Source organism: Halosolutus sp. DAT137, assembly GCF_059736405.1.
This window is the reverse complement of the sequence record NZ_JCAQID010000002.1, coordinates 114,326-171,631: the sequence shown is the minus strand read 5'-3', so window position 1 is coordinate 171,631 and position 57,306 is coordinate 114,326. Positions and strand designations below refer to the sequence as shown.

Below are 57,306 nucleotides of genomic sequence, written 5' to 3'. Positions count from 1 at the left end.
CGCAGGCGTAGCGCCCGTCGGTCAGTGCGATCCGGTCCGGAATCGAGTAAAACTGGCGACGATCGTCCGCGCGGTCGCGGAGGAGGAACGGCTCGCCAAGGATTTCCCGAGCCTCCGCCAGTCCCCATTCGTCGACCACGAGCACGGGCGCACGACCCGCGTGGGCGGCCGCTGCCACGCTGGCGACGATCGACAGCGGCGTGACCTCCCGCAGGCGACCGACGGATAGCGGTGCGTCTGACCCGTCGACGGGGTGCTCGCTGCCGGTCGCCACGACCGGTGTGTCGGCGTCGACGGGGTCCGGACAGCGGTAGCCGCGATTACGGAGGTCCGCGACCACGGCTCCGAGTCGCGATGAATCGTCGGTGGTCATCGATGCACGTAGGCGGCCGAACGACAAGAGCCTGCGGCCGACGTGGAGCGACCGAACCGGTATGACGATCGAACGGATGTGACGCCCTCGATCCGACGCGACACGCTCTCGGGCAAACTTCCTCTCACTCGCCACCCTCACCCGTTTGGCACCAGCGCCATCTCGTCCCGCCCCGTTCGCTTCGCATGGACAGATCGGAACTCCGGCACGCGTGGGACGCCGTCGCCGACGACTACGCCCGCAGTCGCCGAGCCGACGGCGAGGACGCCGCCCTAATCGACGAGTTGCTCGCCGGGCTGCCCGCGGACGCGACCGTGTTGGATATCGGCTGTGGCGACGGAATGCGAACGCTCGCGAATCTCGCGGGCGTCGATCGAATCGGTCTCGATATCTCCGGCCGCCAACTCGAACTCGCGGCGGAAACCGTCTCCGACGCCCACCTCGTGCAAGGGGAGATGACGGCGCTCCCGCTCGCAGCGGATTCGATCGACGGGATCACGGCCTACCACGCCGTCTTTCACGTTCCGCGCGCCGAGCACCCGGCGGTCTACGACGAGTTCGCCCGCGTCCTCGAACCGGGCGGGCGGCTCCTCGCGACCGTCGGCTCGAGTCGGTACGAGACGGTTCGCCGGGACTGGCTCGGCAGCGGACAGTCGATGTTTTTCAGCACGCCCGGTCGCCGCCGGACCCGCCGGGCGCTCGAGGCGGCGGGCTTCGAGATCGTCTGGGAGCGCCGCGTCGACGACCCGCTCGGGAGCTCCGTGCCGTTCGTGCTGGCCGAGTATCAGGGGTGACGCCGGCGGCCGGTTGATCCAGACCGGCCCGTTCGGAACGCCGGTCCGTCCGCCACCAAGATTATCACGGACCCCTGCAATTCCCGGGTATGAACCGCCGGTCGTTCCTGGCGGTGGTGACGGGCGGGACCGTCGCGACCGCGGGGTGTCTGGGTGACGACACCGTCCTTGAGGAGACGGTCGAAGAGGAGACCGTCGTCTCGTTCAACGCCGACGCCAGCGCGACGATCGAGGTCACGCTGCGGAACGATCGGGGGCGATCGGCGGCGGCGGCGGTGTTGCGCGGGCTGGACGCCGGCCACGTGGCGAGCCTCGATACGGAGTCGGGCGAGACTGTCACCATCGAGGGGCTTTCCGGCGGCTCGTACTACGTCGTCATTATCCCGGACGAGGAGGCGAGCGTGGAAGTGACGGTCGTCGGGTAGTGCGTGTGATAGCGGCGCGGTTCCCGGCGATCTGGACGACCGGCCGATCGATCGAATCGGCAGGGGTCGGCATGCACCGGCCGATATCGTGTCTGCTGAGTTTTATGCTACTGTCTCTCAAATCGGGTCGTATGACGGACGAGGACGATTTCGCGATCGTCGCGTACGATGCCGTCTCCCAGGAGGAGTTCCCCGAGTCCGGTATTGGCCACAGAAAGCTCACCGAACCACTCGGCTGTACCGAGATACGTATCAACACGGTGACGCTAGAACCCGGACAGGCCACGGCTCCACACGCCCACGAACGACAGGAGGAGGTGTACGTCGCAGTCGACGGCGGCCACGTCAAACTCGCTGGAACGGTCCACGAAGTACCTCGCGGCGGCGTCGTTCGCATCGGACCCGACCCCGCTCGGAGCATCCGAAACGAAACCGAAGACGAGACACAGACGTGGCTGTTGTTCGGTGCGCCACCCCTCGGCACCGTCGACGACTTCGGCGAGTACACGATGCCGGATGGCTGATCGAATCGGAACACGGCTCCTGCGGTCTGCTGTACCGATACACCGGCACAACCGGGGATGGGGCGCGATTGGACCGGAACTGACGTCCAGTCGTCCGTCTCAGTCGCGATCGAGTTCCGAAATGGTCCCCGTTGCGGTGGTGCTTCTGGACTCGGCACCGACCTCGACAGGCTCGCCGTCCTCGAGGAGAATCATGTTTGCCGTCCCGAAAACGCCGGTACCCTCGTCGACGTCGTGGTCCCGGTCTTCGAGTTCCCGAACGGTCGCTGCGGGGAAGTCGGATTCCACCTGGAGCGTGTTCTCGACGGCGTAGGGGTACTGCGTCGACGGAAACGCCGTGCTCACGAACCGGGGCCGATCGATCGCTTCCTGTGGGCCGAGTCCGAACTCGACGACGTTGAGGAACTGCTGTGTCTGGCCCTGCGGTTGCGTGTCGACGCCGGTGTTCCCGCCGAGAATGTACGGCTGGCCGTCGCGTAGCGCCATGTACGGGTTGGAGGTGTGGCGAACCGTGTACCCGGGCGTCAGGCGGTTGGGGTTGTCGTCTTCGAGTGCGAGCATCCGCATCCGGTTATTGATGTGGATCCCGGTGTCGTCGATAACGAGAAACTGCGCGCCGAGGCTGGTCGTCACCGCGGCCGCGTTCCCGTCCGCGTCGACGACGTGAAAGGTGGTGGTGTGGTCCGCGTCGGTCGGCCGTGACAGTGACGCGGATTCATCCGCCGACGTGGACAGGTCGGTGTCGATCGGCCACGTCATCGCCTCGTCCATGTCGATTCGATCGCGCCGGGTCGAGGCGTAGTCGTCGTCCAGCAGGTCCTCGACGGGGACGTCGACGCGCTCAGGGTCGCCCACGTGTTCGTACCGGTCTGCGAAGGCGAGTTTGATCGCCTCGATCTGGAGATGGACGGCGTCGGCGTCGTCCGGTTCCATCTCCTCGAAATCGTACTCCGTCAGTACGTCGAGCGCGAGCAACTGGGTGATCCCCTGGCTGTTCGGCGGGTTCTGGAACACCTCGGTGTCGTCGTCGTACTCGATCGCGATCGGGTCGACGATCTCGGCTTCGAACGTCTCGAAATCCTCGAGCGTGAGATAGCCGCCGTTCTCGTCGGAAAAGTCGACGATCGCATCGGCGATCGGGCCGCGATAGAAGTGGTCCCGTGCGGCCTGGACCGCCTCGCTTCGCCCCTCCGAACGGCGGTCGTCGTACGCGTCGACGAGTTCATCGAAGGTGTCGGCCATCGCTTCCTGGGTGATCGTGTCTCCGGCCTGAACGAGTTCGCCCTCCGCCTCGTAAATATCGGCCGTTGCGGGGCGCTCGTCGATCAGCGACGCGTCGTCCTCGAGCCAGTCGGCCAGCCCCGTGCTGGCGGGATAGCCTTCGCGGGCGAGCGCGATCGCCGGCGAGCAGACGTCCTCGAGGTCGAGCGTGCCGTACTCGTCGAGCCACAGCATCCAGCCGTCCCAGGCACCGGGGACGATCGCCTGGTGGATTCCGTCTTCGTCCGCGCGGGCCTCGTAGTCGTCCCGCGTCGCCTCGGAACCGACAGGGCCGACGCCGTCGACGCTGGTCACCTCCTCGTCCGCGGCGTCGTAGTACAGCGCCCAGGTGCCACCGCCGAGAGCCGAGGAGAACCACGGCTCGACGACGCTCAGCGCACAGGCGACGGCGATCGCAGCGTCGGCCGCCGTCCCGCCGTTCTCGAGTACCTCGAAGCCGGCTTCGGTTGCGAGGTCGTGCTGTGAGACGACGGCAGCGGGTGTCGAGTCGGATTCCTGACCGTCGGCTGCTGCCGCGCGGGTGGAAAATCCGGCGACGGTTGCGACACCGACCCCGCCGCCTGCCAGTAGCAACTCGCGTCGATGCACGTTCGTGCACATAGCCGATCGCCGTCGATCTCGAAATAAAATGCCACGGGATGTTTCGAGACGTAGCACGCTATTACCGGCGAATCGGCCGACGCCGCCGGCACCGACTCGGCTCCATCGGGCGGCGATATCGACCCTTTCGGCCGGGAAACAGTTGGAATCGCCGTGACGGCCCGGTCAGGCCTGGCCGTTCAGCGTGATGTAGTCGACGCCGAGAATCCGTTCGTCGGTTTCGAGTTCCGCCTTGGCCTCCTCCGGCACCTGGCTGTCGACGTTGTAGACCGTCAGCGCCTCCCCGCCGATCGTCTCGCGGGCGTTGAACATGCCGGCGATGTTGACGTCGTACTTGCCCATGATGGAGCCGATGAGGCCGATGACGCCGGGTTCGTCGGTGTTGCGCGTGACGACCATCTTTCCGTGGGGGATGGCGTCGACGCGGTAGCCGTCGACGCGGACGATTCGCGGGTCGTCACCGGCGAAGAGCGTCCCCTCGACCGTAACTTCGTCGTCACCGTTGCTGACGGTGACGGAGACGAGACTCTGGAAGTCCTCGGCCTGACGGGTTTTGGATTCGGTGACGTCGACGCCGCGGTCCTCCGCGATCTGGGGGGCGTTGACGGCGTTGACTTGCCATTCGAGCGGTTCGAAGACGCCTTTCAGTGCGGAGGCGGTGACGAACTCGACGTCCTCGTCAGCGATGTCGCCCTGATAGGTGACTTCGACGCCCTCGATGCGCCCTTTGAGCAACTGGGCGGCGACCTTGCCCGCGGTCTCAGCAATTTCGATGTACGGTTTGAGACGGGGGAACGCGCTCTCGTCGATCGACGGGGCGTTGAGCGCGTTCATCACTGGCTCGCCGGCCAGTGCGGCGTTGACCTGCTCGGCCGTCGAGGTGGCGACGTTCTCCTGTGCGGCTTCCGTCGACGCGCCGAGGTGGGGCGTGACGATGATATCCTCGTGGTCGAGCAGCGGCGAGTCAGCCGACAGCGGCTCCTCGGCGAAGACGTCGAGTGCCGCGCCAGCGACGGTGCCGTCCTCGACTTTCGCAGCGAGGGCGTCCTCCTGAATGATGCCGCCGCGACCGACGTTGACGATGTAACCACCGTCGAGACGATCGAGTTCCTCTGTGCCGATCATCCCCTCGGTCTCCGGGGTCAGGGGCGTGTGGATCGTCAGGAAGTCGGCCCGGTCGAGACAGGCCTCGAAGTCGACGAGTTCCGCGCCGAGTCGATCGGCTCGGTCCTCCGAGATGTAGGGGTCGAACGCGACAATATCCATGCCCAGCGAGTCGAGTTTCTTGGCGACCTCCTGGCCGACGCGGCCGAGGCCGACGACGCCCAGCGTCTTCCCGTCGAGTTCCGCGCCGAGATACTCGCTTTTCGCCCACTCGCCGTCTTTCAGGCGGATGTGTGCCTGCGGGATCGATCGGGCCGCGGCGAACGTCATGGCGACCGTGTGCTCGGCGGCCGCACGGACGTTGCCTTCGGGGGCGTTGGCGACGATCGTGCCGTGGTCGGTCGCGGCGTCGATGTCGATGTTGTCGACGCCGATACCCGCACGGCCGACGATCACGAGGTCCTCGGCGGCGGCGAGCACCTCTTCGGTGACTTCGGTGCCGGAGCGAACGATCAGTCCGTTCGCGTCAGATACCGCCTCGAGGAGGTTTTCACCCTCGAGTTCGTAGCCTGTCTCGACCTCGTGGCCGGCATCTCTGAGAACGTCCAGACCCGCGTCCGCGATCGGATCCGTGACGAGTACCTTCATGCGCGAGACAATCCGCTGGAAGGTGTAAACCCTTCCGTTGTCGCCGCCAGTGGCAAAAACTACCTCCTGTGTAAAAATTTGACTGCGGGCGTGGGGGAGGGTGCTGGCGGAGTTCGGTCTGTGATCCCTCTCAGAGCGTTATCAACACCGCGCCGGTGACGATCAGCCCCGCGCCGGCGACGACGCCTTTCGTCACCCGTTCCAGATCGCGCAACAGGACGGCCGCAGCCGCCAGGGTAAACAGCGGCGCGGTCGCGACCAGCGGATCGACGATCGCGATTCGGCCGTCCTCCAGCCCCAGCGCGGCCATCAGCGAGAGCATCGCGACGGTCGTCAGGAGGCCGCTGCCGACGAAGTAGCGGTAGCTTTCTCGGGATCGACCGCGGACGGTGGCGCGCTTGCTCGTCAGGACGAACGCGATTAGGACGATCAATCCCGCCGTCTCGTTGATCGCGACTGCCTCGAGCGCCGACAGCGGCGTCTCGAGCATTCCGTACCGGCGACTGACGTTCGCGACGGCGAACGTCGCCGCGGCGGCGATCGGCCACAGAAGGTGGCGCGGTTCCCACCCGCCGATGTCGCCGCCTTTCGAGACGGTCAACGCCGTCAGTCCGGCCACGAGAACGACGATTCCGAACCCCGTCACCGGCCCGACGGGTTCGCCCAGGGCAGCGAGTGCGATCAGCGTCGCGAACAGCGGGCGCGTGCTCAAAATTGCGCTGTTGAGACTCGCGCCGACTTTGTCGACGCCGACGAAGATGGTGATTCGGCCGATTGCCGTTCCAATGACGCCTGCGAACGCGAATACGGCCAGCGCTTCCCAGGTCAGTCCCGCGAACGCCGATCGGCCGTACAGCACGGCGATCGCGAGCCAGTAGATCGTCGAGTCGACGAGTACGACGACGAGCGATCCCTGCACGGAGCCGCCGCCCGCGGCCATCCCGCGCTTGTCGAAGATCGGTGCGACTCCCCAGAAGAGCGCCGTGAGCACCGCGAGGGCGACTACATCGACCGACGCGGTGCTCATCTCACTCCCTCCGGCGCCGTCGCTACCATTGTCGGTACTGGGGGCGGCCGGCCGGTCAATATTGCGATACCGGCGGCCGAGGCGGATTTCGGCGGGTGAGATGAGATATGCGGCGAGTTCCGGTTCGAAAAGAGACGGGGCGACGGCGAACACCAGTCAGTATTTACCGCTCGGTTAAGTATGCGTTACCGAGCGATGTCGCCCCCATTCTCCGACCGTCAGCCGTCGGTCGCCGACGCCTCGTCTGCGTCATTCGATCCGGCGGCCTCTCCAGCGGTGTCAGAGCCGGCGGTCTCCGCGATTACGATCGTCGAGGCGTGGCCGCGACCGGGCTTCCTCGAGACCGGATTCGAGAGCACCACCCAGGCGGGTATCGTGGTCGGACTCATTCTGCTCGGGTCGGTCTTGTTGGCGCGACTCGTTCTGTGGGGAAGTCACCGGTACCTGGATGGCGAGAACGCCGAGACGACGTTCGGCCGCGTGGCGTTTGCCGAAATTCACACCCCGCTGGCGATTTCGATCGGACTGCTGGGGATTCACCTTAGTCTGGAGATCCTCGCCCTTCTCGACTCGACGCCGATCGCCGGGATCATCAGTTCGCTGCTGATCATCCTCTGGGGGCGGGCCTCGATCCGGATCGGTCGCCGCTGGATCGACCTCCTCCACGAGCGAGACGAACACTACGAGTTTGCGCCGATGTTCGGGAATCTCTGGACGATCGTCGTGGTCGTCGGTGCCGCTCTCCTGTTGCTCTCGGTCTGGAACCTCGATCTCACCCCGTTTCTCGCCTCGGCCGGCATCATCGGTATCGTCATCGGCTTCGCCGCCCAGGATGCGATCGGGAACCTGATCGGCGGCGTCGCGCTGTACTTCGACAACACGTACAAGGTCGGCGACGTAATCCGGGTCGAGGGCGATATGCGCGGAACGGTTACCGATGTCGGCATCCGGAGCACGACCGTCCTGACCCAGGACAATCTGCTCGTGACCGTGCCGAACGCGATGTTGAACTCGTCGCAGGTGGTCAACGAGAGTTCGCCACAGCGACACATGCGGCTCAGAATCCCGATCACGGCCGCGTACGGCACCGACTACGAGACGGTCGAAACGCTCGTTCTGGAGGTCTGTCAAAACTGCTCGCTCGTCCGCAATTCCCCGACGCCACGAGTTATTTTCCGAGAGTTCGGCGACTCGGCGCTCGTTTTCGAGCTTCAGGTGTACATCAATCATCCGTTAGTCGAAAAGCGCGCGATCGATCGGATCAATCGCGGCGTCTACGACGCCTTCGACGAGGCCGGAATTACGATTCCGTTCCCACAGCGGGAACTCAGCTTCCTGGACGAGTCGGAGTCGCGCCACAGCTTCGACGAGCGACTCGCGACCGAGCCGGGGGGCGACCGGGACTGACAGTCGTTCGATCGAGGACCGATCGGCTCTCCGCAGTGCCACCGACGTGCTCTCCGCTCGTGGGAGTTGCCACCGGCACTTATATTCGCATCTCGCGTAGTGAAACGCCCATGTACGATCGAATCCTCCTTCCGACTGACGCAGAGAGCGGGACGGAACTGGCGACCGAACACGCGATCGCACTCGCAGACCACACCGGTGCCGAGTTGCACCTGCTGTACGTCGTCGACAGCGATGTCTACAGCTCCTACACCGGCGACGAGTACGTCCACGAGTTCGAGGGACTCGAGGCAGCACTCGAACAGATCGGGGAGGACGCACTCGAGAACGCGGCCGGAATCGCGCGCGAAGCGGGACTCCAACCCACGATTGCTGTCCGACACGGCCGGCCGCACGAGGAAATTCTCCGGTACGCGTCGGCCGAAGATGTCGATTTGCTAATCATGGGATCGAAGGAGCGATTGGGCGAGTATCGTCGCTTGCTCGGGAGCGTCACCGATCGCGTCGCGCGGCTGGCCTCACGGCCGGTGACGATCGTCAAGACGCCGGTCGAGGAGTGATCGGGACGAACCCGGATAGAGAACGGCCGGGACGAACCTGGACGGGGCAGGACCTGAACGAAACCTGAACTGGTTTATTCGGTGGCCCACAAGCAGGGGGCGATGACAGTCGTCGCTTTCGACTTCGACGGGACGCTTTCCGATTCCGAAATGACCGTGTTGCTCGGCGAGCGCTGTGGCGTCGCCGACGACATGGCCGAGATTACCGAACGGGCAATGAACGACGAGATCGGCTACGCCGAGAGCCTCCGCAAGCGGGCGGCGCTGCTCGAGGGACTTCCCACGGAGGATGCCACAGCGGCGTTCGATCGCGTCGAACTCCGACCGGGCGCTGGCGACCTGATCGCGGAACTGAACGAGGCCGGCGTCACGACGGCCATCCTCACGGGCGGCTTCGAGCGCGGCGTCGCGGCCGCTCTGGAGCGCGAAGGGGTGTCGGTCGATCACATCGTCTCGAACCGGCTGCCGATAACCGCGGACGAAACCCAACTGACCGGCGACGTGGAGGGATCGCTCATCGAGGGAACCAAAGACGACGCCCTCGAAACCCTGGCCGACGAGGTCGGCGTTTCCCTGGAGGAAACCGTCGCCGTCGGGGACGGGGCCAACGACCTGCCGATGTTGCAGGTCGCCGGTCTCTCGATCGGATTCGAGCCAAAACCCGCCGTCGAGCCACACTGCGAGGTCGTCGCGACCTCGATGGCCGACGTTCGTGAGATTCTCGTCGAACGCGGCGTTTTCGACGGCCAGTAACGATCGCCGCGGATCTCGACCGCAAAAATCAGCTGTTTTTGGGATCTGTCGTCGTGACGAGCGCGGCGGCTACTGGTCGATCTCGTGACGGTACTGGTGCTCGGAGACTGGTACGGTCGAACCGACTGCAAAAACGAACGCCTAGCTCAGCCGTCGATGCGGTCCATGATCAGGTCGACCGGCTCCGGCCAGCGAGCGAGGACGCCGCCCGTGAGGGCGAAAATGGCGGGGAAGAGGATACCCGCAAAGAGAATCGCGTCCGCCGTTACGACCGAGTACGCGATGTCGGCGTCGTTCTCCCAGCCGGCGAGGAACGAGGCGACGACTGCAAGTACCAGCCACCCCGGAACGACGAGCAGCGAGGTCTTAGCCGACTCCTGGAGATCGCCGGCGTCGGCGTACCGTGACAGCCCGTATCCTGCAGCGATCAGGACGATCGCCGCGCCGAGGACGATCAGCGGGACGGCGAACGCGATGGAGAGGCTGGAAATCTCACCGGCCCCGATCGCGCTGATGAGGTCCGTCGTGTCGCCGTCCTGCTGGAGTTCCGCTCCGAGGCCGCCGAGAAGCGTCAGTCCCGCAGCTTCCCACGCTGCAGCCATGTTCTCGCCGTCCGAACCACCCGCCGTGAACGAACCCAGAATGACCATCACCGTCGCGACGTAGCTCAGCAAGAACGCGCCCGCACCGAAGATCGCTCCCTCCTTTATCGGCAGGTCGGTCCCGCTGTCGGTCGCGACCGGTGCTCGTTCAGCCACGTTCCCGTCTCCCTGTTCCCCTTCGTATTCGAGTTGATTATCGTCTGCCATCGGTGACACATCATACAGGAAGACTTTATAATTTACGACACTAACCATTCAGTACCGCATAGATACGCTGACAGCCGGCCGTTTACGGGTGCTTCTGGGTCGACCTTTTTGAACAGTATTTATATCAATACGCACATGTCAGCCGAAAACATATCCGCTACTCGGAAAAAAGGCTCGTGTGGACCGGCGCGAACGACGGGGACTCGTCTTTCTCGGGTTTCGTGTCGGTGATCATCCGCCCCGTGAGCCCGCTCGACAGCAGTTCCGACAGCGGTGGGCCGACCTTCTCGGGTTCGACGAGGAACGCGTCGTGGCCGTGGTCGGACTCGACGACGTGGTGGGCGACGTCGACGCCGGCACTCCGGCAGGCTTCGGCCAGCGCCTCGGACTGTTCGACGGTAAAGTGCCAGTCACCGGTAAAAGAGAGCAGGAGTAATTCCCCCTCGAACGCCGCGAGGGCGTCGGCGTCCGACTCGTAGCCCGCCGATAGATCGTAATCGTCCATCGCCCGGGTCATGTAGAGATAGCTGTTCGCGTCGAACCGATCGGTGAACTTCTCGGCCTGGTAGTCGAGATAGGATTCGACCTCGCGGTAGGGGAAGAAGGCGGCGGCGGGGTCCGGCGGCTCCTCGCGGACCGCTTCGCGCCCGGCCGATCGGCGGCCGAACTTCCGGGCCATCGACGGCTTCGAGAGGTACATGATGTGTCCGATCTGGCGAGCGCGAGCCAGTCCGGCTTCGGGTTCGGGACCGTCGTAGTAGTGGCCGCCGTTCCAGTTCGGATCGCTGGTGATCGCTCGCCGGGCGACGGTATCGAGTGCGAGACACTGCGCGTCGAGTTTGGCCGCGGCGGCGACGGCAGCCGCCCGCTCGACGTCGTCGGGATAGCGCCGCAGCCAGTCGAGGACGTTCATGCCGCCGACGCTGCCGCCGACGACGGCGTGAAGTCGACCGACGCCGAGTTCGTCGAGCAACAGTCGCTGGGCGCGAGTCCAGTCCCCGACCGTGACGGGCGGGAAATCGGTGCCGTAGGGCTTGCCCGTCTCGGGGTTCTGGCTCGCTGGTCCCGTCGTTCCGTAACACGAACCCGGGTTGTTCGCACAGACGACATAATATTCGGTGGTGTCGATCGCTTTCCCTGGTCCGACGACGTCGCCCCACCAGGCGCGGGCCTGTCCCGCGGTCTCGTCGCCGGCGTCGGGCCGGCGGGCGACGTGAGCGCTGCCCGTCAGGGCGTGGCAGACCAGCACCGCATTATCGCCAGTAAATTCGCCGTAGGTCTCGTAGGCCACCTCCAGCGAGGGAATCGTCTCGCCGGACTCGAACCGAAACTCGCCGAGATCGATCGTCTCCTTGGTCGTCATCGGACACCAGCCCGGTCCCTCGCCGTCTCCGATCGTTCCGGTGCTGTCGGATACCCGTGAGCCGTCGGACACCGACCCCCCGTCCGACGAACGCACAGCCATCTCCTGGTGGTCATGTGTATGATGCATAATCGCTCACGGATTTATGATCCACAGTTACGGCAAGATTCGCAGCTTACTGGTCGCGTTGGGGCGTCTCATCGAAACCGCCGGTCGACCGAACCGCCGGTAGAGCCAAGTCGAGAGGCCGGACTCACTCCGGTTCGGGCGCGGGACAGGGTGGCCTGCACTCCGATGGTTCGTGTCTCATCCCTCTCTCTGCAGCGAATTTACACCTAGCCTACATATGGTTTGGTTCGGTACGCTTCGGCATGTTGCGGCGGAACATCCTCGCCACGGCCGGACCGATCGCGCTTTCTGGCTGTCTCTCCACTGGCGAGCGGGACGGCAGCGATGAGGAACCCGAGACGGATGCCGGTCGACCGATCGCCACGCTGGCAGACGCCTCCGTTCGAGAGTATGCGGAGATCGCCGACGTACCGAGCGCCGACGACGAGGCCGTTCGACGGTTCGAACGCGAGGAGTCACTGATCTGGATGCAACCGTTGGAACTCGGTCTATCGATCGAAGCTAGCGTCGATCGCGGGCAGGTAACGACCGAGCGACCGGCAACGCTTACGGTGTCGGTCACCAACGAACGCGACGAGCCGGTTCCCGTCGATTCGGCGGACTACGGTGTCCTTCCACATCGCGAGAGTATTACCGAGGATCCGACACAACTCGCGCTCTGGCCGACGGAAGACGCGCCCGATCCTGAACGGGCCGACGGAGAGTGCCTCCGGCTCGATACCGGGATCGGGTATCATCCGGATACGAGACCATACGAGTACGAGACGGGGGAACGACAGACGAACGGCTACGAGTGCTGGATGCCAACGGACTCCTCGCGGTGTTTCCCACCGGGAACCTATCGCTTCGAACAACAGTATATGTCGGAGGGGGCGGCGCTCTCGATCGACGGCGACGAGCAGATCCTCTGCTGGTGGACTCTCGTCGTCGAACTCGCGGCGGCCTGACCGCCGTTAGCTCGACGCGTCCCCGGATTCGGGTGACGAGCCGGCGCGTGAGGCTGCCTCGATCGCCTGGTCGAGATCCGCCAGAATGTCCGCGGGGTCTTCGATCCCGACGGACATCCGGATGAGGTCGTCGGTCACGCCCGCTTCTTCGCGTTCCTCGGGCGTAAGCTGACCGTGGGTCGTGCTCGCGGGGTGGATGACGAGCGTCTTCGCGTCGCCGATGTTCGCGAGGAACGAGGCGAGGTCGACGCTCTCACAAAAGACCTTGCCCGCCTCGAAGCCGCCTTCGAGGCCGAACGCGACCATGCCACCGTAATCCGACAGGTACCGCGAGGCGTTGTCGTGAGTCGGGTGATCCTCGAGTCCGGGGTAGGTGACCCACGCCACGTCCTCGTGTTCGGCCAGGTAGTCGGCGACGATCGCGGCGTTCTCGCAGTGTTTCTCGACTCGTAGCGGCAATGACTCGATTCCCTGGAGGGTCTGCCAGGCGTCGAACGGCGACTGCTGGTTGCCCAGACTCCGGAGCGATCGGAACCGGGCGGTCGCGGCGAAGGGCGCGTCGGAAAAGTCCCGCGAGAAGTCGACATCGTGGTAGGCGTGGTTCTGGCCGGCGATTTCGTCGTAGCCGTGGTCGCCCCAGGGGAAGTCGCCGCCGTCGACGAGCACGCCGCCCACGGTCGTTCCGGAGCCGTGGAGCCACTTGGTCGTCGACTCCCAGACGACGTCCGCGCCGTGTTCGAGCGGACGACAGAGTGCGGGCGTCGCGAAGGTATTGTCCACGACCAGCGGGACGCCGTTGTCGTGGGCGATTTCGGCCACGTGCTCGAAGTCCGGCGTCACGAGCGACGGATTGCCGATCGTCTCGACGTGAACGAAGGCGGTGTCCTCATCGATCGCCTCGGCGTAGGCGTCGTATGCGAGGGTGGGGACGAATTTCGTCTCGATGTCCCGCCGGCTTGCGGTCTTCGCGAAGTAGGCGGTCGTCCCGCCGTAAGTGTCGGTCGAACAGACCACGTTGTCGCCCGCCTCGGCGAGGATCAACACGGCGGAATCGAGCGCGGCCATCCCGCTGCCCGTCGCGACCGCGCCCGCACCGCCCTCGAGGGCTGCGAGGCGGTCTTCGAGCGTCGTCACCGTCGGGTTGGCGATTCGAGAGTAGATGTAGCCGTCGTCTTCGAGCGCGTAGCGCGCCGCCGCGGTGTCGGCGTCCTCGAAGACGTAGGAGGTCGTCTGGTAGATCGGCGGTGCCATCGCACCGGTCTCCGGGTCGGGGGACTGGCCGGCGTGGACGCTTCGTGTGCCGAATCCCGGCTCCGGAGGGCCGTCGTCGGACCCGTCGCTGGCGTCGTCGTTCATGTTTAGTGTGCATACTCCTCTACGTTCATATGCGTCTCAGTAACGGCAAAAACCGCTGGTCGTGCGTGTCATTCTCTCGTACGAATCCGCTCGATCGATCACCCCCTGGCCCAGTCGCCGGATTCGCGGCAATTCGTCGCCGCGGGCGTCCGTTTCTCGCTGACCAGCCGCCGCTACCCGTGTTCGATCCCGCCGAGCAGCGTCCGAATCGCACCGGATTCGGCCTCGAAGCCGATCGCCTGCGGGTAGACCGCGACCGGCACGACGAAATCGTCGCCGTGGGCGACGGCCTCACCGACCTGCACGAACACGTCGATCGAGAGTCCAGCCGAGAGGAGGCGCGCGCGGGCACGGTAGCGAGTGACGGTCGTCTCGCGCCCGAGAATCGAGACGGTTTCGTCGTCGACGCGGCGAACGTCGCGAATCTCGTCGTACCGACTCTGGATCAGTTCGACCAGATCGTCCGTCGAGTACTCTCCGACCGGGTTCACCGTCCGCCCGAGGATCGATATCTGGGGCGTGCTCAACACTACGGCGATCGCCGCCTGAAACCGCGGAAGCCCCGCGCCGAGGGAGACCGATCGATCGTACTCGGCGTACCAGTTCGTCACCGTGATCGTCCGCTCGAGTCCGAATCGGCCAACCGTTCGCTCGATCGGGAACACTTCGACGGTGCGTTCGGCGTATCCCGTCTCCGCGAGTGCTTCCCGTCCGACCCGCGCCGCCGTCGACGACAGCGTTTCGGATGGCAGGGAGAGACAGCCAGCGAGTCCGGCGAGTCCGGCGGCCCCACCCGTGGCGAGTACGCTTCGTCTCGTGAACGTCACTCGCGTCTAGAGGTACTCAGACGATGAATACGTGTCGCCTGGCGGGTACGGCGAATCGTCGTCTCACTACCGAACCGAGACGAACGGCTTGATAGGTTCGTAGCCCCAACTCCCTCGTGTGCACTCGAGTGACCGCGATCGGGTCGTCCTCGCCGCCGTCGTCTTCGCCGTCCTGTTTTCGCAGGTGGTGCTCTATCCGGGCGTGGCGACGCTGGTGGCGACGCTCGGGGCGGATGCGACGACATCGCCGTTCGCTGCGACGGCCCTCGACGCGAGCATGTGGTTTCTGGTTGCGGAGTTCGCCGCCTACGTCGCGTTCGTCGGCGTCTGGGGGCTCGCAAGCGACGTGACGGGCCGGCGGACGCCGTTTATCGTCGCCGGCGCGCTGGCCGGCGCGATCGGGTACGCCACACTCGCCGCCGTCCCCGCGCTGGGAACGATTCCCTTCGAGGGCGTGCTGGTCTTGCGGATACTCCAGGGCGCGATGACGATCGGCGCGTTCTCGCTGACGATGACGATGCTGATGGACCTCGACGGCGGCCACGGCCGCAACATGGGCGCTGCCGGAATCGCGATCGGTCTCGGTGCGGCGCTCGGGGCACCCATCGGCGGGCGACTGACCGAGGTCGATCCGATCGCACCCTTGCTCGCGGCCGCGGCGTTGCTGGTCTGCGTCGGCGGTCTCGTGACGCGGGTCGACGACCGCGCGCCCAGTGAGCGCCGAACCGTTCGCGCGCTCGTCGACGGCATTCGCCATCGTCCGATGCTATCGCTCCCCTACGCGTTCGGCTTCGTCGATCGTCTGACGGCGGGGTTTTTTGCGCTCGTGGGGACGCTTTACTTCCAGGAGGTGTTCGGCGTTGGCGCGGCGACGACCGGCCTGTTACTCGCCTGTTTCTTCGCGCCCTTTGCCCTCCTCCAGTACCCGCTGGGTGCGCTCTCCGATCGCATCGGCCGGACGGTTCCGATCGTCGTCGGCTCGTTGTGTTACGGCGGCGGGATTCTCGCCGTCGGTGCAGCGCCGTCGGTCACCACTGTAGCGGCCGCCATGGTCGCCGTCGGCGTCCTCGGCGCACTGGTTGCCCCGGCGACGATGGCGCTGGTTACTGACATCGCAGCCGAAAGCGAACGCGGGGTCGCGATGGCTGGATTCAACCTCGCCGGCAGTCTCGGCTTCCTCGGCGGCTTCCTCGTCGGCGGCTTCGTCGCCAGCACCTACTCGTACGAACTCGCGTTTCTGGTCGTCGGGGGTCTCGAAATCGCGATCGCCGTCGCCGCGGTGCCCGCGTTCGTCCACGTTTCGATGAATCGAGCCGGCGGGGTCGGCACCGGCGGACGTAATGATTTATAAGTCAAATATCCGAGATACCGGCCATCGATCTAACCCCTCAAATGGCGGCTTTATGCCTGAAACGGTCGAATTCTGTGGTATGAGATTCCATCACAATGTGCCAGCAGAGGGTGTTAATTTTTATGTACTCAGCCCTAACCCCCAGTTGATGACTCGACCCGATGATATTTCGCGGCGAAAAGCACTGAAACTCGCGGGCGCGGCAGCAGCAACCGCGACGATCGCAGGGTGTTCGAGCGACGACGGCGGTAACGGTGGCGAAAACGGTGACGAGAACGGTGGCGGAAACGGCGGCGGAAACGGCGGCGAAAACAACGCCGATGCCTGGGAAGGCGTCACCGAATTCTCCCTCATCGGCGAGACCGGTGGCTGGGAGGGTGACTCGCCCGACCCGATCTCCGGCGCAACGAACCCGACGCTGTACCTGACCGAAGGCGAAGAGTACACGGTCGAGTGGGAGAACGGCGACGGAATCGAGCACAACTTCGAGGTCATCGACGGTGACGAAGAAGCGCTCGAAGAGTCCGACTTCGAGAGCGAGCAGGGCGCGACCGTCTCGCTCACGTTCGAGGCGACCGCCGATATGGCGGAGTACCGCTGTGAGCCCCACCCACAGCAGATGCGCGGATCGATCGAGATCCAGTAAGGCGACGCTGGTGACAGACGAACGGCGACGACTGCCGACGCCGTAGCGGTTTCTCGCTTTCATTCTTTTTGGTGGCTTGGTGACCCGAACAGCGATCGCTCTCGGCGGGCGTCGCTTCCCTCGAGGCCGATCGATCGGCGTGCCCGAACGCTGTCCTCGGGACCGACCGTCTCCGCCGTTGGATGCGTCTCCGCGATCTCGAACGGCTGATCGACGCGCGGCGACTGTCTATCTGATTACTTACAACTATGGTCTTTGAGCCGGAATGCTACTTGGTACCGTATCTCGGCGAATATGGGAACAAGAGACACTGTATCCTCCGAATAGCAATACTCAAGTGCCCGAGTCCCATTTCGAATTGAAATGACTACACAGCGAGATCTCCTCCTCTTCGCCGCACTCGCGATCGCCTGGGGAACCGCCTTCGGCGCGATCGAAGTCGGCCTCGCGACGCTGCCGCCGATCCTCTTCGCCGCGCTTCGCCTCGACGTCGCCGCGCTGGTGTTCGCGGGGGCGATCGTCGCCCTCGGCCTCGAGTGGCGACCGCGAACGCGGGAGGACTGGCTCTTGATCGCCGTCGCCGGCGGACTGATGGTCGGGGCCCATTACGGCCTGCTGTTTCTCGGGCAGTCGTACGTCTCGAGCGCCGTCGCCGCGATCGTCCTCAGTCTGACGCCGATCGTTACCCCGCCGATCGCGATCGCGTTGCTGCCCCAGGAACGGCTCCGAGCGCCCGCCGCCGTCGGGCTGGCCGTCGGCCTTGCCGGGGTCGTCGTCATCGCGCTCTCGGGCGGCGCGCTCGACGGGCAACTGGTCGGCGTCGGGCTGTTGTTCGCCTCGGCGCTCGTCTTCGCGCTCGGGTCGGTGCTGACCGAGCGGATACACGAAACGCTCCCGGTCGTCTCGTTCCAGACGTGGGCGATGGGCGTCGGCGCGATCGTCCTCCACGGACTGAGCCACGTCCACCCCGGCGAGACCGCCCCGACCCTCGGGGTCGCCCTGACGCCCGCGACGATCGCCGCGGTCGGCTATCTCGCCGTCATCCCCACCGCTGGCGGTTTTCTCGCCTACTTCGTCCTGCTCGATCGGGTCGGCGCGAGCGAACTCAGCCTGGTCAACTACGCCGTGCCGCTCGTGGCGGCGGTCGTCGGCTGGGTGCTGCTCGGGGAGTCGATCACGCTCGCGACGATCGCCGGCTTCGGCCTCATCCTGGTCGGCTTCGCGTGCTGTAAAATCGGCGCGCTCTGGAAGACTGCGGGGCCTGTCATCGGGTACGGTCCCACGCGACCCGCGACGGCTCCGGGACCGACGGATGTCGTCGTCAAAGGCAACGTCTACGTCTCGACTCCGCAGTCCCCCCGTACGACTGGAAGGGCACCGGGCGGCGACTGAGAACCGTCGCGTCGATCGAATTTTGATATTGAGTCGAGTCTGCCCACAGGCGACGTGACATCAAAAGTACCATGCCCCCTCGCGACGCAGTGGCGCGTACTCAGGTGGTTTCTGTGACCGAAAAACGCGAATACACGGGCAACTATCCCGACAAGACGCTGTATATTCCGGGTCCGACCGAGGTGCGCGAGGACGTCATCGAGGCGATGTGCGAGCCGATGTTCGGCCACCGGATGGACCGGATGACCGACCTCTATACGACCATCGTCGAGGACACGAAGGAGTTCCTCGGCACCGACAACGAAGTCGTGATTCTCACGGCCTCCGGAACCGAGTTCTGGGAAGCCTCGACGCTCAACCTCGTCGACGAGCACATCCTCGTGGCAACGTGTGGGAGCTTCAGCGAACGCCACGCCAACGTCGCAGAGCGACTGGGCAAGAGCGTCGATCGACTCGAGTACGAGTGGGGCCAGGCGGTCAAGCCCGAGGACATCCGCGAGGCACTCGAAACGAGCGACAACCACTACGACGTCGTCGCCTGCGTGATGAACGAGAGTTCGACCGGCGTTCGAAACCCGATCGAGGAGATCGGCGACGTCGTCGCCGATTATCCGGACACCTACTTCGTCGTCGACGCCGTCTCCTCGCTGGGCGGGGACTACGTCGATATCGACGAGCACAACGTCGACGTCGTCTTCGCCTCCTCGCAGAAGGCCTTCGCCATGCCGCCGGGCGTCGCGATCTGTGCCGTCAGCGACGACGCCTACGAGCGCGAACTCGAGAACGACTCGGCGTCGTGGTACGGCGGCTTCCAGCGAACGATCGACTACTACGAGCGCAAGGGACAGACCCACTCGACGCCGGCGATCCCGATCATGCTCGCCTACCGCAAACAGATGAAGTACATGCTCGAGGAGGGCCACGAGGCCCGCGACGAGCGCCACCGCGAGATGGCCGAATACACCCGCGAGTGGGCGCGCGAACACTTCGATATGTTCCCCGAGGAGGGGTACGAATCGCAAACCGTCAGTTGCATCGAGAACACGCAGGGGATCGACGTCGCCGAGACGATCGACGCCGTAAGCGACGAGTACGACATGGTCTTCTCGAACGGCTACGGCTCCGCCCTGGGAGAGAAGACGTTCCGCATCGGTCACATGGGCGAACACGACGTCGAGAGCATCAAGGAACTGACCGACGCGATCGAAGACGTCGCCGGGCTGTAAGTCGGCGTTCGAGACGCCGGACGAATCGTTCCGACCGATTTCGCGTTCGGTCGATCGTACTCGGCGTCGCTTGCCGACGACTATCGGAACAGCCCGAGGAGGCGATCGAGAACGTCTCCGATCAGGTCCACGAACCGCTGAAGCGCGGACACGACCCGCTCCAGAATCGACGCCGACTCACCGAGAAGGTCGCCGCTCTCGCCCCCGTTTTCGCTCTCGCGCTCGTTGCTATCCGCTGCGCGATCGGCGCCGACGGCTGCGCGAGCGTCCACGAGGCCGTGTCCTTCTTCGCAGGTGTCGAGGACCGTCTCCGCCGTCTCGGTAAGTGTCCGCCGGACCGCTTCGTTCGGGTTCGAATCGTCCTCTCCGCGCTCCCAGACGAGCGCCGCGACGCCGGTGACGAACGGACAGGCGATGCTCGTCCCGCTGGCCTCGGCGTACTCGTTCCCGGCGATGGTCGACGTGACGTCCGTCCCCGGAGCCAGCAGGTCGACGGCCGAGCCGACGCTGCTGTAGGACGCCAGCGTGTCGCCCTCGTCCATCGCGGCGACCGCGACCACGTCGTCGTGGGTCGCCGGATAGGTCATCGTCTCCTCATCGCAGGACCCGTTCCCCGCGTTCCCTTCGTTTCCGGCCGCGGAGAGGAGGAGGTGACCCGCTTCCGTGGCCGATTCGATCGCTTCGTCCACCGCGGCGCTTCCGCCATCGCCCCCGAGGCTCATCGAGACGAGCTCGACCTCGTTCGACATGCACCAGTCGATTCCGGCGACTAGCTCGCTGTATCGGCCCTGGCCGTCGTCGTCGAGCACCTTCACGGCGTAGAGGTTCGCGTTCGGGGCCGCACCGACGACACCGAGGTCGTTGTCCGCCGCGGCGGCGACGCCGGCGACGTGGGTCCCGTGGCCGTGGCGGTCCTCGTAGTCGCTCGGCGGCCCCGCCGCCGTGAAGTTCCGGCCTCCCGCAACCGATAGAGTACAGTGGTCGGTCTGGATCCCCGTATCGAGGATCCCGATATCGACGCCCGTCCCGTCCGGTTCGACGTCGGTGACGCCGATCCGATCGTGTCCCCACGACGCCCGCTGCTCCGGGTGGGTAGAACAGTCGTCTTCGTCGGGTGGAAGCAACACGTCGAGTAGAGACGGGCTCCAGCCGCCGGGAATTCCCGTTTCGTCGTCCTCCTCGACGGAGGCGACGCCGCCGGCGGCGAGTAAGTCGTCGAGCCGACCCGCGGGGACTTCAGCGACCACGAAGTCGAAATTATCGTACTCGAGGACCGTCGTCCCGCCGACGGTCTCCACGACGTCGAGGATGTTGCCGACGGGTCCGCTTTGTGGGTGGACGAACACTCTGCGAGTGTCCGACGCCGATGTCGCCCGTGAGGCCGACGCTGACGCCGTGTTTCCCAGCAGTCCCACAGAAACGCCGGCACCGATGCCCTGCAGGAGCTGACGCCGACTGAGAGTCATGCTGGCTGGAAAGTCAAGCGAAGAAATAAGCTTTCGGTACTATGCTGGCGTACGCGTCACCGTCTCGTCTGCGAAAGCTGTGTTCGCGACACGACGATCGGCGGTAAATGACTACAAGAGTCCCTCTGAAAGGGAACGAAGTGCACGTTTGATCGAACGTCGTCGAGAGTCCACCTCCGGCGCACCCGCTTTGCAAAACTTCGCGTTACTGGATGTGGCCTTCCCGCCGAAGCTGGTCTGCTTCGCTCTTCTCGTAGCGCCAGGTGATGTCGGCCTTTTCGTCCTGCCAGTCCCAGGGCTCGACGAGGACGACGTCGTCCTCGCGGATCCAGATACGCTTTTGCATTTTGCCGGGAATGCGGGCGGTGCGCTCTGTGCCGTCGGCACACCGTACTTTGACGCGATTCGCCCCGAGCATGTTGGTGACGGTCGCGAAGACCTCGTCGTCGTCGGGCATTCGGAGATTCTTGCGACCACCGTCGTCGTCGCTCATGGCCCCACGTTGACGGTCGATCGGTTTAACCCTTTACTGATTCCTCCGAGCGCGACCGCCAGACGACGTGTCGATCGGACGAATCGGGAAACCACGCCGTTTATTCCTGTCGGGTATCCAGACCTGAGCATGCTGCAGAATCTCGGGCCGCTTGGCATTGTCGGTCTCCTGATCGTCGTCGCCGGAATCGGACTGATCGCCTACGCGAATCTGATCGTCGCGATCGGAATCGCCCTCGTCGTTGCCGGCCTGGGTCTCGTCGTGAAATCCCTGATTTCGGGGATGCTCGGGGCCTTCGGCATGATGTGACGCGACAGCCGATTTGTCGGAAAATTATTTCCGGCACGGCACCTCGTGTTCGTATAGACTATTCGCTACACTACTACGAACTCGTGTCGATCTATATCGTCTCGTGCCTCGATACTGGTGCGCTGATCGGCTACGCGACACCGATCGCGATCGAACTCTCGCTGGTCGTTCTCGGCATCGTTGCGATCGGCTTCATCTCCCACGCGCTGTTCGTCATCGGACCGGTCGACGAGCCGGTGGATCTGACCGTGGAAGTTACGGTTGCGGAGATTCCGCAGGTTTTGGCACCGGTAGAGTCAGTCGACTGATCGGCCCGGCGTCGCCGACGGTGTCCGCCGATTTCGGCCATAACAGTTATTTCTATTTGAAAGAACTCGTCCGCATGGTTTGGGTTTCAACCCGCCGACAAGTGCTACGGGCGACCGCGGCCGGGGGGATTCTCGGTCGGTCGCTTTCGATCCCGGCACTCGCGGCGGAGGGGGGTGGTTCAGACGAGTGGCCGATGTTCGACTACGATCCGGGGAAGTCGGGATACCACCCCACGGCCGACGGACCGAACGACGATGTCGTCGTGAGATGGGGGTATCGGACGGGAGATGGCGTTTATGGATCGGCGACGGTCGCCGATGGCGTCGTCTACGCCGGCAGCAACGACGGTGACGTGTACGCTCTGGACGCAGATGCGGGAACGCTCCTGTGGCGCCAGTCGATAGACGCGGAAGCGCAACACGCGGTCGCGATCGAGGACGGCACGGCGTACGCGGCCTCCGCGCAAACCGTCTACGGGTTCGACGCCGAAGACGGAACGGCCCTGTGGGAGCGCTCGATAGCCGACACGATTCCGGTTTCGCCGACCGTCGCTGACGGTGTCGTCTACGTCACTGACGTCGTGAACGACGCCGTCCACGCGCTGGACGGGAAGGACGGGTCGGATCTGTGGACGGCCCCGTTCGAGAGCGCCTTAGGCCCGTCGGTCCACGGGGACGTCGCGTACGCGACGAGTTTTGGGACCGGCGACGGTCTCGCAGCATTCGATGCGGAGACGGGCGAGAGACTGTGGAACGCCCCCGGTCGGCTCCTCTCCGATCCGGCCGTTTTCGACGGGAGTGCGTACGTCGGCGGAGCCGACGGCGTGTTCGCGTACGACGCCGACACCGGTGCGGAACGGTGGGCTCGGGAGGGAATCGGCGAGATTAGTCGGATTCCGTCGACCGACGGTGAACGCGTGTACGCTGGTACGGTATCCGCGAATTCAACGCTGTACGCGCTTGACGCCGACAGCGGCGACGTTCTCTGGGGGTTCGATCTCGACCAACCGATGAACTCATCCCCGGCGGTCGTCGACGGACTCGTTTACGTCGGTGATCGATATTTCTACGCGCTCGACACCGAGACCGGCGAAGTCCGGTTTCGGTACGACGAGGCGACGGAGTTCGGTTCTCCGGCGATCGTCGACGGAAGAATCTACGTCGGCAGCCTCGATGGACGCGTGTACGGGTTCGAGGGTGCGGCCAACCGTCTCGAAAATCGAATGGACGAAAAAATGGCGCTGGCGGAGACGGTGGACGACGTTTCGATCGCCTCGCTCCGGGACGCAGAACGCGTCGAAGCGCTTCATTCGGGCCTGAGGGCGGCCGTCGATCGGGAGGAACTCTCTACGTCGGACGCGCTCTCGACCGTCGAGCGGCTGCTCCTTGGCGAACAGTTAGTCGAGCGAACCGTTCGGGGGCTGGGGCCCGATGCCTACCCGGACGAGGAAACCGACGAGGGGTACGCGCTCGTCGATGCCATCGTCGAGGTCGCGATCAGAACGCTCGTGGAACTCGTTCTGGTCAAATTTGTCCTCCAAAAGATCATCGTCGGCCGCCTCGCCCGGTACGTTCCTGACGAGCCCGTCGATCTCGCTCGGGGTGTCTCGGTTTCGCCAGATCAGATCGAGTCGATTCTCGAACGCCTCGCTGAGGCGGCCGTTGTCGTCTCGAAACGCGCGATTTCCGCGCTCACGTCGGTTTTTTTCCCGGACGAGACGGACGACTCCGGCGTCGCGGTGGCCGATCGCGCGAGCCAGCGATGCGAGCACGAGGTTCTTGGCATCGTCAGCCAGATGCGCGACGGGATGCTGTCGGCCGCCGACCAAATCCGGGAAGCCATCGCCGAGGCGTACGAGGCCGTCGTCGAGGCGGTCGCCGCTCCGTGCCGGCGCGCGGTCGAAGCCGCGTTCGTCCGCCCCGCCGTCGACGACCTCCTTGCGTCGCTCGATCCCGGGTCGATCACAACCGGCGGCGTCCCCGGCTCGACCGACGGCGCACGGACAGCGTTCGAGGACGGCGACGGCGCGTTGTACGACGTCTTCTCGACGTCGATCGAGTCGATGGAACTGATCGAGTCAGACCTCGCCGATGTCGACCTGCTCAGCCCGGCTGCGGAGACCGGCGAGGCCGAGGATCCGGGCGCCCTCCGACGAATCCTCGGTGAACTGACGAACCTGCTCTGGGACCTTATCGGCGTCATCCGGTCCGCGAGCACCGCGACGGTCGGCATCGGCGGCATGCTCCTGGCGTGTCTCGAGCAGCTGCGGGCAGTCAAAGGGGTCGCGGCTGGCGAGCCGATGGACCGGTTACCGGATCCGGAGTGGGGTGACCGATGACCGAGGCGCACGTCTACCTGACAGCCTTCCGAGACGCCCTCTTGTCGGGCGACGGGGAGGGGGCCGAGCGGGCGCTGACCGAACTCACCGATGCGATCGAGGCGAGCGACGAGTCGTCGCTGACGCGGACCGCAGCGACCGCGCGAGCCGGGTCGCAGAGCCGGGAGGACCTCGCAGAACTCCAGGCGCATCTCGAAACTGCAGGCGTGACCGAATTAGCTCGGCTGCGTGCGGTGACGGCCGCCCTCTCGCTGTTCGCCGAACCGGACGCTATCGACGGGGAAACCGTCGACGCCGAACTGACGGGCGTCATCGACGATCTGGCCGATGCGGAGCGGGAACGAACCGACGTGGCCGCGACGACAGGATCGACGCTCGACCGGGTTACCATCCCGCCCTCGTTGTCGGCTGACCTCTCCCTCTCGGCCGATGAGGTCGAGGTGGGCGAATCCGTTACCGCGAGTTCGACGATCGCGAACCTCGGCGACGAACCCCTGACGAACGTCACGGTCGAACTGGAGGACGTGGACGAGGTAACCGCCGATCCCGCGAGGACGAGGATCGACCGCCTCGAGGGGCGCGATCGGATGACCGTCGAGTTCGACGTCGCGGCCGAAGAAAGCGGCGAGGTCCTGATATCGGTTGTCGCAACCGCAAACGGGGTCAGCGGCGCGCTCGAGACGGCCGATCTCTCCGTCGACGACGGAAACGGTTCCGACGATGAGGCCGACTCCACCCTCGAGTTGGCAGACTCCGCCGATCACGACGACTGGGTCCCGACCGCCGTGGGCGGCGCGTCGCTGGCGGCGACGATCGGCTACCTCTGGAAACGACGATCGAACGAGGACGGGGACGCTGTAGACGAGTCGACGGAGTGAGTAGAAGGCCGAGAACCGAGATCAGTCGTTCAAGAACGGAACGCGAAGAACGTGACCACATAAATGCCGGCCCGACTCGTGCTCCGGGAGATGTCTCGACCGATCAGGCTTCGTTGTCGCCCGCTCGGTGTTCGCTGATGAGCCGATCGACCATCTGTGCGTTCCGATCGCGTTTGCGGGCCGCGGCGCGTTCGTGCCAGTCGTCGATGGCATCCTCAACGTCGTCCTCGCGGGCGACGGCAAGTTCGTCGACCTCCTGCATGGCCACGTCGTCGGCGGGACCGACGGGAATCCGGTTTTCGAAGAGGATCTCGTCTGCGATTTCCGAGAGGCCGCCGTCTTTCAGGACGACGCGGGGCTCGAACTCCGCGAGCAGTTCGGCGGTCGACTTGCCCGCGCCGCTGGCGTCGGGGATGTAGACGACGTCGCCGGGGGCGATCCCGTACTGCTCGTCGGCCTCGCGGATCGCACCCTTGGTGAACTTCCGGACGACTTTGACGGGGACGAGTCCCTCCTTCTCGGCCGAGACGTCGCTGAAGTTCGAGTGATCGAGCTTCCAGAGGGCTTTCATCCGCTCGACTTTCGCCTCGAGGTCCTCGACGGTCTCGCGGGCCTCGTCGCGTTCTCGCTCCAGGCGATCGGCTTTCCGCTCGAGTCGCGAGACCTCGCGTTCCTTTCGGACCTGCGTTCGCTCCTCGCGGCGGGCGAGCGTGAGTTTCGACTCGAGTTCGTCGATTCGCTCGTCGCGCTCCTCGACCCGGCTCTCGAGTGTCTCGACGTGTGACTGGAGCCGATCGACCTGTCGCTTCAGGTCCTTGATCCGCCGTTCTTCCTCGGTCAGTTCGCGGGGTTCGTGCTCGGAGTCGTCCTCCGCTTCGCCGTCGTCGTCCTCGAGATCCCTGAGGACGGCCTCGACGCTTTCTTCGTCGGCGACGACCCGGGCGGTGACCTCCCCGCGATCGAGTCCGGGCGGGAGTTTGCGTGCGATTCGCTCGAACTGGTCTTCGTGGTCGTCGACGGCGTACAGCGCGGCGGCGAGGGCGTCTCGCTGGTGATCGTCGTCGTAGGGGTACTCGCGCGTGCGGTGTTGTTTCTCGTCCACGGGGAGGTCGCTCGTGGGCGTCCAGCCCGCAGCGTTGAAACTTCGGCGGAACTTCTCGACCGTCTCGGGGATCGGCGTCACGTCCGCGGCGACGATGATCGGCCGACCGCGCTCGACGATCCACTCGATCACGTCCGCCGTGTCGCTCGTGCGCGAACTCCAGACGTCTAACACCTCGCCTTCGAGGGAGACGATCGCGACGGCGGTCGTCGTCCCCGGATCGATCCCGACGATGACGTGGTCGCGGCGCTTCGCGAGCGGGCGAAATTCGATCCCGTCTCGTCGCTCGCGCTCGATTTCGACGCGGACATCGCCCACCCGGTTTCGCGAAACGGGGATCTCGCTCGGTTTCGCTTCGACGGTAAAGATGGCGTTTGCGTAGCCGCCGTAGGACTCGCGAACGGCTTTCTCGTAGTCGAGGTTCGCCTCTTCGAGTTCGGATTCGACCTCTCGGGCGCGCTTCCGGACCGACCCGTGGATGCGCCGGGTGTAGCGGTCCTCGCTCCACCCTCCTTTTCCGGTCGAGCGGCCCCTGGCGACTTTGACCTCGGTCGTGTCGGTAAACGCGGAGACCTCGTGGCCAACGTTGTGGGCGGCCAGTCGGGCGGCGGCCTCGGCCTCCTGCATCGGCTCTTTCCCGTAGGGAATCCCGTGGCGTTTCGCGACGCGAGAGAGCGGCTCGGGCTGTTCGGCACCCGTCACCTGGACGAGTTTCGTTCCGGAGGGGAGCGAGCCGAGGAAGTGGATCAGCTGGTCTTTGTCGGCCGCCAGCTCGTACATGTTGTCCGTCGCGACGATCGCCGGCTCCTCGTCGTCGATCAGCCGTCTGAGCTTTCGGTGGGTGACGACGTCTCGGCTCACGTCCTCGCCGTCGTAGACCACCAGCGCGTACGACGGGGCGTCGCCGCGCACGTCACCGCTCTGAATGTCGACACCGAAGACGACCGCATCGAGCGCACTCGTTCGCGTACTCACGGGGGTCACTAGGGACGAGTCACGCATAAATCCGGCGCGGGTTTCGGGTCCAGTCTCCGCCTCACCTGGTGGGTATTATGAGGGACCCGACACCACGTAGGCCCATGGAGTATACGACTCTCGGCTCGACGGGAATGGAAGTCAGCAAGATCTGTCTGGGCTGTATGAGTTTCGGCAGCGACCGCGAGTGGATGTTAGACGATGACGAGAGCCGCGAGTTGATCGAGCGGGCGATCGATCTCGGGATCACCTTCTTCGACACCGCGAACGTCTACTCTGCGGGCGAGAGCGAGGAAATTATGGGCGACGTGCTCGCGGACTACGATCGCGACGAACTGGTCGTCGCCTCCAAAGTTCGCTTTCCCGGCGCGACCGACCACCGGAACGCGAGCGGGCTTTCTCGAAAGACGATCGAACAGGAACTCGAGGCATCGCTCGATCGACTCGGGATGGACACCCTCGACCTCTACCAGATCCACCGCTGGGACCCCGATACGCCGATCGAGACGACGATGCGGGCGCTCGACGACGCCGTCCGTCGCGGACGGGTCCGCCACCTCGGGGCCTCCTCGATGTGGGCCCACCAGTTTCTGGAGGCTCGGCGGGTGAGCGAGCGCGAGGGACTCGCGCCCTTCGAGACGATGCAGAACCTCTACCACCTCGCCTACCGCGAGGAGGAACGGGAGATGTACCCCGTCTGCAACCAGTACGATGTCGGGACGATTCCGTGGAGTCCGCTCGGTGCGGGCTACCTCGCGCGACCCCACGAGGAGTTCCAGACCACGACGCGGGCCGACCACGAGATCGAAAATGCTGGCGTCCCCTACCACGAGTTCCCCGCGAGCGAGGAGATCAACGAGCGCGTCGCCGAACTCGCCGCAGAGCACGGCGTCACGATGGCCCAGATCGCGCTGGCCTGGCACTTCCAGAACGAAAACGTGACCGCCCCGATCGTCGGCACCTCGAGCATCGAACACCTGGAGGAAGCCGTCGAAGCACTCGACGTTTCGCTGTCGGCCTCGGACGTGGAGTATCTGGAAGCGCCCTACGAGCCAGTGCCGGTCTACGGCCACGAGTAGCCACCTGAAAGGGCCCATCGTTGTTCCGTTCCGGCGATCGCGGCCCGTTACTTCTCGCCGTCCGGATACGGAATCTCGAGTTCGTCGCCGTCGTCGGGGACGACCACCTCACCGTCGAAGACTGCCCGCGCCTCCCGTTCGTGGTCCGCGGTGTGTCCGGCGTAGCGCGATGAAATGTGGACCAGCGCGAGTCGCTTCGCATCCGCCCGAGAGGCGATTTCGGCGGCCTGCCGTGCCGTCGAGTGGGCGGTTTTCGCCGCCCGATCGGCTCGGTCCGCTGCAAACGTCGCGTCGTGGATCAGCAGGTCGGGGTCGTCCGCGACCTCGATCGTCGCCGCGGTCGGTCGAGTGTCGCCGGTGTACACGATCGACCGGCCGGGACGGGGCTCGCCGACGACCTGCTCGGGATGGACGACTGTGCCGTCGTCGAGTTCGACGGGCTCGCCTTCGTGGAGTTTCGAGAACTCGGGGCCCACCGGGACGCCGAGTTCTTCAGCCCGTTCGCGATCGAACCGGCCCTTGCGATCGTCCTCGACGAGGGCGTAGCCGACCGATCGGGTGTCGTGGTCGGTGGCGAACGCCCGGACCTCGTACTCATCGGCGCGGTAGGCCACGTCGCCGTCTCCGACTTCGGTGATGTGGACCGGAAACGAGGGGCGGTTGCCCAGCGCGTTCACCAGCGATTTGATCTCGCGGCGCGTGCCGTGGGGGGTGTAGATCGCGAGTGGGTCCTCGCGATCGTTGAACGCCATCGTCTGGAGCAGGCCGGGAATCCCGAGGACGTGATCGCCGTGACAGTGCGTGAGGAAAATGTGGGAGATCGAGAACCCGGTTCCAAAGCGCATGAGCTGGCGCTGTGTCCCCTCACCGGCGTCGAACAACAGCTGATCTCCCTCGCGGGCGACGAAGATCGAACTCGGGTTCCGCTCGGTCGTCGGAACCGCCCCGCTGGTCCCCAGAAACGTCACGCGCAGTGGCATCGTTCGGTGGTGGACGCGCCGCGGCTAAACCGCCTTCGGATCGAGGCGTCGCCCCCGCCGCGGGAACGAGACGACGATCGTTCTCACCCGCGCGAACGGAAAGCGTCCTTTATCATGGTGGCTGTCCAATGCTATTCCACTGAATACGCGTCCTTTCACAATGAGTTCGAGACTGCAGTTCGGCACGATCAAGCGCGTCGTCGCAATCCTGATCGCGATCGCGATCGTCCTCGCGGCGGGCGTGGTGGTCGGCCAGGCACCGGCACTGTTCGGCGTCGAGGAAGATCCGGAGGCCGAGATCACCGTCGAGGACCAGCAAGGAAACGGCACGAGCGTAGAGATTGCGTCAGTCTCGCTTTCGGAGGGTGGATTCGTCGTCCTGACCGACGGCGGCGACGAGCCCCTCGCAGTCTCCGACTACCTCGGCTCCGGCAGTCACGAAAACGTCACGATCGAGCAAGAAGAGGGCGGTCCCGAACTCGTTGGACAGTTGACCGCGACGGTCCACAGGGACACGACGAACGACGAAGCCTACACCTACGCCGAGTCCGACGGCAAAGAAGATCAGCCGTACCTCGAAAACGGATTCCCCGTCAGCGACAGCGCAACGGTCACGACCGACGACGGCGAGGACCCGCTCGGCGGCTCGTTCCTCGTCGAGTCGATCGACGCGCCGGCCAACGCGACGACGAACGAGACGATCGAGGTCACCGCGGAGATCCGCAACCCGACCGAACTCGACACCCAGCAACCCGTCGAGTTCAGGAGCGACGGGCGGGTCGTCGAACAACAGCTCCTCGATCTGAACGCCGAAGAGAGCCAGGAGATCACGTTCCAGATCGATACCAGCGGGATGGAGCCGGGAGAGCGAACCATCGGCGTCTACACCGACGGCGACGGGGCGCTCACCGAGATTTTCCTCGAGTTCCACACCGATCCGAGCGTGACCGTCGTCGACGCCGACGACGGAGGTGTGACCGTCGACGCCGCGATTCCCGAGACGGGATTCGTCGCCGTCGAGGACGACGGCGATGTCGTCGGAACCAGCGACGAACTTTCAGCCGGCGAACACACGAACGTGACCGTCTCGTTCGACGAGAACGCAAGTGTCGACGAGGACGACGAACTGACGGCGGTCCTCTACGCCGGCGACCCGGCGGACGTCGATACCGCGAGCGCGATCGAACACGACGGCGATCCCGTCGAGACCACGTTCACGATCGCGGAGGCGGCTGAAGCCGCCGAAGCTGACGAATCCGAGGGGGACGACGGTGGCGACAGCGGCGACGGCGGGAGCGATGGTGACGGCAACAGCGGCGACGACGAAGGCACCTAACCGACCGATTCTTACCGCTCCCGTCCCTACCGGCTGGCGATGGACGCGCCGCTGTGGACCGATACGTACGCCCCGGAACTGGCCGAGTTGCCCCAGGACGACGCTCGAACGTACCTCGAGCGAGCCGTCGAGGAACCGATCAATCTCGTCCTGCAGGGGCCGCCAGGAAGCGGCAAGACGGCGGCGGCGCGCGCACTGGCCCGCGAGGCTCATGAGGACCCCGACAACGACCTGATCGAGATTAACGTCGCGGACTTCTTCGGCCGGACGAAAACGGAGATCAAGAACGACCCGCGTTTCGAGTCGTTTCTCGTCGGCCGCTCCTCGATGTCCAAGCGGGATATGATCAACCACGTTCTCAAGGAATCCGCGAGCTACGCGCCCGTCTCGGGCCAGTACAAGACGGTCCTGCTGGACAACGCCGAGGACGTCCGCGAGGACTTCCAGCAGGCCCTGCGTCGCATCATGGAACAACACCACAAAACGACCCAGTTTCTCGTCGCCACCCGCCAGCCCACGAAGCTCATCCCGCCGATTCGATCGCGGTGTTTCCCCGTGTCCCTCCGTGCACCCACGAGCGAGGAGACCGTCGTCGTCCTCGAGCGAATCGTCGAGGCGGAGGGCGTCGACTACGACGACGACGGTCTCGAGTTCGTCGCGGGCTACGCGAACGGGAACCTCCGGCAGGCGATCCTGGCCGCCCAGACCACCGTCGAGAACGCGGGCGAACTCACGATGAGCGCCGCCTACGAGACGATCGGCGACGTCGGTCTCGAGGACGAGGTCGAGGAAATGGTCGACGACGCCGAAGCGGGCGAGTTCACCTCGGCGCGTGGCACCCTCGACGACCTGCTCGTCGACGAGGGACTCGCGGGCCAGGAAGTGCTCGACGTGATCCTTCGGATCGCCCGCAAGCGTTACCAGGGCGATCGGCTCGCGCGAATCCACCGCCTCGCCGCGGATATCGAGTTCGAGATGCACGAGGGGACGAGCGATCGCATCCACGTCTCCCACCTGCTTGCCGAACTGGGCCGGGACGCTGGGTGACCGACGTGGCAACGGCTGCTTCCGTCTCGGAAGACGTGGCCCACGGCTGGAGCGATCGGTTCTGGACGGCGCTCGCGATGCAGCCGCTGCTCGCGCTCGCGTTCGGCGGCCTCCCCGTTGTCGCCGGCATCGACTCTCTCCCGTTCGCGATCGGCTCGCTCGCGATCGCACTCCTCGCCGGCGAGGGTCTGCTCCGGCGGTTCGGCCCCGTCGTAATCGATCCGCTCTGGCTCGGCGCGATCGCCGCACTGGTGGTCGGCGTGCTCGCGATCGGTGCCCTCCACGTCGCGGGACGTCCCACCGACGGCAGCGTCTGGATTCTCGGGCCGATCGCGACGCTCGCCGGCGTCGGCGTCGCCGGCTGGCGGATTGCGGCCCGCCGCGAGTGAGGCGGAGACGGTGGGTACTATTCGGTGTAGCATCACAGTAGGGGTATGCCGACCGTACTCGACACGCACATCCGGAATCGATTCCGCGTTCAGCCCAACCACGCGAACAACAACGAGACGCTTCACGGGGGGAACCTGATGAAGTGGCTCGACGAGGTGGGCGCGATGTCAGCGATGCGGTTTGCGGGCGAAACCTGCGTCACCGCGCGCGTGAACGAACTGGATTTCGAGCGCCCGATCGGGATCGGGGATACCGCACTCGTCGAAGGATACGTCTACGACGCGGGTCGAACCAGCGCCCACGTGGCGCTCCGGGCCTGGCGCGAAGAGCCCCGGACCGGCGAGACCGAAAAGACAACCGAGTCGTCGTTCACGTTCGTCGCGATCGACGAAGACGGAAAACCGGTCCCGGTTCCCGAACTGACCGTCGAGACGGAAACGGGCGAACAGCTTCGATCGCGCGCACTCGAAAACGGATTCTGACCGGGACCGACGTTCAGTTTTCCGACCACTTACTCGAGAACCAGCACGTACCGCGTCAGCGATCGATGCACCCGGCGCTCGAACGCCGCCTCGATCTCCCAGCCGGCCTCGCGGGCGGCGCTGGCCCAGGAGCGATCGGCCACGACGACGGCTCGCGACGCGACTCGCCGCGCTTCGGAAAGCCCACCGGCGACGAGGTCGTCGAGTCGGTGGCTCTCGATCTTCGACTGGCGACCGTAGGGTGCGTCGAAGACGACGCCATCGATCGTGTTCTCGGCAAAGGGAAGCCGCGTCGCGTCCCCGCGGGCGACGTGCCACGATCCGCGATCGACCCCGGTCGGGGAAGATTCGCCACGATCGAGATAGTGAGACAGATTTCTCCGCGCGCCGCGGGCCATCTTCGTTTGCGCGTCGGTGCCGATCACGTCCGCGCCGACGAAGCCGGCCTCGACGAGCACGCCGCCGGTGCCGCACATCGGGTCCAGAATCGTCACGCCGGGGCGGGCACCCGCGACGTTCGCGATCGCGCGTGCGAGCAGCGGGTCCATGCTGCCGGGCTGAAAGAACGGTTTGTCGGTCGGCGCTCGCGTCCCGAAGTCCCGGATGCTCTCGGTCTCGAGCCAGCCCAGCGTACAGACCGAGACGCGATCGTCCGAGGACTCCTCGCCGTCGGCGGGGGTCAGCAGCGACCCCATTTCGGTGCACCCGTCAGTTTTGGAAGCCGGCAGTTGCCCCTCGGAAAACGCCACTCGAAGGACGTGATCCGGGTTCTCGAGGTCGACCTCGAACCCGCGATCGACGAGCACCTGTCCGAGTTCGCGTTCCGCGCGTTCGGTGCTTTCGCCCGTCGAGCCGTGAACGTCGGTCGCTCGCACGGCGATCGTTCCCCCGCGATCGAGCGGGGCCGTCTCGAGGAGTACCCTGGCGCTGTCGAGTGCGGCGTCCGTTCGCCCGAGCAGCTCGCTCGCGCGGTGGGTGTAGGCGAGTCCCCGGATCTGGGCGGGATCGATCGCGTTTGCGAGGGCGAGTCCTGGCGCGATCCGGCGGACGCCGGCCGCGGCGCTTCCAGCCTCGCAGGCTGCGAAGGCGTCGTCCTCGCCGCCGAGTTCGAGGAAGTACACGTCCATTCGTCCCCGTGGGTTGGGTATGAGCCTACCGTTTTCTCGACTCGTACCTGGCCGGGGTCGTCCGACCCGTTTCCGGTCGGAACGGTTTCGTCCGATTTGCTTCGGTCCGATTCGCGTTCGTTCCCACACGCAACGGTTCTCGACCGCAACTTTCCGCCCTCAGACGCGTTTCGCGCCGTCGTTCCGACAGCGATCGATCGCTCGACCGAGAGCTATAAACCGGATATATCAGGTGGCGGTACTAAACTTTATAAACCTTAAATACGTCTTTTTAAGCGACTTATGACGGACCCGAAGGACACCATAAACATCGAAAACGTGGTGGCGTCGACCGGTATCGGACAGGAACTCGATCTCCAGAGCGTCGCGATGGACCTCGAGGGGGCGGACTACGATCCCGAGCAGTTCCCGGGACTCGTCTATCGAACACAGAATCCGAAATCCGCAGCGCTGATTTTCCGCTCCGGAAAAATCGTCTGTACCGGTGCCAAGAGCACCGACGACGTACACGAGAGCCTGCGGATCGTCTTCGATAAGCTCCGTGAACTCCAGATCCAGGTCAACGAGGATCCGGAGATCGTCGTCCAAAACATCGTCACCAGCGCCGACCTCGGTCGCAACCTCAACCTGAACGCGATCGCGATCGGTCTCGAGAACATCGAGTACGAACCGGAGCAGTTCCCCGGCCTCGTCTATCGCCTCGACGAACCCGAAGTCGTCGCCCTGCTCTTTGGCTCCGGGAAACTCGTCATTACCGGCGGGAAGAAACCCAAAGACGCCGAACACGCCGTCGACAAGATCGTTTCGCGTCTCGAGGATCTCGGTCTGCTCGAGTAGTTCTCGCCGTTTTTGCCGCCAGTGGGCCACCGTCATGCCGACGGTGGCATATACCCTCTCGTTAGAACCGTTTCACTCCCGCAACGGTGACTCCAGGAACCTCGATACGTGGGCCACGTCGGACGCCGTGCGGGATAGATGTTGATCGACCCGAATCTGGAAAGTCGCTAGACAGCGCCGACTTGATCCGTCAGAACCAGGGAGTTGAAGCGGGAAATCGCGGATGCTCTATGTCCAAAATTCTCGCTTCACTGGGAATCATGACACGCAGATCGGCTGGCAACTCGCCCGCCGCTACTGATTACGATAACGTTTGAAAGCCAAGGACCTTCTCACACCACTTCTTTGTGAAGCTACTTCATTGCGTTATTTTCTCGAACGTTTCCTGAACGAGGGTTTCGAATTCGTTTTCGTTCTCAACGACGATCGGCGACAAATCGGTACAAGAATCCCTACCTGAAGAGCGCGCAACGGACTGAGCGCTCTTCAGGTATCTCGAAAACCTCGATAGTCTGATCAGGGAGTACATAAATACCAAGAGAAATATCTAGAGTGGAATCATCTTCAATTATTACTGGTTCTCGAGGCTCATCGCTTGTTTGCCAATCGTATGTTATAGCTTGATCTGACGGACCAGATACGTTTATGGTATAGTCATTACCGCCATCAATAACCCCCAGCTCTGTCTTGCCGGTCTCCGATTTCAATTCGTATTCTTCGGAAAAAACGACTGATTCCGAACTATTCACACCTGATTTATCACTCGAAATCGAAATTTCGACGCGGCAATCACTTGGGGAGAAGTTGATAATTGTGAGCCCACGTATCAAAAACGAGGGTTCCATCCATTCATCGAACTCTTGCGATCCATGATTGACCACTGCTTGAGTTATGTCTCTGTTAGATACCAATAAGGTGTATGGACCTACAGGACCATGACTTGAATAGCCGCCCCTAAATAGTCCGTTATCGACCGTTTCAGACACATAACAACTTACCATAACAACATCTCCTGCAGATGTCTTCGCTTCAAACGCTCCAGAGCAAGTATAAGACAATTCTTCATAAGATCCATCCCTTTCTCTTTTTTCATCGAGGCGTTGATTATAGCCAATCACCTCTCTATACTGTGCTGCATACGCGGCGATAGCTGATTCTGTCGACTCAACGGGCCTATCAGGCAACTCTCGTGGAGTGAGATCGTTGTTTGTTTTCATACCCACACATCCAGACAACAGTGATGAAAACCCAGTTCCAGTAAGTACGAGGGCAGTGCGTCGATTCATATATAATTCAAAAGTATGGTATTTTATATGTTTTCCCATATTTGATAATTAAAAATAATTAAATCCAGTACAGAATTTATTGTTGTTATAACTCGGCGCGGCCTCCTTCGGCTAACCAACGCAGTTTGAAATTACCGTCTCGGTAACCAAGCAACCATTTGGTAGCGCCGTGGATGTGCGAAGCTGGATGAATTCCGTGACAATCGTCTTGGCGCGTGTCGGCCATAACATCAAACGTGTCGTTGATTGTTCAAATTCACTGCCGTCTGGCGATTCACCACGGCCATCGATCCCTGTTTTCCTATCGCACTCTCGCGCCTAGCAGCCGCCTTCGTCGCACTTATGTCGGATCGCGATACGCTTCCTGTCCACCCCTTCCCCACCCGTCGGTTCGTCTCGATCGTCCCACGTAATCCCGTGTTTCCTTCAGTTTTGGCCGATTCTCGATCGTTCACTCGGTGATAATCCGTTGATACTGACCGAAACTGAGGCTGAGAGACGAAACGAGCGACTCCGTTTATTCAGGTTGCCGACGGTGAGTCTCACCGACCCATGACGATCCACTCCCGTGGAACGCAGTCCCGATCGACGCGGCCGACTCCCGCCGAAACCGATTCGGTTCGCCTCCGATCGATCTCGCGCGAGGAGATCGAACGTGTCCTCGATAGCGACCGGCGACGCGAGGCCGTCAAGTGCGTTCTCGACGCCGATGGACCGGTCGCCGTACGGACACTGGTGGGAACGGTTGCCGACGTCGAAAACGACGCGACCCTCGTGACGACCCTGCACGACCTTCGCCAGCGCGTTCACGTCTCGCTCTGTCGGACCCACTTGCCGTTGCTCGAATCACACGGGATCGTCACCTACGATCGAGATCGGGGCATCGTCGAGCAGGGTGCGAACCTCCTCGAGTTCGAGTCACTGTTCGAGCGTGAGCGATCCGACTGACGCCCCCTTCTAAAGAAAACAGCGAGAGTTCCACGGGTCACCCGACCCGTGGTCGTTTACTACAATAGTCACGGCTCGACCACACTGTTCTCCGATTGTTCGGCGGCCGTGGCGGCCGAATCCGGCTACTCGACCAGCCGTTCGATCTCGGTCACGAGAATATCACTCGCCCCGGCTTGCTTGACGTCGGTGATCGTCTCGAAGACGCTACGTTCGTCGACGACGGCGTGGACGGCGACTTTCTCCCCGCCGCCGTTTGCGATATCCATGATCGTCGGACCGCCAAGGCCCGGGATGACCTCCCTGACGTCGTCGAGTTGTTCCTCGGGGACGTTCATCATCAGGTAGCGCTTGCCCTCGGCCTGTTTGACCGACGAAAGTGCGGTCCGGACCTCCTCGACTTTCGGCTCGTCACGGACGTCTTCGCGGGCGAACAGGCGAACCGAACTCGCGAGCACCTCGTCGACGATCGCCAGCCGGTTCATTTTCAGCGTCGTTCCAGTGCTGGTGATGTCGACGATCGCGTCGGCCATCTCGACGTGGGGGGTCAGCTCGGTCGCACCCGACACCTCGACGATATCGGGGTCGACGCCGGCGTCGTCGAAGAAATCGCGCGTGATGTTCGGGAACTCGGTGGCGACGGTTTTGCCCGCTAGATCCTCGACGCTGTCGATGTCGCCGTCTTCCGGTGCCGCGAGGACGAGACGACAGCGACCGAACTCGAGGTCCAGCAGTTCGGAGACGGTGTCGACGCGGGCCTCCCGAACCTGATCGTAGCCGGTGATGCCCATGTCGGCGGCCCCGTCGTCGACGTACTCAGGGATGTCCGCCGCGCGGGCGAACAGCACCGAGACGTCGGGATCGACGGTGTCGGCGTACAGTTTCCGATCGGCACCGTTCTCGAGGTGGAGTCCCGCCCGTTCGAGGAGGTCGATCGTCGGCTCGTGCAGGCGGCCCTTGTTGGGAACGGCGATTCGCATTACCGGCCGTTCGCGGCCGGGCGGGATTTGTCTTTCCATCCCAATTTCCGTCCCATCGGGTCTTCAGTCTCCGACAGGGTCGATTCGTCGTCGGGGGGCTTCCGCTCTCGCTGATCGTGGCCGGCACGCGCCGAATTCGCTCCGACGCGATCGCGGTCGTTCTCGCCGCCACTCTCGAGACTCGCGGTCGTTCTCGCCGTCACCCTCGAAATTCGCCCTCACTCATGGGACTGGGACTCCTCGTACGGTTGGACGATGACGAAGCCTTCGGTCCCCGAAAAGTCGAGCTGGTAGCGCTCGTCGGAGGACTGTCCGATCATGTTTCCGAGGTTCATGTCTCGGCTGGCGCTTGGCGAGAGCGAGCCACTCCAGGCGACGGTCGCGTCGGGGTCGGTCTTGACGGGCGGCGTCAGGACGAGCGGGTCGCCGTGAGTCGTGATCGCGATGCTTCCGGGGCCTTCGAGGAAGACGTTCGTGAGGCCGCTGGTCGAGGCGGCCGAAATGCTGCTGACCGCACCGATACTGTAGTCGACCGTCGATTCGAAGGCAAGAATATCGTTTCCGTTGACCGAGATCTTCTCGCCCCCGTCGAGGTGGAGCAGCTGGATTTTCTTTCCCTGATCCGCGACGTAGACGTGTCCCGTCCCTTCAGCCTCCATCACCGGCATTCCTTCGCTCGTCATCTTCTCTTTCAGGAACCCAGAGATTCCGCCTTCGGCGGAACTCTTGCCGGTGAACGAAACGCTCCCGGTGTAGGCGATCATCGATCCAGCCTTCATCATCGCCGTCCCGTCCAGATCGATATCGAGGAGCTTGTCGTTTTCCAGTTCGAACCGCTCCGTTCCCTCCTCTGGCGCGTTCGTCTCCGCGAATTCGTCGAGATTCATCGTGTTGTTCCGGACAGTCATTCTCAGGCATCGTTCTAAGCTGTGCTGGTGAACGGTGTCCGGAACTCGACCAGACCGTACACTGGATCGGGATCGCGAGCCCGGTATCGACGACGGACTTCGAACGTTCGATCGCCGCTGGGCTTTAGTTTCGAAAGTATAGAACGCAGATATTCCCGGTCGCGAAGTCACAATCCGCTTGAAGGTGTAGCCCCTCTGTTCAGACATGACGATCAGACGGGCGCACCTCGAGATTACGGGGATGTCGTGTTCGACGTGTTCGGGGACCGTCGAGGACGCCGTCTCGGAACTCGACGGCGTCGAGTCCGTGAGTGCGAACTACGCGACGGACGAGGGTACCGTCGCGTACGACCCCGAAGCGCTCTCGCTGGCCGAGATTTACGCGGCGATCGAGTCGGCCGGCTACGAGGCCGCCGCGGAGACGGAGACGCTGACCGTGATGGGCATGTCGTGTTCGACCTGTTCGGAGACGGTGGGCGAGGCCGTCAGGGCGCTCCCCGGCGTGATCCGGGCGGACGTGAACGTCGCTTCGGACGAGGCCCGCGTCGAGTACAACCCGGCCGACACCTCGATCGAGGAGATCGTCCGCGCGATCGAAGAGGCCGGCTACGAACCCGTCCGGGACGAGGTCGAGGAGGCGCAGGGTGCGAGCCAGCGCGAACGCGCCGTCGAAAAAGAGCTGCGTCGACAGCGCCGGCTGGTGATCGGGGGCGGCCTCCTGACGCTGCCGTTCGTGCCGGTCATGCTCGCGATGTTCGGGTTAGTGACCCTGCCCGATCTGGGGACGATCGATCTCGGATTCGAGACGGTCGCCGTCCTCGGGTTGACAGAGTTCGTCCTCGCGACGATCCTCATGGCCACGCTCGGCAAGGAGTTCCTCGTCGGCGCCTACCGCGCGTTCTCGCACAACCGGCGGGCCAATATGGATACGCTGGTCGCGATGGGCTCTTCGGCGGGCTACGTCTACAGTACGGCCCTGCTGTTCGGGCTTATCTCTGGGGCTGGGCTCTACTTCGAGGCCGTCGCCTTTATCCTCTGGTTCATCACGCTCGGCAACTGGCTCGAGGTACGATCGAAGGCCCGCGCGGGCAGCGCCCTGCGCGAACTGCTCCAGATGGAGGCCGACGAAGCGACCGTGATCGACGACGGCGAGGAGCGACGGGTCCCCCTCAAAGAGGTCGAACCGGGCGACGTGATGAAAGTCCGGCCGGGTGAGCGAATTCCGACGGACGGCGTCGTCGTCGACGGTCAGAGCGCGGTCGACGAATCGATGCTCACCGGCGAGTCCGTGCCGGTCGAAAAAGACGAGGGCGACGAGGTCGTCGGCTCGACGATCAACGAGAACGGCGTGCTCCTCGTCGAGGCGACCCAGGTCGGCTCCGAGACGGCGATCCAGCAGATCGTCGAGCGAGTCAAGGAAGCCCAGTCGCGCCAGCCCGAGATCCAGCGGCTGGTCGATCGAGTCAGCGCCTACTTCGTCCCCGCGGTCATCGTCAATGCGACGGTCTGGGCGCTGCTCTGGCTTGCGTTCCCCGAACAGTTGGCTGCGTTCGTCGACTGGCTCCCGCTGTGGGGTCCGGTTCAGGGCGGCCCTGAAGTCGCCGCCGTCGGCGGCGCTGGCGTTCCAGTCTTCGAGTTCTCGGTGATCGTCCTCGCCTCCTCGCTGCTGATCGCCTGCCCCTGCGCGCTCGGGCTGGCGACGCCGGCCGCGACGATGGTCGGCTCGACGCTCGCGGCGACCAACGGCGTGCTGTTCAAAGGCGGCGACGTGCTCGAACAGGTTCGGGGCATCGATACGATCGTCTTCGACAAGACGGGGACGCTGACCCACGGCGAGATGGTGTTGACGGACGTCGAACTGGTTGGCGATCGGGCGGTTGCCGACGGCGGGGACTCCAACGCCGCTCCGGACGGCGGCGTGCTCGCCGGCCGCGCGGAATCACTCGAATCGTTCGTCCTCGGTGCGGCCGCGGCCGCCGAATCCGGCTCCGAACACCCGATCGCGCGGGCGATCGTCGACGGAGCCGAAGAGCGTGGCATCGAGGTCGGCGGAGTAGGCGAGTTCGAGAACGTCCCTGGCCACGGCATCCGCGCCGAAACCGATCGTGGTAGCGTCCTGATCGGCCGCCGAAAACTGCTCGAGGACGCGGAAATCGACACTGCACCCGCCGAGGAGGTCCTGACGCGACTCGAACGCGACGGAAAGACGGCGATGCCGATCGCTGTTGATGGTGCGCTGGTCGGTGTGATTGCCGTTGCCGATGAAGTCCGCGAGAGCGCCAAAGAAACCGTCGCGGCCCTGCGCGATCGCGGCACCGAGGTCGTGATGCTCACCGGCGACAACGAGCGCACCGCGCGAGCGGTCGCAAAACGGGTCGGAATCGACCCCGAAAACGTCCGGGCGGAGGTGCTGCCGGAGGACAAGGCCGACCACGTGGAGGCGCTACAGGAAGGCGGCGCACGCGTCATGATGGTTGGCGACGGCGTCAACGACGCGCCCGCGCTCACGACCGCACAGGTTGGCGTGGCGATCGGCTCGGGGACCGACGTCGCGATCGAGTCCGCCGACGTGACCCTGATGCGCAACGATCCGGCGGACGTGTTGAAAGCGATCCGAATCTCGGAGGCGACCATCGCGAAGGTACGCCAGAATCTCTTCTGGGCGTTCGCGTACAACGCGACGCTGCTCCCGATCGCCTCACTCGGGCTGTTGAATCCCGCCCTGGCGGGGCTGGCGATGGCGACCTCGAGCGTCAGCGTGATGACGAACAGTCTGGCGTTCGCGAACTACGACCCCCACGAAGAGTACCGGCTCGCAGTGTTGCGGCCGTTCGACCGATTCCGACGCTAACTCCGTTTCGACTCGCGGTCTCTTATCCGGCCTGATCCGGGAAGAATTGTTCCGCGATCGGAATCGTCAGATACGCCTCGACGAACGCGGCGAGCACGAGCAGGAGCCAGCCAAAGCCCACGATCGCGGCGGTTCGGACGAGATAGGGCTTCGTAAACAGCGCGTCACGCGTGCCGGCGATTCGCTGACCGGCACGGTGAAGCAGTCGAAATCCGACGCCTGCGGCGATAAACAGCGCGGGAAGTTCGAAGATCCCGTGCGGGACGAGCAACGCGAGTACGAGTCCATACCCCGTTTCGGGGGCGAGTGCGAGCACCAGATTTCCGATGAGGAGGCCGTTGAACAGCATGACGACTGCGGTTACGAGTCCGAGCGTTACCGCGCCGACGATCGCGGCCAGGAACGGGGGCGTGTTGTTGGTGATAAAGAACGTCGCCGAGAGTTCGACCCCGCCCATGAGCTCCTCGTCGTCGAACTCCTCGAGCAGCAACTCGATGATCAGCTCCGACAGGTCGACGCCGGCAGCGATCGGGGCCGCGATCCGGTCCGCGGTCGGTGTTCGTTCCCCGGCCCGGTTCCGGATCGGTCGCCGTCGGCGCCGCGATCGGGATCGAGTCGTCCTCGCCCGCCTCCGCCGCCTCGGCCGTCGACCGATCGTCGCGGGACTCCGGTGTCTCCGCTCGCGTCTCGGATCCGGACTCCGGCTCCGGCGGCTCCCGGGCACCGCTTCCGTCGCGTTCGCGATCGTTCATAGCCGGTCATTCGTGGAAAATAGGGATAAGTCCGCCGACCGGCGGCTCGGGGTCAACGACGACTTTCAGTGTGAGTCGCGGCGATCCTCGGTAGCTTGCTCGAACCAACCTGCCTTCGGGACTCTTAATCGATACTATAAGGAATTTCGGCGAGAAGGCTTCGTCAATGGCCACACTGGCACTCACCGGCGGACGGGTCCTGCTTCCGGACGCGACGGTGACGCGAGCGGACGTGTTGATCGACAAGGACGCGGGCGTTATCCGGGAACTCGACGGCGAGCTGGCGAGCGAGGCCGACGAGACGCTCGACGCGTCGAACTCGCTCGTAACGCCCGGCTTCGTCAACGGCCACTGTCACGTCGCGATGAGCTTGCTCCGGGGCTATGCGGACGACAAATCGCTCGACGCCTGGCTGCAAGAGGACATCTGGCCCGTCGAGGCCGAACTGACGGCCGACTCCGTCCGGGCGGGGACCGAACTCGGCGTCCTCGAGATGATCAAATCCGGGACCACCGCCTTCGCGGATATGTACTTTTTCGTGCCGACGATCGCGGACGTGGTCGACGAGGCAGGGCTGCGCGCCCGCCTCGGCCACGGCGTGATCTCCGTCGCCAAAGAGGAGGAGGCAGCCCGCGAGGACGCCCGCGAGGGCCTCGCGGTCGCAGAGGAGGTAGACGGGATGGCCGACGGCAGGATTTCCTCGGCGTTTATGCCCCACTCGCTGACGACCGTCGACGAGCAGTACTTAGACGAGTTCATTCCGGAAGCCCGCGACATCGGCGTCCCGATTCACTACCACGCCAACGAGACGCGGGACGAGGTGGCACCGATCGTCGACGAGCGTGGCGTTCGCCCCCTCGCGTACGCCGCCGAAAAGGGGATGCTCGAACCCGAGGATTTCCTCGCCCACGGCGTCCACGTCGACGAGAGCGAGATCGGGTTGCTCGCGGAGGCCGGCACGAGCGTGATCCACTGTCCGGCCTCGAACATGAAACTCGCAAGCGGGATGGCTCCCGTCCAGCGGATGCTCGACGCCGGCGTCTCCGTCGGTCTTGGCACCGACGGCGCGGCCTCGAACAACGACCTCTCGATGCTCGACGAGGCTCGCGATGCGGCCATGCTCGGTAAACTCGCCGCCGAGGACGCGAGCGCGGTGCCCGCCGAGGCCGTCGTCGACATGCTTACCGCCGGGACCGCCGACGCGATCGGTCTCGATGCCGGTCGCCTCGTCGAGGGTGCACCCGCCGACCTCGCCGTGATCGACCTCGAGACGCCTCACCTGACTCCGGCCCACGATCTCGTGAGTCACCTCGCGTACGCGGCCGCGGCCGCCGACGTTCGACACACGATCTGTGACGGGCAGGTGCTCATGCGCGATCGTGAGGTGCGCACCCTCGATGAAGCCGCGGTTCGCGAGCGGGCCGCCGAGGAGGCCGAGGCGCTGGTGACCCGCGCCGAGTCCTGACCGACGGGACCGATCGCGATCGCAGGCGGATGAACGAACGCTGAACGTTCAGCGCAGAGAATAAACGGTATAACTGTCTCTCGATCCGTTACGATCGATCGGAAACTCCCCGAACTGCCGGGTGGGTTTATTCACGAAAACTTGAATGTCCCGAGTGCAATGAACAGACTCACCGCAGCGACACTCGCGGTCGTCGTGGCACTCTCGCTGTTCGCGGTGCCGGGCATGGCCGCAGCGAATGCATCCGCCGACGATCCGATCGCGTCGATTGCGCAGGAAGACATCGACGAGGAGGAGACCGACGACGGTAACGAAACCGATGACGGTGTTGACGATACGGACGGTGACGATATCGACGACGGCAACGAGACCGACGATACGGACGGTGACGATATCGACGACGGCAACGAGACCGACGACGGCAACGAGACCGCCGGCAACGAAACCGATGACGGCAACGAAACTGCGGACAACGAAACCGAGGCCGCAACGAACTTCGGGGAGCTCGTCTCGCAGTTCGTCGAAGAGAACAAGAACGAGACCGATGGACCGTTCGGTCTCGCGGTCGCGAGTTTCGTCGTCGAGAACAACCCGGGTAATGCGCCGGCTCACGCTGGCCCGCCGACCCACGCCGGACCGCCGACCGACGGCGATCGAGGACCGCCGGCCCACGCCGGCTCCTCCGACGACGGAAACGAGTCTGACGACGACGGCGGTCCGCCCGAACACGCTGGCGGGCCGTCGAACGCGGACGATGACGCGGACGATGACGGCGACGACGGCGGTCCGCCGGCCCACGCCGGACCGGACTGACGATCGCGTCGCTCCCGACCGACGCGTCGGGGACTGATGCGTAGCCGACCGACAGCGGACGGCCGGGAACACACCACCATCACTCATACGGATTAGTGTCATCGATTACCGCCGATCGGCCAAGACGGTTCGCCGTTCGGCGGTACCGACGGACACTACTCCGTATCAGGTCAGAGGCACTCCCTATTCGAATCCGTGTCCCGTCGCCGCCGTCGGACCAGTACTGGGCCGGGTGCGACCAGCGTATCGCAGGCGAACCAATTGGTTTTCCAATGACGGATCGGTCTCGATCGATCGCCGTCGAGTAGGCAGCCGCGGCTGGACCGCGATCGATCGGGCCGGCGGCTGGCACCGCTTCGGTAGCGTTTTGCCTCCCCTCCCAGTTACTTCAGCTATGAGCAACTACGCGCCGATCAGCGAGCAACTCGATGATCTCGACGCCGCGCGGGAGGAGGGGCGACGAAAGATGGACTGGGCGACCCAGCACATGCCAATCCTCGAGGAGGTTCGCGAGGAGTTCGTCGCGAACCAGCCCTTCGAGGGCGAACGGATCGGGATGGCGATGCACGTCGAGGCGAAGACGGCGATCCTCGTCGAGACGCTCGCGGAGGGTGGTGCGGAGGTCGCAGTCACCGGCTGTAACCCGCTGTCGACCCACGACGACGTCTCGGCCGCACTCGACGCTCACGACTCGATTACGAGCTACGCGAAACGCGGTGTCGACGATCAGGAGTACTACGACGCGATCGAGGCCGTTATCGGCCACGAGCCGACCGTCACGGTCGACGACGGGATGGACCTCGTCGCGGCGATCCACGAGGACTACCCCGAACTGATCGACGGGATCGTCGGGGGGTGCGAGGAGACGACCACCGGAGTACACCGCCTGCGCGCGATGGACGCCGACGGTGCCCTCGAGTATCCTGTCTTCGCGGTCAACGACACGCCGATGAAGCGGCTGTTCGACAACGTCCACGGCACCGGCGAGTCCTCGCTCGCGTCGATCGCCATGACCACGAACCTCTCGTGGGCCGGCAAAAACGTCGTCGTCGCCGGCTTCGGCTACTGCGGAAAAGGCGTCGCCCGAAAGGCGTCGGGCCAGAACGCGAACGTGATCGTCACCGAAGTCGAACCGCGCCGCGCGCTCGAGGCCCACATGGAAGGCTACGACGTGATGCCGATGGCCGAGGCCGCCGAAATTGGCGACGTGTTCCTGACGACGACCGGCAACCGCGATATCGTCGTCGAGGAGCACTTCGAGAAGATGAGCGACGGCGTCTTGCTCGCCAACGCGGGTCACTTCGACATCGAGATCGATCTCGACGCGCTCGACGACCTCGCGGTCGATCGCTACGAGGCCCGCGATGGCGTCGAAGCCTACGAGATGGCCGACGGCCGTCGGCTGAACGTGGTCGCTGAGGGCCGGCTCGTCAATCTCGCCGCCCCAATCTCCCTGGGTCACCCCGTCGAAGTCATGGACCAGAGCTTCGGCATTCAGGCCGTCTGCGTCCGCGAAATGCTCGAAAACGCCGAGGCGTACGATGCGGGCGTCCACGACGTGCCAGACGAGTTAGACAAAGAGATCGCCGAAATTAAACTCGCCGCGGAGGGCGTCGCGTTCGATTCGCTGACCGACACCCAGCGCGAGTACATGGACTCCTGGGATCACGGGACGTAGACGCGTCCGACATTATCTCTCAGTCGTCATTCGTAGTTGTGGCCGTCCACGGAGACGGTTCCGTCTCCCCGGACAGTAACTGTGTGCTCTCGATACTCGAACTGGACGGATAGCGTCTCCTCGCCCGTCCACAGCCGATCGAGCGCGTTCGGATCGATCACGTCGTACAGCGGCGGATGCAAATCGAGGGCGTCAGTGTTCCTGGCCTCGGCGATCGCTTCGACGACTCGGACGCTGATCCGCTCGGACTGCTGTTCGCTGGTGGCGCTGCTCATTGACGACAGCACACCCCCGAGAGCTATCCGCGTGTTCCGTATCTGTATAGCGATCTTCCCCTGAGAAGGTATGTGTATAGTGTCCCGCTGGGACCGCATCAGGTCGGACTCCGCCGAGTGGTGGGGCCTTCGGGCGCGGTTTTCCGGCGCGATAGCCGTCCGGGAGAGGAACGCACAAGGAGTCGGTTCTCATACTACCCCGCATGGAGACTCCCCCACAGCAACGGACGGACGGACCGCTCCGGTCGACGCTCGTTGCGACTGGATTGGCCCTCCTCGGTATCATCGCCTCCCAGTTTACGACTCTTCCGGCGCTGCTCGTCGACCCGGCGCTGCTCGAATCGCCCGCGAATGCCTCGATCGAAGGCCGTACCGTCTTTTTGATCCTGAACTTTCTCGGCTTCGTCCTCGCGGGGGCGGTCTATCTCGCCGTGACCGATCGCGGCTGGTCCTACGTCGACCTTCGAATACCGACGGCTCGGGGATGGCTCTACGTCCTCGGAGGTATCGTCGGGAGCATCGCGTTTTATTTTGCAGTGAGCATCCTCGTTCAGGCGCTCTCGTTGCCGGCGGCCGACAGTCAGGTTCTCGAGTTCGTCGACGGCGACCAGACGATGATCCTGATCATGATCCTCATCGTCTTCTTTTTCAACGCGCCGGCCGAGGAGTTCCTCTTCCGGAACATCGTCCAGAAGCGGCTGTACGACGCGTTCACGCGGCTCCAGGCGGTCGGCGTCGCGAGCCTCATTTTCGCGCTGGTCCACTTCCCGGTGTATATCGTCCTCGCTGATTCGCCCGTCGCAGTCTTCGTCTCCCTGTCGATCATCTTCGGCGGCTCCGTCGTCTTCGGCTACCTATACGCGAAAACCGACAATCTCGTCGTCCCGACTGCGGCCCACGCGGCGTTCAACGCCTTCCAGTTCGGCCTGCTGTATCTCGCCATCGAGTTCGACATCGAGGCGGGCGAAACGGCACCGTCGCTGCTCGCGTCGGCCGCGGCCGTCGTCCCGCTGTAACCGGTTCCGGTCTTTTATTATCCGCCGCCGGTGAGAGTCAGCCATGTCCCAGGCCAAGGGCGATCGCCGGGAGCGGGAACTCGTCAACGCGCTCGACGAGGCCGGCTTCGCGGTGATGCGTGCGCCCGCAAGCGGCTCCGCGACGGAACGCGAACTCCCCGACGTCCTCGCCGGCGACGGCGACACCTTCTACGCGATCGAGGCCAAATCGAGCGCCGGCGACCCCATCTACCTCTCCGGGGAGGAGGTCGAAGCGCTCACCTACTTCGCTCGCAACTTCGGGGCGAAACCCCGCGTCGGCGTCCGCTTCGATCGCGAGGACTGGTACTTCTTCCATCCCGCCGATCTCTACGTGACCGACGGCGGCAACTACCGCGTCAAAAAGGAGACCGCGATCGCTGACGGCACCGACTTCCCGGAGTTCGTCGGCGAGAGTGAGAAGGTCACGCTTGCGGAGGTCGACGCGATCGAGTCCGGGCCGGACGAGGACATCGTTCGCGTCCTGAACGCGGTCAAACAGGGTGTGATGGAAGTTGAAGAAGCCGCCGGACTGCTCGAGTAACCGACTCGAAAATCGACTTCCTCGGATATATATCCCTACTGTCACGAATATTCTCGAACTAAATTCGGCATTTCGAGGCAGTAATAACGCACTTCTCCAACTATTTCGGGTTCTTCGACCTGATCTCGATCACTATATATCTCTCCTAGTAACAAACAAGGTTGCTGTGTTCTTGTGATTTGATAATTGTATGTCGATCTATCCGGACGCTGCATTACCGACGCCGTACAACTCGCTTCACGTCGGGATCGCGTTGTACGATCCGGCTTCAGGTATCGTTCTGGATGCGAACGAGTACCTCCAGTCGCTGTTTGGATACGCACTCCAGGACCTCCGGGCGATGGCCGTCGATGAATACAGCGCGAACACGTACTCGTTTTCCGGTGAGGAGATCGTTCACCGGCTACGGGCGGCTGCTACTGGAGAGTCACAGCAGTTCAAGTGGCGGATCAAACGGTCTGACGGGGAACTCATCTGGGTCCGATTTCACCTGTCGCGACTCTCGCTGAACGGATCGGCGTTCGTTCTGGCCGAGGTCCACGACATTACCGACCACTACAATGCGAGTCGTCGAATGCAACTCTTCTCGCGACTCCTTCGGCACAACCTGCGCAACGAAGTAAACGTTATCGCGGGATTCGCGCGCCAGATCGAATCCATCGCCGAGACGGAGCACGCCTCCCAGATCGCGGCGATGACTCACGAAACGGCGATGAATCTCGGTGACCTCACCGACTCGGTCAAAATGATCGAACGAGCCACGACTCCGACGGAAGCAGGCTATTCCACACAGAACGCGGCCGACGCCGTGCGACGCGTCACCGCCGAGTTCGAAACGGAGTATCCAACTGCGACGATTTCGGTGACACAACGAGACCGGATGTGGATTCACGTCGATCGTGCGTTCGGCCACGCACTCGGCCACGCGATCGAAAACGCGATCGTTCACAACGACACACAGGAGCCGACCGTCGATATCGCGGTCGGTTCGTCGCCAAATACCGGTCGCGTCGAAATTCGAATCGAAGATAACGGCCCGCCGATCCCCGCCGAGGAGATCGATGCACTCGACGAGTTCACGAAAACGACCGACACCGCGCACGGCTCTGGCGTCGGACTCTTCGTAATGAAGTGGTGTATCGAGTCCCTGGGTGGCGAGATCGCGTTTGAGACTCGAGAACCGCGTGGAAATGCCGTTTACTGTTATCTTCCACCGAAGAACCCCACGAACGCTGAACCGTAGCATCTCTCCGTCGTCGGCAGGAGACAGGCGAGGACGGACATCGACTTTTCCTGTGCGTTCGGCCGTCTCTCCGTCCGTTCGATCCGGTCACAACCTCCAAACGTCTCCGAAACCGATTGTTTCCCCGCGAAACCTGCCGAACCCTCTTTGCCGTCCGGCCCAACTCGAACCCGATGAGTTCCCACGGTCGCCCACCCGGTCCCCGCGGCGTCCCGATCGCCGGCTCGCTGCCCCAGTATGCCGAGGACCCGTTTCGCTTCGCGACGGATCTGCGCGACAGCTACGGCGAGGTCGCGGCCTTCGATCTCGGCCCGTACCGAACGCACCTGCTCACCACGCCGGAGGCGATCGAGCGCGTCCTCGTCACCGAGGAGGCGGCCTTTTCGAAACCGGACTTTCAGGCCGACGCGATCGGTGACCTGCTCGGTGAGGGACTGTTGCTGAGCGACGGGGCGACCTGGCGCGAGCGCCGCGAAATCGCCGGCCCGGCCTTTGCTCCCGATCGAATCACGAACCTCGCGCCGCTGATGGCCGAGCGATCCGCCGCGATGGTCGATCGATGGAGCGACGGCGACGAGCGCGATCTGGAGTGGGAGATGACGCGAACGACCCTCGAGATCATCGTCGAGGCGATGTTCGGGATCGACCTCGATCCCGGCCGTGCTCGCCAAATTCGCCGCCTGCTGGAGCCGATCGGCCGGCGCTTCGAACCCGATCCGCGACGGCTGCTCGTCCCGGACTGGGTGCCGACGCCCGAATCGCGGGCGTTCGATCGCTCGATCGCAGAACTCGAGCGGATCGTCGACCTGTTCGTCGATCGGCGTCGGCGGCGCGGAATCGGCCCGGACGATCGCGACCTGCTCGCGCTCCTGTTGCAAGCCAGAGACGTCGGCGCGATCGACGACGAGGGGATTCGGGACGAACTACTGACGATGTTGCTCGCGGGCCACGACACGACGGCGCTGGCGCTCACGTACACGTGGGCCTCGCTGTCCGCCCATCCCGAGGTCGAGCGCCGCGTTCACGAGGAGGTCGACGGGCTGTTCGCGGACGTCGACGACCCGACCGCCCTGACCGCCACCGATGTCCGACAGCTCACGACGCTCCGGAACGTCCTTCGCGAGGCGATGCGACTCTACCCGCCGGTGTACGCGCTCTTTCGACAGGTCGATCGACCGACCGAGATCGGCGGCTACCGACTCCCCCGCGACTCGCTGGTCTTGCTCTCCCAGTGGGCGACCCACCGCGACCCGCAGTACTTCGAGCGGCCCGAGCGTTTCGATCCCGATCGGTGGCTCCAGCCGAGCCATCCGACCTACGCCTACTTCCCGTTCGGTGCCGGGCCGCGAAGCTGTATCGGAAAGGGCTTTACGATGCTCGAGGCTCCGATTATCGCGGCGGTCGTCGCTCGAGAGTTTCGCCTGTGTCGCATCGACGACGGACCGATCGAACTCCGCGGCTCGCTGACCGCACATCCGGACGGTGGAATGCCGATGACCCTCGAGCGTCGATCGTGATCCGCCCGTTTCGGTTCGCGACTCGATCGCCTCGTGGCAGCTATTGGCCCTAACAGAGTAGGCTCAACGGATATACTCTCCGGTGGTATTCCCCACGGTATATTATGGACAACTCGGCCGGTACCTCACGGGAGATTGCGGTTTGTACGGACTGTGAGTCAGTATTCGCGGCCCGAGTCTGGTCAGACGGGCGCATTCGTCCGATCGGCTCGCCGGCGAGTTGTCCCTGTGGCGGAACCGATTTTCGGCGGGTCAGCTGAAACCGGTCGGTAGCGAGCGCCTCGTCCGTGAGAACTGGCCGTGGCTCCGTCGATCAGTCGTCCGCCGCGATCGTCTCCGACAGCGTCTCGGGATCGACCGGCGCGTGGCGGACGATCGGTTCGAACGCGTCGAGGGCGAATCGATCGCCGCTCGTGATCCCCCGCGCCTCGGTCGTTTCGAGTTCGTTCGCGACGAACCGCCGTGCGACCAGTGCCAACCGTCCGTTCTCGTCGTCGAGTTGGGCCTGGGCCTGTTCGAGCAGCAGGGCTCCAGTAAACACGTCGAAGACGTAGTGAGCGAGTCGCTTTGCCGAAAGCTGTGCGTACTCGCCGTCCTCGGCGGCGAGGGTGGCGAGGGCGGCCGCGAGGTCGTGATACTCGGATTCGACGGTCTCCGCGGCCGTCGTGAGTTCTGGGTGTGTGACCATCTCGAGGCGGTTTTCGATCGTCTCGAACAGCGGTTCGTGGGCGTCTTCGCGCTCGAGCGCTCGCAGCACATCGAGCGAGAGGATGTTCTCGGTGCCCTCCCAGATCGGGAGCACCTGCGCATCCCGAAACAGCCGGTTGGTGACGAAGTCGTTCACGTAGCCGTTGCCGCCGTGGATCTCCATCCCGTAGGAGGCGGTGTCGACTGCCATCCGTGCCGTTCGAGCCTTGGCGATCGGAATCAGGAGCCGCATCAGCCGGTACTCCTCGTCGGCGGACTCGCCCGCTCGCCGCGCTCGCTCGCGTTCGGAAAGGAGCCGCGCGGCCTCGAAGACGTACGCCAGCGCGGCCTCGTGGGCAACGGTCATGTCGACGAGGTCCACCCGCATCAGAGGGTACTGATCGATCCTCTCGCCGAACGCCTCCCGGTTGGCGGCGTAGATCTTGCTCTCGAGCAGTACGCGGCCCATAATTCCACAGGAGGCCGCGGCATTCGAGAGCCGTTCGAGGTTGAGCATCTCGACCATCTGCTTGAACCCGTTTTCTTCCTCGCCGACGAGATGGGCCTTCGCTCCCCGAAATTCGACCTCGCCCGTGGGGACGGCGATCGTGCCGAGTTTGTCCTTCAGCCGGCGGTACAACTGACCGTTTGCTTCCTCGGGAGAAAGTGGTCCCGCCTCGATTCGATCGCCCTTCGTCAGCGGACTCCCCTCGAGATCGCTGTGCGGAACGAGAAACATCGAGAGGCCGGCGGTTCCCTCCGGCGCGTCCTCGGTTCGGGCGAGCGCGAGAGTCCCTTCGGCGTCGATGTTCGAGCAGAACCACTTCTCGCCGGTGAGCCGCCAGCACTCCGCCTCGTCGTCGTACTCGGCTACGGTCTCGTTCGCGCCGACGTCGCTGCCGCCTTGCTTTTCGGTGAGGAACATCGCCCCCTCGATCGCGTCCTCGTAGTTCCGCGCCGTCAGCCCGTCGTAGTACTCGGCCAGCGAGCCGTCGTCGAATTTCTCCAGGACGAGCGCCGCGCCCGCGGTCATCGCTACCGGGCAGTCGAAGCCGGGGTCGGCGTAACACAGCAGGTACTGCATCGCGAGGTTGTGCGACAGCGGCATCGGGTCGTCGCGACTCGGCGGGGCCTCGAAGGCGTCCGCCACGATCCCCATCTCGTATGCTAGCCGTTCGTTCTCGAACTGCGCCGCCGGATATCGGACGTAATTCTGTACCTCGCCGTGTTTGTCGTAGGGTTCGAGTTCCGGCCCGTGGTCGTCGATGTCGTCGGCGTTGTCCGCGATCGTGTGGCCGACGACGTGGCCGAACTCGTCGAGACGAGGTTCGGCCCACTCGAACTCCTCGTCGGTGTAGATGCGCGCCAGTTCACGTTCGAGAGCGCGATCGAGTTCCCAGTAGTTGACGTGACGGCCCTCATCGAATTGGCCGTACTCGATCTTCGAGGACATATGATGATACGGTAGCACGAACTCCAATAAAACGGTGGTTGTAACCACGTGACAAACCCGATCGGTCGCCTCTCCGCGATCGACGTCTACCCCGAACCGCTCGAAGTCCATCGTTGCTTGTACACGTCGACATCAGAACGAGCGCCGACAGAGCGCGGTTCGCTGGCCCTCTGTGTCACTCGGCTACAGGCGCGTACCTGCGGGCGTACCCGCCGGCCAGCGGTAGCGCATACTCCTCGCCCTGGTAGGCTTTGTACATGAGCAATACCCACAGGACGAGGCCCACGGGGGCCAGGAGGAGGCTCAACAGTCCGAGCGCCAGTCCCGCGATCCAGCCGACCACCGGGACGAACGCGAGGGCGGTCAACACCACCGAGAACGCGATCGACGCGACGAGGAAGCCGCCGAACACGATCGTACTCTGTGCGCCGTGGAACCGGACGAACTCGTCGTCGGACTCGATGAAGTAAAACAGGATTCCGGTGATGGGGCCGAGCAGGTAGCTCAACGCACCGGCGACGTTCGGTTCCAGTCCGGTTCCGGTCGTCCGTGCGTTCGCGTCGGGTTCGGTTTCGGACTGTTCTGATTGTATTGGTTCTTCAACAGACATTTCAATCTCACCGTTAGTACGCCTCTCTAGATAATAACTATAGACCCCCTTCCTGAAGCGAATCCTACAGAACGGTCCCGCTGAAGAACGCGGTCGTGCCGAATTTTGATCGCCTGAAGGCGACGACCCGATCGATTCCGTTCGTCACGAACAACGCAGCGACGGCGTTCAGCGAGTCTCGAGGTGTTCCGTCTTGAAATCCACCACACACACGGAATCTCGCCACACACAGACGGAATCCCGGGCGTCGATCGGACGCGCACCGCCGAACGGACTCGCCGTCCTCGATGGTAGGGACTGCCAGTGTATCCGGTTATCCGTTCCTACAACCCCCGAACGGGCCGTTCGACGCCCACCGGGACGGGCGATGGCGACGTTCGATCGACGGGTGGCGGGTCGTAACTACACCGGAAGCTGCCGTGGGATCGAGCAACCGAACCGGGACGTTGTCCGGCGAGTTCGGGAGAAATCATGAGCGATAACACAAACGAAATCGGACTCTCGCGGCGCAGAGTCCTCGGGAGCCTCGGCGCGATCGGCGTCGCTAGCGCAGGTGCCGGACTCGGCACGACCGCGTTTTTCAGCGACTCCGAACGCTTCGAGGACAACACACTCACCGCGGGCGAGTTCGACCTGAAGATGGACTACCGGATGACCTACCGCGGCGGTCACGGGCGACTCGCCGAGTTGCAGGCGAACTACCCGAACGCGACGTTCGTCGACGAGGAGATGGAGCCGACCGACGAGGACACCGGCGTCTACCTGCTCGACCAGGTCCCCGGCCGCGATAGCTACCCGGGAGCCGAAGACTGGGTCATCGGCGCGAACGGTATCTTCGACCCCGAAACCGGCGAGGGTGAGGGGTTCCGCCGCGAGGAGTTGATCGACGCGGACGACCTCGAGGAGGCGCTCATCCGCATCGGTGACGTGAAACCGGGCGACTACGGCGAGGTCACGTTCAGTACGCACCTCTACGACAATCCCGGATACATGTGGATCGGCGGCGCGTTGACCGGGAACGACCAGAACGGGTACACCGACCCGGAGATCGACGCACTCGAGGAGCTGGGCCTTCCCACGGACGACCCCGACGGAGAGGGCCAGCTTGCCGACGCGATTCGAGCGAAGATCTGGTACGACGACAACTGCGACAACATCCACCAGGAGGGTGGCGAAGAGGAAGGCGACGGCGTCGACGTGATGCTCGTCATCGACACCTCCGGATCGATGAGCGGCAGCCGGATCAACGCCGCGAAGAACGCGGCGAGTCTGTTTATCGACAACCTGCGCCCCGACGATCGCGTTGGCCTCGCGTCGTTCGATACCAGCGCGCGAGTCGACGAAGGGCTGACGTTCGATCACGGCGACGTGGATGCAGCCGTCCAGGGGCTCGGAACCGGCGGCGTCACCCAGATGGACGCCGGCGTCGACCTCGCCGCGAACGAGTTACAGACCAACGACCGCGGCGTCGACCAGGTCGTTATTCTACTCGGAGACGGCGAGCCGAACCGGTCGGCCCGTCCGGGCAACGACCACGTCCAGAACGCGATCGACGCCGCCGACGACGCGAAAACCGCAGACATCACGATGATCACTATCGGGCTGGGCGTTTCCTCGGGGAGCACCGCACAGAACACGCTCATCGCGATGGCGAGTTCGAGCAACGGGACCGTCCTGTACTACGACTCCCCGACCGGTGCCGAACTCGACGATATCTACGCACAGATCGCCGCGGTCGTCCTGACTGGCGAGGCGGTCATCGTCGAGGGCACGCTGCGCGAGGTGATGGATGCACTCGAAGCGGGCATTCCGCTAGACGCGAACCTCCGGGAGGAAGAGCGCGTCTGCTTCACCAACTCCGTCACCCGCTGTTTCGGCTTCGAGTGGGAACTGCCCACCGACGTCGGCAACGAGGTCCAGACGGATTCCGTGGAGTTCGCGATCGGTTTCGCCGCCGAACAGTGCCGCCACAACGACGGCGAGACGAACCCGTTCGAGCAGACCGCCTGATACGGTCAGTTGTGGTTCGTTACCGGTGATCGTCCGATCGGTGCGGGGATCACCGGTACCACGTCACAACGATCCGTCTGACTCGGAGGCGTCTTCGCAGAGACCACAGACCACGAGCGCCGGTAGCGCTCTCTCCGTCCGGGCCGTCGACGGTGGCGCTCCCTCGATCCGGGACGTCGACGGTGGCCGGTGGCGGTTCGACTCCGCCGATGGGGTTCCCTTCGGGGAAAGATAATTATGACTGACGACACCAATCAAATCGGACTCTCGCGACGAAAGATGCTGGGCGGCCTCGGCGCGATCGGCGTCGCGAGCGCGGGAGCCGGACTCGGCACGACTGCATACTTCAGCGACAGCGAAACCTTCGAGAACAATACGCTCACCGCCGGCGAACTCGACCTGTACGTTCACGTCGACTACGCCGAGGACCAGGGCTCGTACGCGCAGTGGTCTACCCCGGCGGGAACGTACGTCCAGGGCGGCGTCGTCGGCCAGAGCGTCTCGGACGAGGAGACGGGCATCTCACTCGAGGAAGGCGAGCCGCTCAGCATTCAGGTCGACGATCTCAAGCCCGGCGATTCCGGCGAGGGAGAGTTCTGTTTCTCCATCGTGGACAACCCCGCGTACATGTGGATGTGCGGCGAGTTGACCGCGAACGACCAGAACGGAACGACGGAACCCGAAGCGGCGGCCCTCGACGAGCTGTACGGTGAAATCCCCGCGGAGGGACAGCTCGCAGACGCCATGACGGTCACGATGTCCTACTGCGATTCCGAGGGCAGCGTCGGCGAGGAGATCGTCTCCGGCTCGCTCGCCGAGGTGATGGCCGCACTGCAAAACGGTATTCCGCTGTACGGCGACGGAAACCCCGACCAGCCGATCGCGAACCGGCCGGCGTTCGAGAGCGTCGAGGTCCCCTTCGTCGACGACGCGCCGAACGTCGCACAGACGTGCGTCTGCTTCGAGTGGGCGGTTTCCACCGATGTCGGCAACGAGATCCAGACGGACGCCGTGGCGTTCGACTTCGAATTCTACGCCGAGCAGGAACGCCACAACGACGGGACGACGAACCCGTGTATCAGCACCGTCGAAGTCGACGGCTTCGGGAAGAATTACTACGACGAAACCGCAGAGAAACTGTGGTTCTCGAAGGTTCGCAACGGCGGCTCCGGATTCAACGTTCAGGTCGGAGATACGCTCTTCGATCAGAGCAACGCGAACTACACCTTCGGCGGGTCTAGCTTCACGGGTACCGTCTCGCTGGCGTACGATGCACCGTCGGGGATGGCGACGCTGACGGTCGATAACGGCTCGACCGGAACGGTGAGTTACGACGTCGACGACACGCCCGGAAACGTGCTTGCGATCGTCGCGCGCGGGAACGACTCGAGCCACCGCACCTCCGTCTCGAACGTCCGGCTGAACGGGACCGCTCCGAGCGGGGCGGACGGCGTCGAATCCGACGGTGACGAGATCGTCTCGCTCAACGTCGAGGGACTGAACACCGGGTCCAGTTGGGAGCTCACCGCCGACCTCGAGTTCGACGGACTCGATCCCAGCGG

51 protein-coding genes and 1 pseudogene (2 of these 52 only partly in view) are annotated in these 57,306 nt (G+C 64.2%); 32 read left to right on the top strand and 20 right to left on the bottom strand.

Annotated features, from left to right (window positions below; genetic code table 11):
* Positions 1-373: the beginning of a hypothetical protein gene (locus AC6I6L_RS06875; protein ID WP_497916996.1), read on the bottom strand. 443 nt of this gene lie to the left of the window's left edge; 373 of the gene's 816 nt are visible here — the first part of the coding sequence; it begins with the start codon at positions 371-373; its stop codon lies off the left edge, out of view.
* 185 nt (positions 374-558) lie between these two features.
* Here AC6I6L_RS06875 and AC6I6L_RS06870 point away from each other — a divergent pair, with 185 nt between their 5' ends.
* The 3 genes from AC6I6L_RS06870 to AC6I6L_RS06860 all read left to right on the top strand — a co-directional run bounded on the left by AC6I6L_RS06870 (position 559) and on the right by AC6I6L_RS06860 (position 2,116).
* Positions 559-1,167: a class I SAM-dependent methyltransferase gene (locus AC6I6L_RS06870; RefSeq protein WP_497916995.1), complete on the top strand. Its 609-nt coding sequence runs from the start codon at positions 559-561 to the stop codon at positions 1,165-1,167.
* 89 nt (positions 1,168-1,256) lie between these two features.
* Positions 1,257-1,592, top strand: a complete 336-nt coding sequence (locus AC6I6L_RS06865) for a hypothetical protein (protein ID WP_497916994.1) — start codon at positions 1,257-1,259, stop codon at positions 1,590-1,592.
* Between the two features lie 131 nt (positions 1,593-1,723).
* Positions 1,724-2,116: a cupin domain-containing protein gene (locus tag AC6I6L_RS06860; protein ID WP_497916993.1), complete on the top strand. Its 393-nt coding sequence runs from the start codon at positions 1,724-1,726 to the stop codon at positions 2,114-2,116.
* A gap of 99 nt (positions 2,117-2,215) precedes the next feature.
* Here AC6I6L_RS06860 and AC6I6L_RS06855 read toward each other — a convergent pair whose 3' ends face one another.
* The 3 genes from AC6I6L_RS06855 to AC6I6L_RS06845 form a co-directional block, all read right to left on the bottom strand.
* A complete protein-coding gene (locus AC6I6L_RS06855) occupies positions 2,216-3,997 on the bottom strand; it encodes a gamma-glutamyltransferase family protein (RefSeq protein ID WP_497916992.1) in 1,782 nt (593 codons plus the stop codon).
* Positions 3,998-4,162: 165 nt separating this feature from the next.
* Positions 4,163-5,749 (bottom strand): phosphoglycerate dehydrogenase, encoded by a 1,587-nt coding sequence (gene serA / locus AC6I6L_RS06850; protein ID WP_497916991.1) that lies wholly within the window; start codon positions 5,747-5,749, stop codon positions 4,163-4,165.
* Positions 5,750-5,879: 130 nt separating this feature from the next.
* Positions 5,880-6,776, bottom strand: a complete 897-nt coding sequence (locus tag AC6I6L_RS06845; protein ID WP_497916990.1) for an EamA family transporter — start codon at positions 6,774-6,776, stop codon at positions 5,880-5,882.
* Between the two features lie 195 nt (positions 6,777-6,971).
* Here AC6I6L_RS06845 and AC6I6L_RS06840 point away from each other — a divergent pair, with 195 nt between their 5' ends.
* The 3 genes from AC6I6L_RS06840 to serB all read left to right on the top strand — a co-directional run bounded on the left by AC6I6L_RS06840 (position 6,972) and on the right by serB (position 9,496).
* The gene (locus tag AC6I6L_RS06840) at positions 6,972-8,183 is read left to right on the top strand and encodes a mechanosensitive ion channel family protein (protein ID WP_497916989.1); all 1,212 of its coding nucleotides are present in this window, start codon (positions 6,972-6,974) and stop codon (positions 8,181-8,183) included.
* 110 nt (positions 8,184-8,293) lie between these two features.
* Entirely contained in the window at positions 8,294-8,743 is a 450-nt protein-coding gene (locus tag AC6I6L_RS06835) for a universal stress protein (protein ID WP_497916988.1), read from the top strand.
* A gap of 102 nt (positions 8,744-8,845) precedes the next feature.
* Positions 8,846-9,496, top strand: a complete 651-nt coding sequence (serB, locus tag AC6I6L_RS06830) for a phosphoserine phosphatase SerB (RefSeq protein ID WP_497916987.1) — start codon at positions 8,846-8,848, stop codon at positions 9,494-9,496.
* Between the two features lie 146 nt (positions 9,497-9,642).
* On the opposite strand, the gene AC6I6L_RS06825 is transcribed toward serB, so the two are convergent.
* On the bottom strand, positions 9,643-10,305 hold the full coding sequence (locus tag AC6I6L_RS06825; RefSeq protein WP_497916986.1) for a DUF7978 family protein: 663 nt from the start codon (positions 10,303-10,305) through the stop codon (positions 9,643-9,645).
* A gap of 157 nt (positions 10,306-10,462) precedes the next feature.
* A complete protein-coding gene (metX, locus tag AC6I6L_RS06820) occupies positions 10,463-11,668 on the bottom strand; it encodes a homoserine O-acetyltransferase MetX (RefSeq protein ID WP_497917103.1) in 1,206 nt (401 codons plus the stop codon).
* Positions 11,669-12,039: 371 nt separating this feature from the next.
* On the opposite strand from metX, the gene AC6I6L_RS06815 reads away from it, so the two are divergent.
* Positions 12,040-12,744: a hypothetical protein gene (locus AC6I6L_RS06815; RefSeq protein WP_497916985.1), complete on the top strand. Its 705-nt coding sequence runs from the start codon at positions 12,040-12,042 to the stop codon at positions 12,742-12,744.
* A 6-nt stretch (positions 12,745-12,750) separates the two neighbouring features.
* Here the strand turns inward: AC6I6L_RS06815 and AC6I6L_RS06810 are convergent, their stop codons facing one another.
* Both AC6I6L_RS06810 and AC6I6L_RS06805 read right to left on the bottom strand, forming a co-directional pair.
* Entirely contained in the window at positions 12,751-14,100 is a 1,350-nt protein-coding gene (locus AC6I6L_RS06810; RefSeq protein ID WP_497916984.1) for an O-acetylhomoserine aminocarboxypropyltransferase/cysteine synthase family protein, read from the bottom strand.
* Between the two features lie 173 nt (positions 14,101-14,273).
* A complete protein-coding gene (locus tag AC6I6L_RS06805) occupies positions 14,274-14,927 on the bottom strand; it encodes a DUF6517 family protein (RefSeq protein ID WP_497916983.1) in 654 nt (217 codons plus the stop codon).
* A 118-nt stretch (positions 14,928-15,045) separates the two neighbouring features.
* Here AC6I6L_RS06805 and AC6I6L_RS06800 point away from each other — a divergent pair, with 118 nt between their 5' ends.
* The 4 genes from AC6I6L_RS06800 (at position 15,046) to AC6I6L_RS06785 (ending at position 19,542) form a co-directional block, all read left to right on the top strand.
* Positions 15,046-16,278 carry an MFS transporter gene (locus AC6I6L_RS06800; protein ID WP_497916982.1) on the top strand — a complete coding sequence of 411 codons (1,233 nt, stop codon included), beginning with the start codon at positions 15,046-15,048 and terminating at the stop codon, positions 16,276-16,278.
* A 148-nt stretch (positions 16,279-16,426) separates the two neighbouring features.
* Positions 16,427-16,924 (top strand): cupredoxin domain-containing protein, encoded by a 498-nt coding sequence (locus AC6I6L_RS06795; protein ID WP_497916981.1) that lies wholly within the window; start codon positions 16,427-16,429, stop codon positions 16,922-16,924.
* A 363-nt stretch (positions 16,925-17,287) separates the two neighbouring features.
* Complete coding sequence (locus tag AC6I6L_RS06790) at positions 17,288-18,316, top strand: DMT family transporter (protein WP_497916980.1); 1,029 nt, start codon at positions 17,288-17,290, stop codon at positions 18,314-18,316.
* A gap of 113 nt (positions 18,317-18,429) precedes the next feature.
* Entirely contained in the window at positions 18,430-19,542 is a 1,113-nt protein-coding gene (locus AC6I6L_RS06785) for a pyridoxal-phosphate-dependent aminotransferase family protein (RefSeq protein WP_497916979.1), read from the top strand.
* A gap of 80 nt (positions 19,543-19,622) precedes the next feature.
* Here AC6I6L_RS06785 and AC6I6L_RS06780 read toward each other — a convergent pair whose 3' ends face one another.
* Together AC6I6L_RS06780 and eif1A are read right to left on the bottom strand one after the other, a co-directional pair.
* A complete protein-coding gene (locus AC6I6L_RS06780; RefSeq protein WP_497916978.1) occupies positions 19,623-21,008 on the bottom strand; it encodes a S8 family peptidase in 1,386 nt (461 codons plus the stop codon).
* Positions 21,009-21,213: 205 nt separating this feature from the next.
* Positions 21,214-21,501 (bottom strand): translation initiation factor eIF-1A, encoded by a 288-nt coding sequence (eif1A, locus tag AC6I6L_RS06775; RefSeq protein ID WP_497916977.1) that lies wholly within the window; start codon positions 21,499-21,501, stop codon positions 21,214-21,216.
* A gap of 129 nt (positions 21,502-21,630) precedes the next feature.
* Here eif1A and AC6I6L_RS06770 point away from each other — a divergent pair, with 129 nt between their 5' ends.
* From AC6I6L_RS06770 to AC6I6L_RS06755, 4 genes are all read left to right on the top strand, one after another.
* Positions 21,631-21,810 (top strand): DUF7470 family protein, encoded by a 180-nt coding sequence (locus AC6I6L_RS06770; RefSeq protein ID WP_497916976.1) that lies wholly within the window; start codon positions 21,631-21,633, stop codon positions 21,808-21,810.
* A gap of 83 nt (positions 21,811-21,893) precedes the next feature.
* Positions 21,894-22,118: a DUF8015 family protein gene (locus AC6I6L_RS06765; protein WP_497916975.1), complete on the top strand. Its 225-nt coding sequence runs from the start codon at positions 21,894-21,896 to the stop codon at positions 22,116-22,118.
* A 74-nt stretch (positions 22,119-22,192) separates the two neighbouring features.
* A complete protein-coding gene (locus tag AC6I6L_RS06760) occupies positions 22,193-24,457 on the top strand; it encodes an outer membrane protein assembly factor BamB family protein (protein WP_497916974.1) in 2,265 nt (754 codons plus the stop codon).
* Positions 24,454-25,335, top strand: coding sequence for a CARDB domain-containing protein (locus AC6I6L_RS06755; protein WP_497916973.1), 882 nt, complete (start codon positions 24,454-24,456; stop codon positions 25,333-25,335). The genes AC6I6L_RS06760 and AC6I6L_RS06755 overlap by 4 nt, the downstream gene beginning before the upstream one ends.
* Positions 25,336-25,438: 103 nt before the next feature.
* Here AC6I6L_RS06755 and AC6I6L_RS06750 read toward each other — a convergent pair whose 3' ends face one another.
* Positions 25,439-27,412: a DUF460 domain-containing protein gene (locus AC6I6L_RS06750; protein ID WP_497916972.1), complete on the bottom strand. Its 1,974-nt coding sequence runs from the start codon at positions 27,410-27,412 to the stop codon at positions 25,439-25,441.
* Between the two features lie 104 nt (positions 27,413-27,516).
* On the opposite strand from AC6I6L_RS06750, the gene AC6I6L_RS06745 reads away from it, so the two are divergent.
* Positions 27,517-28,491 carry an aldo/keto reductase gene (locus tag AC6I6L_RS06745; RefSeq protein ID WP_497916971.1) on the top strand — a complete coding sequence of 325 codons (975 nt, stop codon included), beginning with the start codon at positions 27,517-27,519 and terminating at the stop codon, positions 28,489-28,491.
* A gap of 47 nt (positions 28,492-28,538) precedes the next feature.
* Here AC6I6L_RS06745 and rnz read toward each other — a convergent pair whose 3' ends face one another.
* Positions 28,539-29,471 (bottom strand): ribonuclease Z, encoded by a 933-nt coding sequence (gene rnz / locus AC6I6L_RS06740; RefSeq protein ID WP_497916970.1) that lies wholly within the window; start codon positions 29,469-29,471, stop codon positions 28,539-28,541.
* 160 nt (positions 29,472-29,631) lie between these two features.
* Here rnz and AC6I6L_RS06735 point away from each other — a divergent pair, with 160 nt between their 5' ends.
* From AC6I6L_RS06735 to AC6I6L_RS06720, 4 genes are read left to right on the top strand one after another with little or no spacing between them, the layout of a single operon-like run.
* Positions 29,632-30,807 (top strand): DUF7282 domain-containing protein, encoded by a 1,176-nt coding sequence (locus AC6I6L_RS06735; protein ID WP_497916969.1) that lies wholly within the window; start codon positions 29,632-29,634, stop codon positions 30,805-30,807.
* Positions 30,808-30,846: 39 nt separating this feature from the next.
* Positions 30,847-31,854 carry an AAA family ATPase gene (locus AC6I6L_RS06730; RefSeq protein ID WP_497916968.1) on the top strand — a complete coding sequence of 336 codons (1,008 nt, stop codon included), beginning with the start codon at positions 30,847-30,849 and terminating at the stop codon, positions 31,852-31,854.
* Positions 31,851-32,243 (top strand): hypothetical protein, encoded by a 393-nt coding sequence (locus AC6I6L_RS06725; RefSeq protein ID WP_497916967.1) that lies wholly within the window; start codon positions 31,851-31,853, stop codon positions 32,241-32,243. The genes AC6I6L_RS06730 and AC6I6L_RS06725 overlap by 4 nt, the downstream gene beginning before the upstream one ends.
* A 45-nt stretch (positions 32,244-32,288) precedes the next feature.
* Positions 32,289-32,726, top strand: coding sequence for an acyl-CoA thioesterase (locus AC6I6L_RS06720; RefSeq protein WP_497916966.1), 438 nt, complete (start codon positions 32,289-32,291; stop codon positions 32,724-32,726).
* Positions 32,727-32,755: 29 nt separating this feature from the next.
* Here the strand turns inward: AC6I6L_RS06720 and AC6I6L_RS06715 are convergent, their stop codons facing one another.
* Complete coding sequence (locus AC6I6L_RS06715; protein WP_497917102.1) at positions 32,756-33,847, bottom strand: methyltransferase domain-containing protein; 1,092 nt, start codon at positions 33,845-33,847, stop codon at positions 32,756-32,758.
* 288 nt (positions 33,848-34,135) lie between these two features.
* Between AC6I6L_RS06715 and AC6I6L_RS06710 the strand changes: the two genes are divergently transcribed.
* A complete protein-coding gene (locus tag AC6I6L_RS06710) occupies positions 34,136-34,690 on the top strand; it encodes a TATA-box-binding protein (RefSeq protein ID WP_497916965.1) in 555 nt (184 codons plus the stop codon).
* Between the two features lie 452 nt (positions 34,691-35,142).
* Here the strand turns inward: AC6I6L_RS06710 and AC6I6L_RS06705 are convergent, their stop codons facing one another.
* Positions 35,143-35,907, bottom strand: coding sequence for a hypothetical protein (locus AC6I6L_RS06705; protein ID WP_497916964.1), 765 nt, complete (start codon positions 35,905-35,907; stop codon positions 35,143-35,145).
* A 621-nt stretch (positions 35,908-36,528) separates the two neighbouring features.
* On the opposite strand from AC6I6L_RS06705, the gene AC6I6L_RS06700 reads away from it, so the two are divergent.
* Positions 36,529-36,924: a DUF7344 domain-containing protein gene (locus AC6I6L_RS06700; protein ID WP_497916963.1), complete on the top strand. Its 396-nt coding sequence runs from the start codon at positions 36,529-36,531 to the stop codon at positions 36,922-36,924.
* 125 nt (positions 36,925-37,049) lie between these two features.
* On the opposite strand, the gene hisG is transcribed toward AC6I6L_RS06700, so the two are convergent.
* Both hisG and AC6I6L_RS06690 read right to left on the bottom strand, forming a co-directional pair.
* Complete coding sequence (gene hisG / locus AC6I6L_RS06695; protein ID WP_497916962.1) at positions 37,050-37,904, bottom strand: ATP phosphoribosyltransferase; 855 nt, start codon at positions 37,902-37,904, stop codon at positions 37,050-37,052.
* Positions 37,905-38,122: 218 nt separating this feature from the next.
* Positions 38,123-38,791: an AIM24 family protein gene (locus AC6I6L_RS06690; RefSeq protein ID WP_497916961.1), complete on the bottom strand. Its 669-nt coding sequence runs from the start codon at positions 38,789-38,791 to the stop codon at positions 38,123-38,125.
* A 226-nt stretch (positions 38,792-39,017) separates the two neighbouring features.
* Here AC6I6L_RS06690 and AC6I6L_RS06685 point away from each other — a divergent pair, with 226 nt between their 5' ends.
* Positions 39,018-41,663: a heavy metal translocating P-type ATPase gene (locus AC6I6L_RS06685; RefSeq protein ID WP_497916960.1), complete on the top strand. Its 2,646-nt coding sequence runs from the start codon at positions 39,018-39,020 to the stop codon at positions 41,661-41,663.
* A gap of 22 nt (positions 41,664-41,685) precedes the next feature.
* Here AC6I6L_RS06685 and AC6I6L_RS06680 read toward each other — a convergent pair.
* Positions 41,686-42,189: pseudogene (locus tag AC6I6L_RS06680) on the bottom strand (stage II sporulation protein M); the annotation flags it as partial.
* Positions 42,190-42,581: 392 nt separating this feature from the next.
* Here AC6I6L_RS06680 and AC6I6L_RS06675 point away from each other — a divergent pair.
* The 3 genes from AC6I6L_RS06675 to AC6I6L_RS06665 all read left to right on the top strand — a co-directional run bounded on the left by AC6I6L_RS06675 (position 42,582) and on the right by AC6I6L_RS06665 (position 46,371).
* Entirely contained in the window at positions 42,582-43,880 is a 1,299-nt protein-coding gene (locus AC6I6L_RS06675; RefSeq protein WP_497916959.1) for an amidohydrolase, read from the top strand.
* A 159-nt stretch (positions 43,881-44,039) separates the two neighbouring features.
* Complete coding sequence (locus AC6I6L_RS06670) at positions 44,040-44,693, top strand: hypothetical protein (RefSeq protein ID WP_497916958.1); 654 nt, start codon at positions 44,040-44,042, stop codon at positions 44,691-44,693.
* A 394-nt stretch (positions 44,694-45,087) separates the two neighbouring features.
* A complete protein-coding gene (locus tag AC6I6L_RS06665; RefSeq protein WP_497916957.1) occupies positions 45,088-46,371 on the top strand; it encodes an adenosylhomocysteinase in 1,284 nt (427 codons plus the stop codon).
* Between the two features lie 26 nt (positions 46,372-46,397).
* Here AC6I6L_RS06665 and AC6I6L_RS06660 read toward each other — a convergent pair whose 3' ends face one another.
* The gene (locus tag AC6I6L_RS06660) at positions 46,398-46,646 is read right to left on the bottom strand and encodes a HalOD1 output domain-containing protein (RefSeq protein WP_497916956.1); all 249 of its coding nucleotides are present in this window, start codon (positions 46,644-46,646) and stop codon (positions 46,398-46,400) included.
* 203 nt (positions 46,647-46,849) lie between these two features.
* Between AC6I6L_RS06660 and AC6I6L_RS06655 the strand changes: the two genes are divergently transcribed.
* From AC6I6L_RS06655 to AC6I6L_RS06640, 4 genes are all read left to right on the top strand, one after another.
* Entirely contained in the window at positions 46,850-47,662 is an 813-nt protein-coding gene (locus AC6I6L_RS06655) for a CPBP family intramembrane glutamic endopeptidase (RefSeq protein ID WP_497916955.1), read from the top strand.
* A 43-nt stretch (positions 47,663-47,705) separates the two neighbouring features.
* Positions 47,706-48,224 carry a Holliday junction resolvase Hjc gene (gene hjc / locus AC6I6L_RS06650; RefSeq protein ID WP_497916954.1) on the top strand — a complete coding sequence of 173 codons (519 nt, stop codon included), beginning with the start codon at positions 47,706-47,708 and terminating at the stop codon, positions 48,222-48,224.
* 190 nt (positions 48,225-48,414) lie between these two features.
* The gene (locus tag AC6I6L_RS06645; protein ID WP_497916953.1) at positions 48,415-49,467 is read left to right on the top strand and encodes a sensor histidine kinase; all 1,053 of its coding nucleotides are present in this window, start codon (positions 48,415-48,417) and stop codon (positions 49,465-49,467) included.
* Between the two features lie 173 nt (positions 49,468-49,640).
* On the top strand, positions 49,641-50,984 hold the full coding sequence (locus tag AC6I6L_RS06640) for a cytochrome P450 (protein ID WP_497916952.1): 1,344 nt from the start codon (positions 49,641-49,643) through the stop codon (positions 50,982-50,984).
* A 313-nt stretch (positions 50,985-51,297) separates the two neighbouring features.
* On the opposite strand, the gene AC6I6L_RS06635 is transcribed toward AC6I6L_RS06640, so the two are convergent.
* Together AC6I6L_RS06635 and AC6I6L_RS06630 are read right to left on the bottom strand one after the other, a co-directional pair.
* Positions 51,298-53,124 carry an acyl-CoA dehydrogenase family protein gene (locus AC6I6L_RS06635; protein WP_497916951.1) on the bottom strand — a complete coding sequence of 609 codons (1,827 nt, stop codon included), beginning with the start codon at positions 53,122-53,124 and terminating at the stop codon, positions 51,298-51,300.
* Between the two features lie 175 nt (positions 53,125-53,299).
* Complete coding sequence (locus AC6I6L_RS06630; protein ID WP_497916950.1) at positions 53,300-53,734, bottom strand: DUF4870 domain-containing protein; 435 nt, start codon at positions 53,732-53,734, stop codon at positions 53,300-53,302.
* Between the two features lie 471 nt (positions 53,735-54,205).
* On the opposite strand from AC6I6L_RS06630, the gene AC6I6L_RS06625 reads away from it, so the two are divergent.
* On the top strand, positions 54,206-55,744 hold the full coding sequence (locus tag AC6I6L_RS06625) for a vWA domain-containing protein (protein WP_497916949.1): 1,539 nt from the start codon (positions 54,206-54,208) through the stop codon (positions 55,742-55,744).
* 237 nt (positions 55,745-55,981) lie between these two features.
* A protein-coding gene (locus tag AC6I6L_RS06620; RefSeq protein ID WP_497916948.1) for a SipW-dependent-type signal peptide-containing protein crosses the window boundary here: on the top strand, positions 55,982-57,306 show its 5' portion. It continues 46 nt past the right edge of the window; only the first 1,325 of its 1,371 coding nucleotides appear in the window; the start codon lies at positions 55,982-55,984; its stop codon lies off the right edge, out of view.

Bases quoted from the DNA above. Each gene is read 5' to 3' on its own strand.
- AC6I6L_RS06870 (WP_497916995.1), top strand. From the start codon at position 559: ATGGACAGATCGGAACTCCGGCACGCGTGGGACGCCGTCGCCGACGAC.
- AC6I6L_RS06865 (WP_497916994.1), top strand. From the start codon at position 1,257: ATGAACCGCCGGTCGTTCCTGGCGGTGGTGACGGGCGGGACCGTCGCG.
- AC6I6L_RS06860 (WP_497916993.1), top strand. From the start codon at position 1,724: ATGACGGACGAGGACGATTTCGCGATCGTCGCGTACGATGCCGTCTCC.
- AC6I6L_RS06855 (WP_497916992.1), bottom strand. From the start codon at position 3,997: ATGTGCACGAACGTGCATCGACGCGAGTTGCTACTGGCAGGCGGCGGG.
- serA (WP_497916991.1), bottom strand. From the start codon at position 5,749: ATGAAGGTACTCGTCACGGATCCGATCGCGGACGCGGGTCTGGACGTT.
- AC6I6L_RS06845 (WP_497916990.1), bottom strand. From the start codon at position 6,776: ATGAGCACCGCGTCGGTCGATGTAGTCGCCCTCGCGGTGCTCACGGCG.
- AC6I6L_RS06840 (WP_497916989.1), top strand. From the start codon at position 6,972: ATGTCGCCCCCATTCTCCGACCGTCAGCCGTCGGTCGCCGACGCCTCG.
- AC6I6L_RS06835 (WP_497916988.1), top strand. From the start codon at position 8,294: ATGTACGATCGAATCCTCCTTCCGACTGACGCAGAGAGCGGGACGGAA.
- serB (WP_497916987.1), top strand. From the start codon at position 8,846: ATGACAGTCGTCGCTTTCGACTTCGACGGGACGCTTTCCGATTCCGAA.
- AC6I6L_RS06825 (WP_497916986.1), bottom strand. From the start codon at position 10,305: ATGGCAGACGATAATCAACTCGAATACGAAGGGGAACAGGGAGACGGG.
- metX (WP_497917103.1), bottom strand. From the start codon at position 11,668: ATGACGACCAAGGAGACGATCGATCTCGGCGAGTTTCGGTTCGAGTCC.
- AC6I6L_RS06815 (WP_497916985.1), top strand. From the start codon at position 12,040: ATGTTGCGGCGGAACATCCTCGCCACGGCCGGACCGATCGCGCTTTCT.
- AC6I6L_RS06810 (WP_497916984.1), bottom strand. From the start codon at position 14,100: ATGAACGACGACGCCAGCGACGGGTCCGACGACGGCCCTCCGGAGCCG.
- AC6I6L_RS06795 (WP_497916981.1), top strand. From the start codon at position 16,427: ATGACTCGACCCGATGATATTTCGCGGCGAAAAGCACTGAAACTCGCG.
- AC6I6L_RS06790 (WP_497916980.1), top strand. From the start codon at position 17,288: ATGACTACACAGCGAGATCTCCTCCTCTTCGCCGCACTCGCGATCGCC.
- AC6I6L_RS06780 (WP_497916978.1), bottom strand. From the start codon at position 21,008: ATGACTCTCAGTCGGCGTCAGCTCCTGCAGGGCATCGGTGCCGGCGTT.
- eif1A (WP_497916977.1), bottom strand. From the start codon at position 21,501: ATGAGCGACGACGACGGTGGTCGCAAGAATCTCCGAATGCCCGACGAC.
- AC6I6L_RS06770 (WP_497916976.1), top strand. From the start codon at position 21,631: ATGCTGCAGAATCTCGGGCCGCTTGGCATTGTCGGTCTCCTGATCGTC.
- AC6I6L_RS06760 (WP_497916974.1), top strand. From the start codon at position 22,193: ATGGTTTGGGTTTCAACCCGCCGACAAGTGCTACGGGCGACCGCGGCC.
- AC6I6L_RS06755 (WP_497916973.1), top strand. From the start codon at position 24,454: ATGACCGAGGCGCACGTCTACCTGACAGCCTTCCGAGACGCCCTCTTG.
- AC6I6L_RS06745 (WP_497916971.1), top strand. From the start codon at position 27,517: ATGGAGTATACGACTCTCGGCTCGACGGGAATGGAAGTCAGCAAGATC.
- rnz (WP_497916970.1), bottom strand. From the start codon at position 29,471: ATGCCACTGCGCGTGACGTTTCTGGGGACCAGCGGGGCGGTTCCGACG.
- AC6I6L_RS06735 (WP_497916969.1), top strand. From the start codon at position 29,632: ATGAGTTCGAGACTGCAGTTCGGCACGATCAAGCGCGTCGTCGCAATC.
- AC6I6L_RS06730 (WP_497916968.1), top strand. From the start codon at position 30,847: ATGGACGCGCCGCTGTGGACCGATACGTACGCCCCGGAACTGGCCGAG.
- AC6I6L_RS06720 (WP_497916966.1), top strand. From the start codon at position 32,289: ATGCCGACCGTACTCGACACGCACATCCGGAATCGATTCCGCGTTCAG.
- AC6I6L_RS06710 (WP_497916965.1), top strand. From the start codon at position 34,136: ATGACGGACCCGAAGGACACCATAAACATCGAAAACGTGGTGGCGTCG.
- AC6I6L_RS06705 (WP_497916964.1), bottom strand. From the start codon at position 35,907: ATGAAAACAAACAACGATCTCACTCCACGAGAGTTGCCTGATAGGCCC.
- AC6I6L_RS06700 (WP_497916963.1), top strand. From the start codon at position 36,529: ATGACGATCCACTCCCGTGGAACGCAGTCCCGATCGACGCGGCCGACT.
- hisG (WP_497916962.1), bottom strand. From the start codon at position 37,904: ATGCGAATCGCCGTTCCCAACAAGGGCCGCCTGCACGAGCCGACGATC.
- AC6I6L_RS06690 (WP_497916961.1), bottom strand. From the start codon at position 38,791: ATGAATCTCGACGAATTCGCGGAGACGAACGCGCCAGAGGAGGGAACG.
- AC6I6L_RS06685 (WP_497916960.1), top strand. From the start codon at position 39,018: ATGACGATCAGACGGGCGCACCTCGAGATTACGGGGATGTCGTGTTCG.
- AC6I6L_RS06675 (WP_497916959.1), top strand. From the start codon at position 42,582: ATGGCCACACTGGCACTCACCGGCGGACGGGTCCTGCTTCCGGACGCG.
- AC6I6L_RS06670 (WP_497916958.1), top strand. From the start codon at position 44,040: ATGAACAGACTCACCGCAGCGACACTCGCGGTCGTCGTGGCACTCTCG.
- AC6I6L_RS06665 (WP_497916957.1), top strand. From the start codon at position 45,088: ATGAGCAACTACGCGCCGATCAGCGAGCAACTCGATGATCTCGACGCC.
- AC6I6L_RS06660 (WP_497916956.1), bottom strand. From the start codon at position 46,646: ATGAGCAGCGCCACCAGCGAACAGCAGTCCGAGCGGATCAGCGTCCGA.
- AC6I6L_RS06655 (WP_497916955.1), top strand. From the start codon at position 46,850: ATGGAGACTCCCCCACAGCAACGGACGGACGGACCGCTCCGGTCGACG.
- hjc (WP_497916954.1), top strand. From the start codon at position 47,706: ATGTCCCAGGCCAAGGGCGATCGCCGGGAGCGGGAACTCGTCAACGCG.
- AC6I6L_RS06645 (WP_497916953.1), top strand. From the start codon at position 48,415: ATGTCGATCTATCCGGACGCTGCATTACCGACGCCGTACAACTCGCTT.
- AC6I6L_RS06640 (WP_497916952.1), top strand. From the start codon at position 49,641: ATGAGTTCCCACGGTCGCCCACCCGGTCCCCGCGGCGTCCCGATCGCC.
- AC6I6L_RS06635 (WP_497916951.1), bottom strand. From the start codon at position 53,124: ATGTCCTCGAAGATCGAGTACGGCCAATTCGATGAGGGCCGTCACGTC.
- AC6I6L_RS06630 (WP_497916950.1), bottom strand. From the start codon at position 53,734: ATGTCTGTTGAAGAACCAATACAATCAGAACAGTCCGAAACCGAACCC.
- AC6I6L_RS06625 (WP_497916949.1), top strand. From the start codon at position 54,206: ATGAGCGATAACACAAACGAAATCGGACTCTCGCGGCGCAGAGTCCTC.